Annotated in this window: 51 protein-coding genes, 1 tRNA gene and 3 rRNA genes (2 of these 55 cut by a window edge); 38 read left to right on the top strand and 17 right to left on the bottom strand. The window is 45.8% G+C overall.

The window, feature by feature from the left end; genetic code table 11:
* The 4 genes in view from OV592_RS20695 to hemC are tightly spaced (at most 60 nt apart) and all read right to left on the bottom strand, a layout consistent with a single transcriptional unit that may run on beyond the window.
* Window positions 1-148, bottom strand: partial view of a heme biosynthesis HemY N-terminal domain-containing protein gene (locus OV592_RS20695; protein ID WP_406609862.1) — the beginning only. 1,022 nt of this gene lie to the left of the window's left edge; 148 of the gene's 1,170 nt are visible here — the first part of the coding sequence; its start codon is at window positions 146-148; its stop codon lies off the left edge, out of view.
* A complete protein-coding gene (locus OV592_RS20690; protein ID WP_406609861.1) occupies window positions 148-1,323 on the bottom strand; it encodes a uroporphyrinogen-III C-methyltransferase in 1,176 nt (391 codons plus the stop codon). The genes OV592_RS20695 and OV592_RS20690 overlap by 1 nt, the downstream gene beginning before the upstream one ends.
* Window positions 1,310-2,026: a uroporphyrinogen-III synthase gene (locus OV592_RS20685; RefSeq protein WP_152785407.1), complete on the bottom strand. Its 717-nt coding sequence runs from the start codon at window positions 2,024-2,026 to the stop codon at window positions 1,310-1,312. Before OV592_RS20685 ends, OV592_RS20690 begins: the two co-directional genes overlap by 14 nt.
* A gap of 60 nt (window positions 2,027-2,086) precedes the next feature.
* Complete coding sequence (hemC, locus tag OV592_RS20680; protein WP_406609860.1) at window positions 2,087-3,013, bottom strand: hydroxymethylbilane synthase; 927 nt, start codon at window positions 3,011-3,013, stop codon at window positions 2,087-2,089.
* Window positions 3,014-3,266: 253 nt separating this feature from the next.
* On the opposite strand from hemC, the gene OV592_RS20675 reads away from it, so the two are divergent.
* The gene (locus OV592_RS20675) at window positions 3,267-5,741 is read left to right on the top strand and encodes a class I adenylate cyclase (RefSeq protein WP_152785409.1); all 2,475 of its coding nucleotides are present in this window, start codon (window positions 3,267-3,269) and stop codon (window positions 5,739-5,741) included.
* A gap of 122 nt (window positions 5,742-5,863) precedes the next feature.
* On the opposite strand, the gene cyaY is transcribed toward OV592_RS20675, so the two are convergent.
* Window positions 5,864-6,187 (bottom strand): iron donor protein CyaY, encoded by a 324-nt coding sequence (gene cyaY / locus OV592_RS20670; protein ID WP_343212557.1) that lies wholly within the window; start codon window positions 6,185-6,187, stop codon window positions 5,864-5,866.
* Between the two features lie 74 nt (window positions 6,188-6,261).
* Between cyaY and OV592_RS20665 the strand changes: the two genes are divergently transcribed.
* Genes OV592_RS20665 through uvrD form a run of 7 tightly spaced genes read left to right on the top strand, consistent with a single transcriptional unit; the run spans window position 6,262 to window position 13,036 of the window.
* Window positions 6,262-6,390 (top strand): lipoprotein, encoded by a 129-nt coding sequence (locus OV592_RS20665; protein WP_016400069.1) that lies wholly within the window; start codon window positions 6,262-6,264, stop codon window positions 6,388-6,390.
* Window positions 6,391-6,418: 28 nt separating this feature from the next.
* Window positions 6,419-7,672: a diaminopimelate decarboxylase gene (gene lysA / locus OV592_RS20660; RefSeq protein ID WP_406609859.1), complete on the top strand. Its 1,254-nt coding sequence runs from the start codon at window positions 6,419-6,421 to the stop codon at window positions 7,670-7,672.
* Between the two features lie 4 nt (window positions 7,673-7,676).
* Entirely contained in the window at window positions 7,677-8,507 is an 831-nt protein-coding gene (gene dapF / locus OV592_RS20655; RefSeq protein WP_016400067.1) for a diaminopimelate epimerase, read from the top strand.
* Window positions 8,504-9,205: a DUF484 family protein gene (locus OV592_RS20650; RefSeq protein ID WP_016400066.1), complete on the top strand. Its 702-nt coding sequence runs from the start codon at window positions 8,504-8,506 to the stop codon at window positions 9,203-9,205. Before dapF ends, OV592_RS20650 begins: the two co-directional genes overlap by 4 nt.
* Window positions 9,206-9,211: 6 nt before the next feature.
* The gene (gene xerC / locus OV592_RS20645) at window positions 9,212-10,108 is read left to right on the top strand and encodes a tyrosine recombinase XerC (protein WP_406609858.1); all 897 of its coding nucleotides are present in this window, start codon (window positions 9,212-9,214) and stop codon (window positions 10,106-10,108) included.
* Complete coding sequence (locus OV592_RS20640) at window positions 10,109-10,828, top strand: HAD-IA family hydrolase (RefSeq protein ID WP_016400064.1); 720 nt, start codon at window positions 10,109-10,111, stop codon at window positions 10,826-10,828.
* Window positions 10,829-10,861: 33 nt separating this feature from the next.
* Window positions 10,862-13,036: a DNA helicase II gene (gene uvrD, locus OV592_RS20635; protein ID WP_406609857.1), complete on the top strand. Its 2,175-nt coding sequence runs from the start codon at window positions 10,862-10,864 to the stop codon at window positions 13,034-13,036.
* A 32-nt stretch (window positions 13,037-13,068) separates the two neighbouring features.
* Here uvrD and rarD read toward each other — a convergent pair whose 3' ends face one another.
* From rarD to OV592_RS20620, 3 genes are all read right to left on the bottom strand, one after another.
* Window positions 13,069-13,968: an EamA family transporter RarD gene (rarD, locus tag OV592_RS20630; RefSeq protein WP_406609856.1), complete on the bottom strand. Its 900-nt coding sequence runs from the start codon at window positions 13,966-13,968 to the stop codon at window positions 13,069-13,071.
* A gap of 89 nt (window positions 13,969-14,057) precedes the next feature.
* Window positions 14,058-14,654: a hypothetical protein gene (locus tag OV592_RS20625; RefSeq protein WP_040306726.1), complete on the bottom strand. Its 597-nt coding sequence runs from the start codon at window positions 14,652-14,654 to the stop codon at window positions 14,058-14,060.
* 122 nt (window positions 14,655-14,776) lie between these two features.
* Complete coding sequence (locus tag OV592_RS20620; RefSeq protein ID WP_406609855.1) at window positions 14,777-15,241, bottom strand: thioesterase family protein; 465 nt, start codon at window positions 15,239-15,241, stop codon at window positions 14,777-14,779.
* Window positions 15,242-15,379: 138 nt separating this feature from the next.
* Between OV592_RS20620 and recQ the strand changes: the two genes are divergently transcribed.
* From recQ to polA, 4 genes are all read left to right on the top strand, one after another.
* Window positions 15,380-17,167 carry a DNA helicase RecQ gene (gene recQ, locus OV592_RS20615; RefSeq protein WP_406609854.1) on the top strand — a complete coding sequence of 596 codons (1,788 nt, stop codon included), beginning with the start codon at window positions 15,380-15,382 and terminating at the stop codon, window positions 17,165-17,167.
* Between the two features lie 26 nt (window positions 17,168-17,193).
* On the top strand, window positions 17,194-18,615 hold the full coding sequence (locus OV592_RS20610; protein ID WP_406609853.1) for a protein adenylyltransferase SelO: 1,422 nt from the start codon (window positions 17,194-17,196) through the stop codon (window positions 18,613-18,615).
* Window positions 18,603-18,911, top strand: coding sequence for a hypothetical protein (locus OV592_RS20605; RefSeq protein WP_406609852.1), 309 nt, complete (start codon window positions 18,603-18,605; stop codon window positions 18,909-18,911). Before OV592_RS20610 ends, OV592_RS20605 begins: the two co-directional genes overlap by 13 nt.
* A gap of 387 nt (window positions 18,912-19,298) precedes the next feature.
* Complete coding sequence (polA, locus tag OV592_RS20600) at window positions 19,299-22,058, top strand: DNA polymerase I (RefSeq protein WP_406609851.1); 2,760 nt, start codon at window positions 19,299-19,301, stop codon at window positions 22,056-22,058.
* A 728-nt stretch (window positions 22,059-22,786) separates the two neighbouring features.
* Here the strand turns inward: polA and OV592_RS20595 are convergent.
* Together OV592_RS20595 and yihA are read right to left on the bottom strand one after the other, a co-directional pair.
* A complete protein-coding gene (locus OV592_RS20595) occupies window positions 22,787-23,857 on the bottom strand; it encodes a glycoside hydrolase family 43 protein (protein ID WP_406609850.1) in 1,071 nt (356 codons plus the stop codon).
* A 262-nt stretch (window positions 23,858-24,119) separates the two neighbouring features.
* A complete protein-coding gene (gene yihA / locus OV592_RS20590; protein WP_406611449.1) occupies window positions 24,120-24,755 on the bottom strand; it encodes a ribosome biogenesis GTP-binding protein YihA/YsxC in 636 nt (211 codons plus the stop codon).
* Between the two features lie 137 nt (window positions 24,756-24,892).
* On the opposite strand from yihA, the gene OV592_RS20585 reads away from it, so the two are divergent.
* From OV592_RS20585 to hemN, 5 genes are all read left to right on the top strand, one after another.
* On the top strand, window positions 24,893-25,510 hold the full coding sequence (locus tag OV592_RS20585; protein ID WP_406609849.1) for a c-type cytochrome: 618 nt from the start codon (window positions 24,893-24,895) through the stop codon (window positions 25,508-25,510).
* Window positions 25,511-25,619: 109 nt separating this feature from the next.
* Window positions 25,620-26,255, top strand: a complete 636-nt coding sequence (locus OV592_RS20580) for a methyltransferase domain-containing protein (RefSeq protein ID WP_406609848.1) — start codon at window positions 25,620-25,622, stop codon at window positions 26,253-26,255.
* Between the two features lies 1 nt (window position 26,256).
* Window positions 26,257-26,784, top strand: coding sequence for a Der GTPase-activating protein YihI (yihI, locus tag OV592_RS20575; RefSeq protein ID WP_406609847.1), 528 nt, complete (start codon window positions 26,257-26,259; stop codon window positions 26,782-26,784).
* Window positions 26,785-26,789: 5 nt separating this feature from the next.
* Window positions 26,790-27,236 carry a DUF2489 domain-containing protein gene (locus tag OV592_RS20570; protein WP_246612011.1) on the top strand — a complete coding sequence of 149 codons (447 nt, stop codon included), beginning with the start codon at window positions 26,790-26,792 and terminating at the stop codon, window positions 27,234-27,236.
* 12 nt (window positions 27,237-27,248) lie between these two features.
* A complete protein-coding gene (gene hemN, locus OV592_RS20565) occupies window positions 27,249-28,622 on the top strand; it encodes an oxygen-independent coproporphyrinogen III oxidase (protein WP_406609846.1) in 1,374 nt (457 codons plus the stop codon).
* Between the two features lie 28 nt (window positions 28,623-28,650).
* On the opposite strand, the gene znuA is transcribed toward hemN, so the two are convergent.
* Entirely contained in the window at window positions 28,651-29,529 is an 879-nt protein-coding gene (gene znuA / locus OV592_RS20560; protein WP_051147549.1) for a zinc ABC transporter substrate-binding protein ZnuA, read from the bottom strand.
* A 118-nt stretch (window positions 29,530-29,647) separates the two neighbouring features.
* Here znuA and znuC point away from each other — a divergent pair, with 118 nt between their 5' ends.
* From znuC to aroE, 6 genes are all read left to right on the top strand, one after another.
* On the top strand, window positions 29,648-30,403 hold the full coding sequence (gene znuC / locus OV592_RS20555) for a zinc ABC transporter ATP-binding protein ZnuC (RefSeq protein ID WP_016400045.1): 756 nt from the start codon (window positions 29,648-29,650) through the stop codon (window positions 30,401-30,403).
* A gap of 3 nt (window positions 30,404-30,406) precedes the next feature.
* Window positions 30,407-31,195: a zinc ABC transporter permease subunit ZnuB gene (gene znuB, locus OV592_RS20550; protein WP_152785446.1), complete on the top strand. Its 789-nt coding sequence runs from the start codon at window positions 30,407-30,409 to the stop codon at window positions 31,193-31,195.
* Window positions 31,195-31,770: a Sua5/YciO/YrdC/YwlC family protein gene (locus OV592_RS20545; protein WP_406609845.1), complete on the top strand. Its 576-nt coding sequence runs from the start codon at window positions 31,195-31,197 to the stop codon at window positions 31,768-31,770. The genes znuB and OV592_RS20545 overlap by 1 nt, the downstream gene beginning before the upstream one ends.
* A gap of 19 nt (window positions 31,771-31,789) precedes the next feature.
* Window positions 31,790-32,728 (top strand): oxygen-dependent coproporphyrinogen oxidase, encoded by a 939-nt coding sequence (gene hemF / locus OV592_RS20540; RefSeq protein ID WP_406609844.1) that lies wholly within the window; start codon window positions 31,790-31,792, stop codon window positions 32,726-32,728.
* 118 nt (window positions 32,729-32,846) lie between these two features.
* Complete coding sequence (gene maoP / locus OV592_RS20535) at window positions 32,847-33,227, top strand: DUF413 domain-containing protein (RefSeq protein WP_406609843.1); 381 nt, start codon at window positions 32,847-32,849, stop codon at window positions 33,225-33,227.
* Window positions 33,228-33,326: 99 nt separating this feature from the next.
* Window positions 33,327-34,145, top strand: coding sequence for a shikimate dehydrogenase (gene aroE, locus OV592_RS20530; protein ID WP_406609842.1), 819 nt, complete (start codon window positions 33,327-33,329; stop codon window positions 34,143-34,145).
* Here aroE and OV592_RS20525 read toward each other — a convergent pair.
* Window positions 34,072-34,581 (bottom strand): GNAT family N-acetyltransferase, encoded by a 510-nt coding sequence (locus OV592_RS20525; protein ID WP_406609841.1) that lies wholly within the window; start codon window positions 34,579-34,581, stop codon window positions 34,072-34,074. The two genes, aroE and OV592_RS20525, sit on opposite strands and share 74 nt — an antisense overlap.
* A 93-nt stretch (window positions 34,582-34,674) precedes the next feature.
* Between OV592_RS20525 and OV592_RS20520 the strand changes: the two genes are divergently transcribed.
* Window positions 34,675-34,935 carry a DUF1488 domain-containing protein gene (locus tag OV592_RS20520; protein ID WP_016400038.1) on the top strand — a complete coding sequence of 87 codons (261 nt, stop codon included), beginning with the start codon at window positions 34,675-34,677 and terminating at the stop codon, window positions 34,933-34,935.
* Here OV592_RS20520 and OV592_RS20515 read toward each other — a convergent pair.
* Complete coding sequence (locus tag OV592_RS20515) at window positions 34,932-35,468, bottom strand: gamma carbonic anhydrase family protein (protein WP_406609840.1); 537 nt, start codon at window positions 35,466-35,468, stop codon at window positions 34,932-34,934. The genes OV592_RS20520 and OV592_RS20515 overlap by 4 nt on opposite strands.
* A gap of 631 nt (window positions 35,469-36,099) precedes the next feature.
* On the opposite strand from OV592_RS20515, the gene OV592_RS20510 reads away from it, so the two are divergent.
* From OV592_RS20510 to OV592_RS20460, 11 genes are all read left to right on the top strand, one after another.
* Window positions 36,100-37,644, top strand: a 16S ribosomal RNA gene (locus OV592_RS20510).
* A gap of 105 nt (window positions 37,645-37,749) precedes the next feature.
* Window positions 37,750-37,825, top strand: a tRNA-Glu gene (locus OV592_RS20505).
* Between the two features lie 241 nt (window positions 37,826-38,066).
* A 23S ribosomal RNA gene (locus OV592_RS20500) occupies window positions 38,067-40,954 on the top strand.
* A gap of 111 nt (window positions 40,955-41,065) precedes the next feature.
* Window positions 41,066-41,181, top strand: a 5S ribosomal RNA gene (gene rrf / locus OV592_RS20495).
* Together the 16S, 23S and 5S rRNA genes with 1 tRNA gene alongside form the textbook arrangement of a ribosomal RNA operon.
* Window positions 41,182-42,096: 915 nt before the next feature.
* Window positions 42,097-42,855 carry a flagellar basal body L-ring protein FlgH gene (locus tag OV592_RS20490; RefSeq protein ID WP_016403089.1) on the top strand — a complete coding sequence of 253 codons (759 nt, stop codon included), beginning with the start codon at window positions 42,097-42,099 and terminating at the stop codon, window positions 42,853-42,855.
* Window positions 42,856-42,865: 10 nt separating this feature from the next.
* A complete protein-coding gene (locus tag OV592_RS20485; RefSeq protein ID WP_406609839.1) occupies window positions 42,866-44,077 on the top strand; it encodes a flagellar assembly protein T N-terminal domain-containing protein in 1,212 nt (403 codons plus the stop codon).
* Window positions 44,078-44,098: 21 nt separating this feature from the next.
* Complete coding sequence (locus tag OV592_RS20480) at window positions 44,099-44,758, top strand: hypothetical protein (RefSeq protein ID WP_016403091.1); 660 nt, start codon at window positions 44,099-44,101, stop codon at window positions 44,756-44,758.
* 166 nt (window positions 44,759-44,924) lie between these two features.
* Complete coding sequence (locus tag OV592_RS20475; protein ID WP_406609838.1) at window positions 44,925-47,993, top strand: S8 family serine peptidase; 3,069 nt, start codon at window positions 44,925-44,927, stop codon at window positions 47,991-47,993.
* A gap of 338 nt (window positions 47,994-48,331) precedes the next feature.
* Window positions 48,332-50,011, top strand: a complete 1,680-nt coding sequence (locus tag OV592_RS20470) for a DUF342 domain-containing protein (protein ID WP_406609837.1) — start codon at window positions 48,332-48,334, stop codon at window positions 50,009-50,011.
* Between the two features lie 57 nt (window positions 50,012-50,068).
* Window positions 50,069-51,046, top strand: a complete 978-nt coding sequence (locus OV592_RS20465; RefSeq protein ID WP_406609836.1) for a D-cysteine desulfhydrase family protein — start codon at window positions 50,069-50,071, stop codon at window positions 51,044-51,046.
* A 37-nt stretch (window positions 51,047-51,083) separates the two neighbouring features.
* A complete protein-coding gene (locus OV592_RS20460) occupies window positions 51,084-51,314 on the top strand; it encodes a DUF2789 domain-containing protein (protein WP_016403096.1) in 231 nt (76 codons plus the stop codon).
* A 3-nt stretch (window positions 51,315-51,317) separates the two neighbouring features.
* Here the strand turns inward: OV592_RS20460 and OV592_RS20455 are convergent, their stop codons facing one another.
* From OV592_RS20455 to OV592_RS20445, 3 genes are read right to left on the bottom strand one after another with little or no spacing between them, the layout of a single operon-like run.
* Window positions 51,318-51,503 carry a hypothetical protein gene (locus tag OV592_RS20455; protein WP_406609835.1) on the bottom strand — a complete coding sequence of 62 codons (186 nt, stop codon included), beginning with the start codon at window positions 51,501-51,503 and terminating at the stop codon, window positions 51,318-51,320.
* Window positions 51,504-51,525: 22 nt separating this feature from the next.
* A complete protein-coding gene (locus OV592_RS20450) occupies window positions 51,526-52,149 on the bottom strand; it encodes a response regulator transcription factor (RefSeq protein ID WP_016403098.1) in 624 nt (207 codons plus the stop codon).
* On the bottom strand, window positions 52,146-53,579 hold the full coding sequence (locus tag OV592_RS20445; protein ID WP_406609834.1) for a cache domain-containing protein: 1,434 nt from the start codon (window positions 53,577-53,579) through the stop codon (window positions 52,146-52,148). The genes OV592_RS20450 and OV592_RS20445 overlap by 4 nt, the downstream gene beginning before the upstream one ends.
* A gap of 246 nt (window positions 53,580-53,825) precedes the next feature.
* Between OV592_RS20445 and dctP the strand changes: the two genes are divergently transcribed.
* The 3 genes from dctP to OV592_RS20430 all read left to right on the top strand — a co-directional run bounded on the left by dctP (window position 53,826) and on the right by OV592_RS20430 (window position 56,796).
* Window positions 53,826-54,899: a TRAP transporter substrate-binding protein DctP gene (gene dctP / locus OV592_RS20440; protein ID WP_016403100.1), complete on the top strand. Its 1,074-nt coding sequence runs from the start codon at window positions 53,826-53,828 to the stop codon at window positions 54,897-54,899.
* A 78-nt stretch (window positions 54,900-54,977) separates the two neighbouring features.
* Window positions 54,978-55,478 carry a TRAP transporter small permease subunit gene (locus OV592_RS20435; protein WP_016403101.1) on the top strand — a complete coding sequence of 167 codons (501 nt, stop codon included), beginning with the start codon at window positions 54,978-54,980 and terminating at the stop codon, window positions 55,476-55,478.
* Between the two features lie 25 nt (window positions 55,479-55,503).
* A complete protein-coding gene (locus OV592_RS20430; RefSeq protein ID WP_152782935.1) occupies window positions 55,504-56,796 on the top strand; it encodes a TRAP transporter large permease subunit in 1,293 nt (430 codons plus the stop codon).
* Between the two features lie 60 nt (window positions 56,797-56,856).
* Here OV592_RS20430 and OV592_RS20425 read toward each other — a convergent pair whose 3' ends face one another.
* Window positions 56,857-57,671, bottom strand: the 3' end of a protein-coding gene (locus OV592_RS20425) for a methyl-accepting chemotaxis protein (protein ID WP_406609833.1). It continues 1,099 nt past the right edge of the window; the window shows 815 of its 1,914 coding nt (coding positions 1,100-1,914); its start codon lies beyond the right edge, outside the window; the stop codon is at window positions 56,857-56,859.

Here is a 57,671-nt window from a genome sequence, read left to right as displayed (position 1 = left end):
TAAAGCTAAGGAATAATGCACTGGTGACCGACATTTCAATGGTGTAATTATCGAAGGCAATCAGCACGTAGCCCTTATTGCCCGCTAGTTGCGGGCCTAGCGCTAAACCCAGCGCGAGACAGACTAAAAGAACGATGATTTTAACCATTACTCAGCTCCTTCTAAGGAAGGCAATAAGCGTTGTTGGCGCTCTTTAATCGCTTGTTCGGCGGCGCCTAGGCTGCTTAGTTGTTCTGGCAGTTTATCGACAATTTCTAGTTGTTGTAGTTGCTTTAAGTCTTCAATCATTGCTTGGGCTTGGGAGTTTTGAATGAAAAATTCACTCACCCATTGTTCGGCGCGTTGTAATTTGGCTTTAAATAGTTCGCCTTGCGAGCGGAACAATGCCTGCTCGGCTTGTTGTAATTGAAGTTTCAGGTTTTCTTTTAAGTACCACGCGTGCTGTGGCTCAATAAGCGCCTCTACTTGGCCATCGCGGCGGCGCACAGTAATAAAGTTTTCGCTAAACTTACGCCAACTTTTGGCTAGATTGTCTTGCCAGTCGGCGCTGTCAGCACTTAGTTGATTGTCTTGAGCTGCTACAGCTTCTGGCAGTTCAATTTCCGCCAGTTGTAGGCTTTCTGCTTGCTGCAATATACCTTCTAAGCGAAATGCGATGCCTTCTTTATCTACCAACGGAATGCTTTTTAGCAATTGCACGTCGGTATTAATCGCGCGCCGCAGTGGTAACAAATGTGGGTCGTCGGCATTGTTTATGCTGTTGTCGGCCTCGGTAAGTAGGGCAATAGCAGTAACCGGATCTTGCTCTAGCCAAAGTTTATAAGCCGCTAGTTGCAACAAGTAGTTGGCTTCGTTGAGTCGCCAATGGTTAGCATCTTTAATATTCAGTAGGGCTAGTTGGCGTTCTATGGTTTTGCGGTTTTTCTCGGTGAGTTCTAGCTGAGCTTGTAAAGCGGCCATAGCTTGATTTTGCCCTGCAACACTTTGCGATAATTCACTGATTTGATTATTGCTGCTAGCTTGCGCGCTAATTAGGTTTTGTTCTTTAGCTTGCAAGGTGGTTTTTAAAAGTTGTAGCTGAGTATCTGCGTGCTCCCTAAATTGGTGTCCATGCCAATATAAACCTACAGCAATAGATAGGCTGAGAATAATGGCAATAATGGCCAATATTTTTGCTAGTTTGTCGCCTTTGGCGGGAGCTGATGGTGTGTTGCTAGGGGGAGGCGTAGCGGCAGCGCTGCTGGTTGGTTGTTCTTTAGCACTGCTAGAATCGCTAATGTCGGTAGCCTTTGTTTGACTATCTGATTGTTTATTTTTGGTCATTTTCATTCCTTGCAGATGACTGCATTCGCGCTAACGCGTCGATGCAAGCCTTATCTGATGCGCCGTCGCACAATACTGTATGCATAAAACCTAAGCTGTTTGCGTATTCAAGCAAACGTTGGCTGGGTACCAATAGTTTGGTATTTGTTAGCCACCTTAGTTGCTTAGGTTCACTCATAAGGGTAGTAAGGTGTTTCAAAATTTCACCACTTGTCGCCACAATAGTGTTGATCTGTGACCGCCATTGATCAAGTTGTTGCGTTGAATAGTGCAGCAATTGGCGTTGATAACAGGTGAGATAGTTAACTTGGATGGCTTGTTTTTGGAGCTGCTCTGCGAGCCATTCTCGGCCTTGTTGGCCACGCAGAATATGCGCTTGCTTAATACCTTGCAGTTGATTGTTAATTAGCTCCAGCATGCCTTCACTATCTTGGCGCGCAGGGACCATGGCCTTCACTCCATATTGCTGCCAACACTCGGCGGTGGCTTTGCCTACCGCTAAATATTGGCAGTTTTGTGGCCAACTAAGGGCGTGTTCTGCAAGATAAGTTTGGCAAGCTTCAACGGCATATTGGCTAACAGCAATGATTAAGTGTTGCTGGTTAACGGTTTTAACTAATGCTGGTAAATCCCCGATTTGCTCACTGGCGGTTATTTTAACCATGGGCGCAGCAATGGCTTGATAGCCATTGGCGTGTAACATGCTTACGCACCGTTGATTATGCGGCTCGGGCCGCGTTACAAGTACCTGCACCGCTACCTCTTATTGTTGTTGGTAAACTGCCTTAAGGATCGGTTCAGCCCCCGCATCTAACAGCTGTTCAGCAAGTTGCAAACCAAGCTGTTCCGCTTGCTGGCTGCTGCCAGTAATGTGTTTTTCTATCACTGTAGAGCCGTCAAGGGCACCCACTAGGCCGCGAACAAACAATTGATCATCTTTAAGCTCTGCGTAGCAGCCAATAGGTACTTGGCAGCCGCCTTCTAAACGGCGGTTCATCGCCCGTTCTGCGGTCACTCGAGCTGCTGTTGCTGAGTGATTCAAAGGGGCAAGCAATGCAAGTAAGGCTTGGTCGTCGCTACGACACTCTATGCCTACAGCGCCTTGGCCCCCTGCAGGTAAAATTTGCTCAGGTTCGATATAAGCTTTAATGCGGTCTTGCATCTCTAGGCGTAGCAAACCAGCGCTGGCTAAGATGATTGCGTCATACTCACCGGCATCTAGTTTGGCTAATCGGGTATTAACATTGCCACGTAAATCTTTGATTTGAATATCTGGACGTTGCGCTTTAAGTTGGCATTGGCGGCGTAAGCTAGACGTACCCACAACCGCACCTTTAGGTAAGTCTGCTAGGTTTTGGTAATTGTTGCTTACAAAGGCATCACGTGGATCTTCGCGCTGGCAAATGCAGTGCAAACCTAAGCCTTCAGGAAATTCCATTGGCACATCTTTCATCGAATGCACTGCAATATCGGCCAAACCTTCCAACATTGCTACTTCAAGTTCCTTAATGAATAGTCCCTTACCACCAATCTTGGCCAGAGGGGTGTCGAGTATTTTGTCGCCTTTGGTGCTCATTGGCAGAAGTTCTACTTCAATGCTTGGGTGGTGACGCTCTAACTCAGCTTTCACAAAATAGGCTTGCCACATGGCTAATGGACTTTTGCGCGTGGCAATTCTGACTTTATTCACAAACACTTACCTCTATTATTTATCCGGAGATAGTATCACCAGTTAGTTTATAGCCCAAGTAAGCATTAGTGGCTTAAAAATAGCCAAAAGTTTGTTTTAGCTTAGGTATTTGTGAGGGTAACTTGCTTAAAATATACCCACTAAAAGTGTGCGTATCTGTTTACCACTATTATACTAACTGTTAAGATGATCACACTTTAGTGATGTCTAAATTACATTAAATACAAACGCGATAAAGCTAGGTAACTTAAACTTGCGAGATACGATTGCCACTCTGTTAGAGAAGGCTAACCAAACTAATCAACACCGAAAGCAGCTAGCATTGCAAACAATGCCAGCCGCTGTACAGCAGGTATTTGAACTGCTGCCTTCGATGTTGCATTACTCGCACCCTTGTATCCCTGGTTTTATTGAAGGCGACGTGCCTAGCGGCGTATGTCAATTTGCGCCAAGTGCTCGCCATGGCATTTATTTGCAGCAGCACTTTTTATGCAGTCCCGAAGAGCCTGAGCATTGTGAGATTCTCGGTTTGTATTCTATGGGCAGTACTGCCACAGTAGGCCAAACCGAATCTAGCGATTTAGATATTTGGGTATGCCACAACACCGACCTAGCACCAGAGCGTGTGGCTCTGTTGGCAGAAAAGTGTGAGCAAATCTCTTCTTGGGCTGCCCATCAGGGCGTAGAGCTTAACTTCTTTATGGTGCAAGAGAACCAGTTTAAAACCGGTTCAATTAGCGAATTGTCTAAAGACAATTGCGGCAGTGCCCAGCACCTTCTGTTACTTGATGAGTTTTATCGCACCGCTCTACCACTAGCGGGTAAGCAGCTGGTGTGGTTTGCAGTACCCAGTGATTTAGAACAAAGCTACGACAGTTTTGTGCAGCAGCAATTTGAGCTCGGTGTATTTAATCATGAGCAATGGCTGGATTTAGGCGGCTTAGATACCATTCCTGCCGAAGAGTATTTTGGTTCAGGGTTATGGCAGCTATATAAGGGCATTGATTCGCCGTATAAAGCAGTGCTTAAAACCATGTTGATGGAAGCCTATTCCGCCGACTATCCAAAGCCTAGCCTACTAGCGGTAGAAGCTAAGCGTTTGATGCAACAGGGCAAAGAGTTTGGCTTAGAGCAAGACGCTTACTATTTAATGCTTAACAAGGTGACCCAATACCTTGAGTCCATTGAAGATTATGCCCGTCTTGATTTAGTGCGCCGTTGTTTCTACTTAAAAAACTGTGAATGTAGCCCGCTGCCGAGCGATCTGTTAGATGTTCGTTCGCTAACTTGGCAACAGCGCTTTATGGCTAAACTGGTTAAACAATGGGAATGGCCACAACAAAAAATTGAGCATTTGAATTTGCGCCGTGCTTGGAAGGTGCAAGATGTGCGGTTAGCCCACAGCGAATTGCTAGACGCGTTGATGCTCAGCTATCGTAACCTAATTCGCTTCGCTCGCCGTAACGACATTAGTGAGTCGATTAACCCGGAAGACATCGGCATTTTATCACGTAAGCTTTACGCTGCTTTTGAAAGCCTACCGGGCAAAGTTACTCTAATTAATCCGCAAATTTCTCCCGATTTATCGGAAGCTAACCTTAGCTTTATCCATGTGGGCAAAGGCCGTAGCTGCGCCGAAGGCTGGTATTTGTATAAGCAGCCGTTAACCGGCTTGGAGATTGTCGGCCAGCCTCCGTTAGAGCATGCTACCTACATTTCTAAGTTATTAGCATGGAGTTATTTTAATCAGCTTAAAACTGACCAAACTCAGCTGAGCTTGCATACTCACCCGGGCGATTTAAATTTAGATACGCTTAATCAATTTGCCGAAGATTTGCGTCGTGCCTTCCCGGTAAACGTAGATGCAGCCAGCAACTTAGCTTTAACTCGGCCTTGTGAAATTCGCCATCTTGGGGTGTTCATCAACCTTGAAAAAGACCCTACCGCCAACTGGGGCGGCAAGGTAATTGAGTTTGATGCTATTTCTACCGATGTATTTAGTTTTGGCCGAGATTCCGATTGCCTAGTGGGTTCGGTAGATTTGGTCTATCGCAATACTTGGAACGAAATTAGAACGCTGCACTTTTCGGGTGATAGTGCAGTGGTAGATGCGCTAACTACCATATTGGGCAAGATGCACCGCGACGCAAATATCCCCGAGCATATTGATGTATTTTGTTACAGCGAAAACCTGCCTGAGCAAATTGGTGCTAACTTTAAGCAACTATTGGTCGAGAGCATTAAAAGCCGTTTGCAGCCTTTGGATAAACGGATTGTTAAAACCATTGTATTGGGTAACGAAAAATACGGTTTGTTTATTGAAGACCGTGGCGTATCAGTGAAAAAGCTAGAGAATGGCGTAGAGTTTTACCGTCAGCTTTCAAACAACAAATTGCAACGTTTGCCCTTGCAGTTAAACGCTGGTAATACCAAAAAAGTGCCTAATGTTGTAGAAGCGCATGCCAGTGAAGGTTTGGTTCAGTACTTCTTTGAAAACCTTACAACTGGCTTCAATATTTACATTGTAGATGAGCACAATCGCATCGAAATGTATCAAGATTTTGAAGGCAGTAAAGAAGAGTTGGTGCAGGGCATTAACCGTTTTTACACCTCTTCTCGCGAGCAATACGGTACCCGTCATGAAGTGGTGAATTTCAATTTGCCGCAGTTTTACGACATTGTTGCTGTAGATGGTCAGTGGCAGGTTGAGTCTTACCGCAGCAGTTAAAGGTTTTACTTCCTCCCTTTTATAACAAGCTTAATACTAACCTGCCGCTATCCCTAAACATAACAATTTTGCTGTCGTCTATGGCTAGAGGCAAGTTGATTTTATTGCTGTAGCGCCTACTACTAGAAGCTCAGTTCTTCACCGCTTTGCTTGGTGATAGACTCCACCAACAGGCTCCAAAACTCGTTACCACTTCTATTACATATCCATTGCTGTTCGGCTTCATGCCACTCAAAGTGGTAACCGCCAAACTTAGTGGCTAACCAAAGCTGATGCAAAGGCTCTTGTTTGTTAATCACCATTTTACTGCGGTTTTCAAACTCGAGTGTTAGCACGCCACCATTGATGTCACACTCAATATCGAAGTCGTCACTGTCCATGGTTTGCTCGATACGTTCAAAGGCATCATCTACTAGCTGGTGATATTGGCTATCATTCATCACAATCATCCTGTCCTATTGCTTTTCTTGCTTCGAATGCGGATTATAGAGGGCATTCAAAAAAGAATCATGGCTTAATCATGAACAAACAAGCAATTGCCGTTATTTTGCTAAGCATCGGCCTAAGTGGATGTGGTCAAAAAGGACCTTTAGTCCACCCGCCAGCCGAGCCAGAGAGCGCTCCCGAGCAAGTAACGCCAAGCGAGTAAGCAACGCAACACAATTAAGGACAGATCATTGGATTTTTTTAGTTATCAAAACGAGCACTTACATGCAGAACAATGCTCGGTAGCTGATTTAGCAAGTACTTATGGTACGCCTCTATACGTATATTCTCGCGCCACTATTGAGCGTCATTGGAAGGCTTTTGATAAAGCGGCGGGCGAACGTCCACATTTGATCTGTTATGCAGTAAAAGCCAACTCTAATCTTGCAGTATTGAACATTATGGCTCGCATGGGTTCGGGCTTCGATATTGTCTCTGGCGGCGAATTAGCCCGAGTGATTGAAGCTGGTGGCGATCCTAGTAAAGTTGTGTTTTCTGGTGTGGCAAAAACCGAAGCCGAAATCGCTGATGCACTTAATCACGGCATTCACTGTTTCAACGTTGAGTCTGAACCAGAGCTAGACCGTATTAGTCGCGTGGCCCAAAGCCTTGGCAAACAAGCGCCTATTTCTTTGCGTATTAATCCAGATATCGACGCGGGTACTCACCCTTATATTTCTACTGGCCTTAAAGAAAACAAATTCGGTATTGCCATTGAGCGTGCTCTGGAAGCCTATGCTTATGCGGCCAGTTTACCGGGCTTGAAGTTAGTTGGCGTAGATTGTCATATTGGCTCTCAGCTCACTGAGATTTCTCCTTTTGTAGAAGCCATTGATAAGTTGCTTGCCCTCATCGATCAATTGGCCGAGCAAGGCATTGTGATTGAGCACCTAGACGTAGGTGGCGGCTTAGGCGTTAATTACGATGATGAAGTACCGCCAGAGCCTGCAGATTACGCCAGTGCTTTAGCTGAGCGTTTAGGCGATCGTAAGCTCAAGCTATTGTTTGAGCCTGGCCGTGCAATCATGGCCAATGCTGGCATCTTGGTCTCTAAAGTTGAGTTCTTAAAAATGTCGGAGAGTAAAAACTTCGCCATTGTTGATGCTGCAATGAATGACTTATTGCGCCCTGCCTTATACAGCGCTTGGCAGCGAATTGTCCCTGTTATTAACAAGCCGGAACTGGCTATGGTCAGCTACGATGTGGTGGGACCTGTGTGTGAGACTGGCGACTTTTTAGGTAAAGATCGCGAATTGGCCATCGAACCTAATGATCACATTGCAGTGCGCTCTGCCGGAGCCTACGGTTTCACCATGAGCTCTAATTACAACTCGCGCTGTCGCGCCGCCGAAGTAATGGTAGATGGCGACAAAGCTCACCTAGTACGCGAGCGTGAAGTTTTAGCATCACTTTGGGCCGGCGAAACGCTGCTGCCTGAAGGATAAGCCAATGCTAGTAAACTTTACTAAAATGCACGGTTTGGGAAATGACTTTGTGGTTATCGACAATGTCACTCAAAACGTGTTTTTTAACCAAGAAGTGATCAGCCGTTTGGCTGATCGCAACTTTGGTATTGGTTTCGACCAGTTTTTGGTGGTTGAGCCACCTTACGATCCAGAACTAGATTTTCACTACCGTATTTTTAACGCTGATGGCAGTGAAGTAGAGCAATGTGGCAATGGCGCACGTTGCTTTGCCCGTTTTGTGGTAAATAAAGGGCTAACCAATAAACGCAGTATTGGCGTAAGTACTAAGTCTGGCAAAATCGTTTTGCATGTTGAGAACGACGGTCAGGTGACGGTGAATATGGGTGTGCCGGAATTTGAGCCAAGCAAAATTCCGTTTAAGGCTAAAAAAGCCGAGAAAACCTATATTTTGCGTGACCAAGAACAAACAGTATTTGCCGGGGCTGTTTCAATGGGCAACCCTCACTGCGTTTTGGAAGTCGACGACATCAGCCAAGCGCCACTAGAAACCTTGGGAATGCGCTTAGAAAAGCATGAGCGCTTTCCACAAAAGGTGAATGTGGGTTTTAGCCAAATTATCGACGACAAAAATATTAAGCTGCGCGTTTTTGAACGTGGGGTTGGTGAAACCCTCGCCTGTGGCACCGGCGCGTGTGCCGCCATGGTGGTGGGGCGCCAACAAGGTAAGTTGGCAGAGACAGTAAATGTAGACTTGCCCGGTGGGCGTCTACGTATTCAATGGGCTGGAGAAGGCAAACCGGTGAAAATGACCGGACCAGCAACAATGGTTTTTGATGGCCAGGTACATATATGAGTGAGTTTGATCTATCTCAGCCCCTGCTGATTGATGAAAGTTTGGTTGTCGAGTTTCTGCTCGACAATCCCGACTTTTTTGCGCGTCATCCAAGCCTTATTAAGCAACTACGTTTGCCGCATAAAGAAAAGGGTGCGGTTTCCTTGGTTGAGCTGCAAGTTCAGCGATTGCGTGACAAGGTGCTGAGCTTAGAACAAGAAATCACCGATCTAATGAGTGTGGCCAGCCTCAATGAGCGTATTTACCATGTTTATGTAGATTTGCTGCCAGACTTAATGGCTTGTGATTCGTTTGCCGAATTACAGCATCGCTTAAGCCGAGCCTTAGTGGATGACCTTGGTGTGGAACGTGTATCACTGCGCTTAAGCCACCAGTTCAACTTAGAAGATCTTTCGCCGGAATATGGCTTAGAGAAAGAGCAGATTGAGCGCGTAAGGGTGACACGTTTAAGCCAGCAGCCACATTACTTTGGCCGTATGACAAAAGGTGAGCTGGAGTTGTTATTTGATAACACCGACGACATTGCATCGGTAGCGCTAATGCCTTTGGGCAATAATGCAGAGCTGGGCTTTTTTGTGGCCGCCAGTCGTGACGCCGACCATTATGTAGCAGGCATGGACAGTTTATTGCTTACTCAGCTTTGTCAGGTTATCAGCAGTTTGTTATTACGATTAGTTCCGCTTCAGTCAGAGCAGTAAAATCTGATGATGCAGGATGATATAGAACGCTTCCTTCACTATTTAGAAGTGGAGCGTCGTTACAGCCCTGCCACTATAAGTTCCTACCAACGAAGTTTATTACAACAGAGTAAGCTGCTAGAAAATCTAGGCTGTAGCTCATGGCCTCAGGTGACCAGTGCCAACGTGCGTAGTGTATTACTTAAGCTTAAAACCAGTGGTTTGTCGGCACGCTCCATGGCTAATAAACTGTCGGCGTTACGCAGTTTCTTTAATTATTTACTTCAACAACAAAAAGTGAGCCTTAATCCGGTCGCTGGCGTTTCTGCACCCAAACAAAACAAACCTTTACCCAAGAATCTTGATGTTGATTCACTTAACCAACTACTCTCAATGCAGGGAGATGATTTAGTCGCTAGCCGAGATTTGGCGATGATGGAATTGTTTTACGCCAGCGGTATGCGTTTAGCCGAGTTAGTAAGTCTAAACGTACAAGATATCGACTTTAAACAGCGACAGGTTATTGTTACCGGCAAAGGCAATAAACAGCGTTGGGTGCCTTTTGGCAGCAAAGCGGAGCAGGCCCTAAAACACTGGCTTAAACAACGCCGACTATTGGTGATGGATGAAGAAGAGCCGGCACTATTTGTGAGCGTAAGGCAGCAGCGTATTAGTCATCGTACCGTGCAAAAACGTTTGCAGCATTGGGCGCAACAAATGCAGCTATCTAGTACCTTACATCCACATAAATTGCGCCATTCTTTTGCAACCCATTTGTTAGAAAGCAGTGGCGATTTGCGGGTGGTTCAAGAACTATTGGGTCATGCCAACCTTGCCACCACTCAAGTGTATACCCATCTTGATTTTACCCATCTAGCCACCAGTTACGACGCCGCCCATCCTAGAGCAAAGCGTAAATCTTAAATGAGTGATAGCATGATTTTTTATCGAAGTTGGTCACCAGTACAGGCTTTGTCTTTTGATTTAGACGATACCCTTTATGACAACTGGCCTTACATTAAGCGAGCTGAGCAATGGTTGACTGACTATCTCAAAGAGCAGGTATACGCTACTGCGCATCTTACGCATAGTCAGTGGCAAGCTTACAAGCGACAGGTTATTAAGCGAGATCCGCGTTTAAAAGGGGATGTAAGTGCTTGCCGTGTTGCTTGGTTACACCTCGCTTTTACCGAACATGGCATGGCAAACAGTGACGCTAGCCAGCTCGCTCAAGAGATTTTCCAGCAGTTTTTAGCGGTGCGCAGTGATTTTGAGGTACCTGCAGAGAGTCTTGCTTTGCTGCAAGCCTTGGCGCAGCGCTATCGATTGGTGGCCATAACTAACGGCAACGTTGATATTGCTAAAATTGGCTTAGGCAGTTTGTTTGAATTAGAACTTAAAGCTGGCGGCCAATTTAGAGCTAAACCCGCAGCTGATATGTACCAGTATGCTTGTCAGCAATTACAGCTTGCACCACAACAAATTGCTCACGTTGGCGACCACTGCATTACCGATGTAGCAGGTGCTACCAAAGCAGGTTATCGTTCAATTTGGCTTAATCAAAACAGCCAACAAGCGCGAAAACTACAAGCGCTTCCCGATATTGAAATAAGCCAACTGGCACAACTGCAACACCTGTTATAATATACAGGTGTTTTTACCCCTCAAGAGAATTCCATGGATATTTCCGAGCTGTTAGACGGCCTTAATGAAAAGCAGCGTGAAGCGGTTGCTGCGGCGCCAAGCAATATGTTACTGCTGGCGGGTGCCGGTAGTGGCAAAACGCGAGTATTGGTGCACCGCATCGCGTGGTTAATGCAGGTCGAGAATGTCTCGCCGCTATCGATTTTGTCGGTAACCTTTACCAATAAAGCGGCGGCTGAAATGCGCTCACGGGTAGAGAAGTTAGTGGGAAGTCGCTTTCAAGGTATGTGGATGGGCACCTTCCACTCTTTGGCACATCGCTTATTGCGTGCGCATTATCGCGATGCCGATTTACCCGAAGATTTTCAGATTATTGATTCGGACGATCAATACCGCCTACTACGCCGTTTAATTAAAGCCATGAACTTGGATGAAAAGCAGTGGCCAGCCAAGCAAGTGCAATGGTATATCAATGCGCGCAAAGATGAGGGGCAGCGCGCCGAGCACGTTGATTACAGTAATAATCCGATTGAGCGGCAGCAACTAGAAATTTATAAAGCCTATCAGCAAGCCTGTGACCGCTCCGGTTTGGTGGATTTTGCCGAGCTATTACTACGCGCTCACGAATTGTGGTTAAAACAGCCGCATATTTTGCAGCACTACCAACAGCGTTTTCGCCATATCTTGGTAGACGAGTTTCAAGATACCAACACCATTCAATATGCCTGGTTACGGATGTTGGTTACCGAGCATAATAACATCACCATCGTGGGTGATGATGACCAGTCTATTTATGGTTGGCGTGGTGCAAAAATCGAAAATATTCAAAGTTTTGAATTAGATGTGCCAAAGGTGAATACGATTCGCCTAGAGCAAAACTATCGAAGCAGCGCCAATATTCTTAAAGCCTCTAACCAGCTAATCGAAAATAACCAAGGGCGCATGGGCAAGAGCTTGTGGACCGATGACAAAGAAGGCGAGTTAATCTCGATTTACACCGCCTTTAATGACATTGATGAAGCGCGCTTTGTGGTAGCGCGTATTCAACAGCGAGTAGAGCAACACGGCGCAAGTTTGGCAGATTGTGCCATTTTGTATCGTAATAATGCCCAGTCGCGGGTATTGGAAGAAGCCTTGATGCAAGAGCGTTTGGCCTATCGGATTTATGGGGGTTTACGCTTCTTCGAGCGCCAAGAAATTAAAGATGCACTCGCCTACCTTAGATTAATTAGTAACCCCCACGATGACGCGTCCTTTGAGCGAGTGGTAAATACCCCAACCCGTGGCATTGGCCAACGTACTATCGAGCTGCTGCGCCAAGCTGCGCGTGAGCAACAGCTTAGCTTGTGGCAGGCAGTAGACTATTGTTTGCAACACAATGCCTTATCTGGCCGAGCGGCCAATGCGGTGAAGCAATTTGTTGAGTTGCTAGGGCAATTAAAGTTACAAACTCAAGAAATGGCCTTAGGTGAGCAAACCGATTACGTGATTAAAGGCTCTGGCTTATTGGCGATGTATCAAGCCGAGAAAGGTGAAAAGGCCCAAGCTCGAGTAGAAAACTTAGACGAGCTGGTTACCGCTACTCAGCAATTTACCCAAATGGAAGAAGACCAAGATCTTTCTCCCTTGGTAGCCTTTTTATCTCACGCCGCCTTAGAAGCTGGCGACAATCAAGCAGAAGCCGATGAAGCAGCGGTGCAGCTAATGACCTTGCACAGCGCTAAAGGTTTGGAATTTCCAGTGGTGTTTTTGGTGGGTGTTGAGGAAGGTATGTTCCCAAGTCAGCAGTCGGCCGAAGAATCTGGTCGCTTGGAAGAAGAGCGCCGCCTGTGTTATGTAGGCATGACCCGCGCTATGGAAAAGCTTTACCTCTGTCATGCCGAAAGTCGCCGTTTGTGGGGCAAAGAAGTATTTCATCCACCGTCGCGTTTTTTAAGAGAGTTGCCCAGCGAATGTTTGGACGAAGTGCGCTTAAATACAGCGGTAAGCCGACCGGTTCAACAAGGGCGGTTTTCTTCGCAAGTTCAACAAGCTGCCTTTGATGATAGTGGCTTTAGCTTAGGCCAGCGTGTATCGCACCCTAAGTTTGGCGCAGGTATTGTGCTTAACTACGAAGGCTCTGGGCAACAAAGTCGTGTGCAGGTGCAGTTTGAAGAAGCTGGCGCCAAATGGCTGGTATTGGCTTACGCCAGACTAGAAGCTATTTAACTAAGCCTATAATTAATGGTGAACCAAGCAGCCTAGTTAGGCTGCTTTTTTTGTTTGCGCTTGTTACCAACAGCGTCCCAAGTAAATACCGCTAAACCCAACCAAATAAAGGCAAAGGTGAGCAATTTCATTGGCTTAAGCGGTTCACCGTAAACGCTGGTGGCCAGCATAAACATCAGTGATGGGCCAATGTATTGAAAAAAGCCAATGGTTGATAAGCGTAAGCGGGTGGCTGCGGCTGCAAAACATAACAACGGCAGAGTTGTGACAATGCCTGCGCTAAGCAGTAGCGCATTTAAACCTAAACTGTTGTTAACTAGGTGACTGGTAGAAGAATCGGCAAATATCCACAAATACGCGGCGGCCAATGGTAATAGCCATAGTGTTTCTACAAACAAACCCGGTAAAGCGCCCAAGTTAACTTTCTTGCGTAACAAGCCGTATAATCCAAAACTCACTGCTAGGCTGATTGCAATCCAAGGTAGGGAGCCATAGCTAATTACTTGAATTAATACGCCAATCAAAGCCAAACTAATGGCAAGCCATTGAGCACGACGAAAACGCTCACCCAAGAACAGCATGCCCAGTATCACGTTAAATAGTGGATTGATGTAATAGCCTAAACTGGCATCGAGCATACGATCGTTGTTCACTGCCCAAATAAAAATTAGCCAATTAATGCCAATTAGTACCGAGGTAAGTGCCAATATTGCCAATTGCTTGGGGTGCTTGATTACGGCGCTCACCGCCGACCACTGTTTGCCTACGGCTAGCATCATCGCAACAAAAACGCAGGACCATAGCACCCGATGCGCTAAAATTTCGTATGCAGGTACGGCACTTAAGCTCTTAAAATAAATAGGGGCAAAACCCCACATAATGTACGCGGCGAGAGCAAATATAACGCCGTGTTTAGTGGCTTGATTAGGCATAAACAATGAAAAAGGAAGAAAAGTCAGCGTAGTGTAGCAGGCAGGTGGTTAAGCAGCCATATATTAGCAGTCTAAGTTTTGTCAGCTAGCTAGACAGCCGAAGCGGCTTCGCAATATAGCTTGCTCCAAACTTTATGTAGTTGTGGTTCTGCTTGGCACAATGTGTCGATTTTCTGAATGATGGCTTTGCTCTGGCTATTTTGTGCTTCTAGCAACAGATGGAGCAGATGACCTAATACACCATGCACAAAACGTTCGTTTAAGGGCTCGTGATAGCTTTGCCAAGCTCGAACACAGCTATAGCCGGGAATGATGTCTTTCGCGTAGCTAGATAGAATGCGCATTGGCCAAGGGCGTTGAATCTCATCTTGAGTATTCAAACATTCTAGTAAGGGTTGTTGGATATGAAGGTAACGCAATAGGCAGCGGTCGCGCTCGTTTAGGCAATCATCATGGATTTGCTCGAAATGCTGTAAGTCTTGCTCTGGTTTCTCAAATATTCCTAGCTGCTTACATTCAACAATGCGGTAGTCGGGGAAGTGGGCAAAATCGCCATAACCTTCTAGCTCGTGTTCGAGCCATTGGTCCAAATCTTCTAGCTGTAAGTCGGCATTAATCTTTTTTACTTCTAGTAACACGCTATTTAAAGTATTGATTAACAAAGAGGAGCTGTAAGTTGTGCTCATTATTTTACTAGCCTGTGCCGCAGTCGATGTCCTAATTTAGTATAGCCCTAACTGAGTGGAAACCATCAACATTGAATTGATATTTCGACAAAAATTCCTTTTTTGATGGCAAGTTTGCTGCACTAACCCACTAAGTAAGTACCCGTGCCAAAGGCAATGTGGGTGCCTTCTTGATTGTGCAGCTCCATACGTGCAACGGTAACCTTATTGCCGGAGCGGATTATCTCGGCAGTGGCGTAAAACACTTCACCAATACCTGGACGCAGATAGTCGATGCGCAGATCAATGGTGCCGGTTTTGGATATGCGCGCAGACAGCTCTTTACTGGATAGATTTTCCAAACGTTTTACTGCCGCTGCTGCTGCGGTCATTCCCCCGGCTACATCTAGAATGGTTGCGGTGGCGCCACCATGCAAGATGCCGTGTATCGGATTGCCCACTAGTTTTGGGTCCATGGGCAGTTTTAGTTTTACTCCGGTCGCGCTGTAATCCATGAGCTCGATGCCAAGTAATTGATTAAACGGCATTTGATTGATGAAGGTGTCGGCGATGGCTTGGCGCCACTTTTGTTGTCTTGGGCTGGTCATGCTGTATCCATACAAAATTAAACGCTTGTTTAAATACTGTATAGCGAGAAAAGAATAAAGGCAAACCAAGACAAGCCGCCATAGCTTGATTACAATGTGCGACCGATTAGCCACTCTGTTTTTGGATTTCTAGCCTTAATGCAACGCGCCCAGCAAGTTTTACAAGATGTATTTGGTTTTGCCGAGTTTAGAACTGGGCAGGCTGCGGTGATCGAGCGCTTGTTAGATAACAAAGATTGCTTGGCGATTATGCCAACCGGTGGCGGAAAATCACTGTGTTACCAGATCCCAGCGTTGGTTAAGCCGGGTTTAACCGTAGTGGTGTCGCCGCTTATCTCCTTAATGAAAGACCAAGTAGATAGTCTGCAACATAATGGTGTTAGCGCCGCATATTTAAACTCAAGTTTAGAGCGTGAGCAGCAGTTTCAAATTTATCGTAGTTTGCAGCAAGGCGATTTAAAACTGTTATACATCTCTCCCGAGCGGCTGATCAATGGCGATTTAATTGAACGCTTACAAGCGATGCCTTTGGCAATGTTTGCCATCGATGAAGCGCATTGTATTTCTCAGTGGGGGCACGATTTCCGGCCAGAATATAATGCCCTTGGTTGCTTAAAACAAAATTTTCCTGAGGTGCCTTTAGTGGCCTTAACGGCTACTGCTGACGATACTACCCGCCAAGACATACTGCAGCGGCTTGGTTTGCCTGATGCCTTCACTCTAGTATCAAGTTTTGACCGACCGAATATTCGTTACACTCTACAAGAAAAGTATCGCCCCTGGCAGCAGCTTAGCGATTATGTAAAACGCCGTAAGGAAGATAGCGGCATTGTTTATTGCAGTAGCCGAAAACGGGTCGAAGAATTAGCCTTAAAACTTAGTGCAGAAGGTATTCGCTGCGCGGCTTATCATGCTGGTTTGCCTATCGAGCAGCGCCAATTAGTGCAAGAGCAATTTCAGCGTGATGAAGTAGAGGTAGTTGTGGCTACCGTTGCTTTTGGTATGGGTATCGACAAACCTAACGTGCGTTATGTTTTTCACTATGACATTCCTCGTAACATAGAAGCCTACTATCAAGAAACCGGCCGCGCGGGCCGCGATGGTACCGAAGCCGAAGCGGTGTTTTTGTACGATCCAGCCGATGCCAACTGGGTGCGGCGAATGATTGATGAAAACGAGAATGAACAACAGCGCCAAGTTGAGAGTCATAAGTTTAATGCTATTGTCGCCTTTGCCGAGGCGCAAACTTGTCGGCGTCAGGTATTGCTTAACTACTTTGGTGAATACCTCGCCAAGCCCTGCGGTAACTGTGATGTATGCTTAGATCCACCTAAGCAATATGATGGCTTACAAGATGCGCAAAAAGCCTTGTCTTGTGTCTATCGGCTTGGTCAGCGTTTTGGTATTGGTTATGTGATTGAAGTGCTGCGTGGCAGCATGGGACAGCGTATTTTAGAACAGGGCCATGATAAGCTTTCTACTCATGGTATTGGTAAAAGCGCCAGTCACGAGCATTGGATGAGTGTGCTGCGTCAGCTTATTCATTTAGGTTTGTTGCAGCAAAATATTGCGCGTAGCTCGGTACTACAATTGACCGAAGCAGCACGACCATTTTTAAAAGGTGAACAGCCCTTATCACTGGCGGTACCGCGCTTAAATACCACTAAGCAAAGTAAAAAAGCCACTAGTTACGGTGTTTACGATAAACGATTATTCGCTTTGTTACGTAATTTAAGAAAGCGTTTAGCCGACGAAGAATCGGTGCCGCCGTTTGTGGTATTTAACGACGCCACATTAATAGAAATGGCCCAGCAAGTGCCGCAAACTCAACACGAGATGTTAGCCATAAGTGGCGTTGGTTTGAAGAAGCTAGAACGCTACGGTTATCAGTTTTTAGGTTTAATCGACCAATATCAGGCCAGTTAAGACGCCGCCCTATTTAAGGATCGCAGATGGAATTTGTGAATCGTTTTTCCAATGAACTACCCGAGTTATGCCATCAGCAGCAGCCTACGCCGCTAAAAGATCCAGAGTTGGTGGCATATAGCCAGGCCGCTGCTGAGTTAATTGGCCTAGACAGTGAGTTTATGCAGGGAGAGCAGGCGCTTGGCCTAAGCGCTGGTAAGTTACTTATCGAAGGCATGCAGCCTACCTCAACGGTATACGCTGGCCATCAGTTTGGTGGATATTCTCCGCAATTAGGTGACGGTCGAGCCTTGCTACTTGGTGAAACAGTAAACGCGCAAGGTGAGTACTGGGAACTGCAACTTAAAGGCTCGGGTTTAACGCCTTTCTCTCGCCAAGGTGATGGTAAAGCAGTATTGCGTTCTAGCATACGCGAGTTTTTAGCTAGTGAAGCTATGGCCGCTTTAGGCATTGCAACAACCCGCGCATTAAGCTTAACGGTAGGTAGCGGTTTAGTGCAGCGTGAACGCTTTGAAAAAGAAGCTATGCTGCTACGTATGGCGCCTAGCCATATTCGTTTTGGTCATTTTGAATACCTGTATTACCAGCAACAAACTCAACCCTTAAAACGCTTGGTAGACTTTTGCTTAAGCCATTATTTTAGCGATTGTTTAACTGCCGAAAATCCGGTGCTAGCTATGTTAGAACAAGTAGTGGATAGCACCGCGTTGATGATTGCTAAGTGGCAGGCCGAAGGCTTTTGTCATGGCGTAATGAATACCGACAATATGTCGATATTGGGCTTAACCATCGATTATGGCCCTTATGGGTTTTTAGATGACTACAACCCTAGACACGTTTGTAACCATAGCGATCATTATGGACGCTATGCCTTTAATCAGCAGCCCGCTGTAGGTTTATGGAACTTACAACGTTTGGCACAAGCCTTGTCTGACTATGTACCCAGCGCCAAAACTGAGCCGCTTTGGATACGCTACCAGCAGAAAATCAATCAACATTACCAGCAGTTGATGCTAAATAAGTTAGGTTTAAGCCAGTGGCAAGATGACGATGAACAGCTATTAGGTTTGCTGCTTAAAGTTATCGCCGAACAAAAGGCCGATTACCACCAAAGCCTGCGTGCCTTGGCGCAGGACCAAAACCAATTAACTAAACAATTGCCTGATGCTTGGCAGGCTTGGTTGAAGTTATACCGTCAGCGCTGTCATCAAAGTGATGTTGATGAGCAACAGCGGATATCGGGCATTCAGCAGCATGTGCCTTTATACATATTGCGCAACTACTTGGCGCAGCAGGTGATAGAACAAGCGGAAGATGGCTGTTATGAGCAGTTGCGCCAGCTGCATCAGGTACTCAATACTCCGTTTACTGAGCAAGCTGATGCTCAGCATTTTGCGGCTCCACCACCCGCTTGGGGTAAGTGCTTGGAGATATCATGCAGCAGCTAGCAAATGGCGTAGAAATATTATCGGAGCATGCGGTAGCTACTATTGCTAAGCAGTTCTCCGAATCACAGTTTTTGGCTAGTGCGCAGCAGTTTGTAAAGCAGCAACAATGGCAACAAGCTTTTGTTGAACAAGGCGCCGATTGGCAAGTTTTAGGTTTTTATATTGAACAACAGTTATGGTGGTTTCGTTACGATGCACTAAGTCAGGGCGCTTGGTTTGAATGCGCCAATAGTGAGCATTTTCACACGAGCTCTGCCCCATTATTGGCTGCCTTAAATCATGCCAATTTTGACTAAACAAAATTATATTTTTAGGCTGATTAAAATGTGATCCATTACAAGGTTTCCCGCAGGCTTATCTTCTATATTAATCCACCTGCCAGCGTTGAGTTGTTTATTAATTCACCGTATGGCCGCGAAAAGCAATGTCACGGAATGATGTTTTCCACAATAAGGGAACTGTTTGCTGCTCCAATTTCTTGCCTTTCTTTATCTGTAAGTTACTGAATTAAAACTTATTTGTTGTTTTCTATTTAGCTTGTGAATTTTTCGCGAGAGAATTGCTGCTGTTTGTTAACAGAGTTATCCACAATTTGTAGCAGGCTATTACGCTTAGCTCTGGTGCATTTAGGGTGGCTGTGGCATCATCGAGCGCAATGAAAATCTGAACGATGGATCACGGTAATGGCAACCCTTCCCGACCAACCCTTAGTGCTTGTTGACGGCTCTTCTTATCTTTATCGCGCTTACTACGCTCCTCCTCATCTAACTAACTCTAAAGGTGAAGCCACCGGCGCAGTTTATGGCGTGGTTAACATGCTACGCAGTTTGCTTAAGCAATTTAAGCCAGAGCACATTGTGGTGGTGTTTGATGCCAAGGGTAAAACCTTTCGTGACGACATCTATAAAGAATACAAAGCCAATCGCCCTTCTATGCCGGATGATTTGCGTAGTCAAATAGCCCCTTTACACGCAGTAATTAAAGCGATGGGTTTGCCTCTAGTAGCCATTGAAGGTGTTGAAGCCGATGATGTTATTGGTACCTTAGCTAAGCAAGCTTCGGCCGAGAACAAAGCGGTAGTGATTAGCACTGGTGATAAAGACATGGCGCAGCTGGTGGATGAAAATATCACCTTGATTAATACCATGACCGATACAGTGATGGATCGTGCTGGCGTTATCGATAAGTTTGGCGTACCGCCGGAGCTGATTATTGATTACTTAGCGCTAATGGGCGACAAAGTAGATAACATTCCTGGCTTACCAGGGGTGGGCGAGAAAACTGCTTTGGCTATGTTGCAAGGCATTGGTGGCGTGGATGATTTATTAGCCGACCCAGACGCGGTTGCACCATTAGGTTTTCGCGGCTCTAAAACCATGCCTAAAAAGCTGCGTGAACATGCCGAAGATGCCCGTTTATCCTATTTATTAGCCACCATTAAATGTGATGTTGAAGTCGGTTTTAGCATGGATGACATGTTGCGTACCGAAGAAGACAAAGATGCGCTGATTAAATTATTCGGTGAATTGGAGTTCAAGCGCTGGCTGAGTGAAGCGCTTAGCCCATCAAATAACAGCGCCGCAGCAGAACCAAATGCTGAGGCCGAAGTGGCTGCTCCTGCTGTTGAGCTTAAAGGAGAGTACGAGACTATTCTTACTAAGCAGCAGTTTGAAGAATGGTTGGAACGCCTAAATAGCGCTGAGCTTATCGCTATTGATACCGAAACCACCTCGCTTAACTACATGCAAGCTGAGCTAGTGGGTTTGTCTTTTGCCGTTGAAGCAGGCAAAGCGGCTTACTTACCGGTAGCTCACGATTATTTAGATGCGCCTGAGCAACTAGAGCGTGATTGGGTATTAGCGCAGCTTAAACCATTATTGGAAGATCCTAATAAAGCGAAAGTTGGCCAAAACCTTAAGTACGATGCCAGTGTGCTTGCACGCTACGACATTGCGCTCAAAGGCATTAAGTACGACACCATGCTGGAGTCGTATGTGCTCAATAGCACCATTACTCGCCACGATATGGACTCGTTGTCGTTACAGTACTTGCAACACAAAACCATCAAGTTTGAAGACATCGCAGGTAAAGGCGCTAAACAACTTACCTTCAATCATATTGAACTTGAAACAGCAGCACCTTATGCAGCAGAAGATGCAGACGTTACCTTACGCTTGCACCAAACTCTGTGGGCCAAGCTAGAGAAAGAGCCAAAGTTGAAAAGCTTGTTCGAAGAAGTCGAGTTGCCTTTGGTCAGTGTATTATCGCAAACCGAGCGTCAAGGCGTGCGTATTGATAGCCAACGCTTAGCGCAGCATAGTTTGTCTTTAGGCGAGCGTATCGACGGTTTAGAGAAGCAAGCGCATGAACTAGCAGGTGAACCATTTAACTTAGGTTCTCCTAAGCAGCTGCAAACCATTTTGTTTGAAAAAATGGAATTGCCGGTGATTAAGAAAACCCCAAAAGGTGCGCCGTCTACTGCCGAGGAAGTGCTGCAAGAGCTGGCGTTAGATTACAGTTTACCAAAAGTGATTTTAGAATATCGAAGCCTGTCTAAACTAAAATCTACTTACACCGACAAATTGCCTAAAATGGTAGAGCCAAGCACTGGCAGAGTGCATACCTCTTATCATCAAGCGGTAACAGCAACGGGGCGTTTCTCATCTACCGATCCTAACTTGCAAAATATTCCTATTCGCCATGAAGAAGGACGTAAAGTTCGTCAGGCTTTTGTACCTGCCGATGGTTACAAACTGGTCGCGATAGATTATTCACAAATTGAGCTGCGTATCATGGCGCATCTTTCTCAAGATGCTGGCTTGCTAAAAGCCTTTGCTGCCGGAGAAGACATTCATAAAGCCACTGCTGCAGAAGTATTTGGTAAAGAGCTAGAAGCAGTAAGTGGCGATGAGCGCCGCAGCGCCAAAGCGATTAACTTTGGCTTAATTTACGGTATGAGTGCCTTTGGTTTAGCTAAGCAGTTAGGCATTGCTCGAGCCGATGCGCAAAACTACATGAATCGTTATTTTGAGCGCTACCCTGCGGTGTTGGACTACATGGACAGCACTCGAGATTTTTGCCAAGAACACGGATATGTAGAAACCTTGTTTGGCCGCCGCTTGTATTTGCCTGAAATTAATTCACGTAACGGCATGCGTAAAAAAGCTGCCGAGCGTGCTGCGGTAAACGCGCCAATGCAAGGAACCGCTGCCGACATTATTAAAAAGGCAATGATTGCTGTTGCTCAATGGCTAGATACTCAACCCAGTGAGCATTGTAAGATGTTAATGCAGGTTCACGATGAACTGGTATTTGAAGTATTAGAAAGCGAGTTGGATAAAGTTGTACCGAAGCTTACCGAGCTGATGGAACAGGCAGTGACACTAGATTTACCACTCGTTGCCGAATCAGGTATTGGTGAAAACTGGGATGAAGCCCACTAGTGCTACATAGTGGAAGATAGCAAAGGAGGCCATGGCCTCCTTTTTTTTGCCTCAAGGTTTTGCGAATTTTGGTAATTATGAAAACCTTTTCGCGTAATTTAAAAACCAACATATACCTCTAAAGTGAAATTTCCTTACAAAAAGTGCTTTATTTTTCATCGGTGATCCTCTAGAGTAACTCTTGTAGGGTACAGAGGTAAGATGTTCTATCTTTCAGACCTTTATTTCACGTAGTTGAAAAAGGCTATTTTGCCGCCCCGATGGGTTTCCATCGGGGCGTTTTTTTGTCTTAATGCCAGTGATTGCCTGCCTTCTCTCTCATTTTTTAAACTCATTTATGCTCCTTGTCTAAGGGGGGCTCTAAGTGTTGTTTCTTATTTTCTAATATTTGGTTGCTAAATTACGATATTTGGGAATTTTGTATTCAAAATACCACTGCTTGATGATGTTCGATTGCTGTTGGCTTAAGGACTGGGTGAATAACAAAAGCTTCTATGAAAGAAAATTGCACATTTTTAGAAAATTTTGTGAACTAATCGATTTTCAGAGAGTCATAATTAGTGCAATTGGAATAGTGCTTTCAGTTTTTAAGAATTTCTTTTCTTACATGCCTCATCGGACGATGGGGCTTTTTTTTGCCTGCTGTTTAATGCTGAGAGGTGTTGGTTTAGGCTCTGGATAGAAAAACGCCACTGTAAAGTGGCGTTTGGGTTTAGCTAATACCTTGCTTACTCGTAGTAAGGCTTAATCACTTCAATCTTGCCGTTATCGTCAATGTTCAGCTCAGCCATCTTAATGCTGCGTAAGTGGGTTTGACCAGCCGATAAAGTGCTATCGTGGTAGAACAAGAACCACTTGTCTTGGTACTTCACAATCGAGTGATGAGTTGTCCAGCCTAGCACTGGCTCTAAAATAACGCCTTCATAGCGGAACGGCCCATAAGGTGACTCACTGCTCGCGTAAGCAATTTTGTGGGTATCGCCTGTAGAGTAAGAGAAGTAGTAACGGCCGTTGTGCTTGTGCATCCATGGGCCTTCAAAATAGCGGCGTTCGTTGTCGCCTGCTAACAGCACATCGCCATTCTCATCGACAATTTCGATTTCCTGCGGCGTTTCAGCAAACTCCAGCATATCGTCGGTCATTTTAGCCACTAAGGGTTTTAGCGCTGGTTGGTCGTCGGCAGGGAACTGCTCTTCACCAAACTCGCCGTTGCGCCAGTTTTGTAATTGGCCACCCCATAAACCGCCAAAATACATGTAGTGACTACCGTCTTCGTCTTTGAATACCGCAGGGTCGATGCTAAAGCTGCCTTTAATTGCTTCTGCTTGTGGGGTGAAAGGTCCTTCCGGCTGATCGCCAACTGCTACACCAATTTGGAAAATGCCATCGTAGTTGCGCGCAGGGAAGTATAAGTAGTACTTGCCATCTTTTTCTGCAGCGTCTGGCGCCCACATTTGTTTCTCTGCCCAAGGCACGTCTTTTACGTCTAGCGCGTTACCATGGTCGGTGACTACGCCAAAAGGACGGTCTAATGAGAAAACATGGTAATCACGCATGTCAAAGTGATCGCCGTTGTCATTTAGTGGCTGACCGTTATCTACATCGTGAGAGGGATATACGTAAAGCTTGCCGTTAAATACATGGGCTGAAGGATCGGCGGTATACATATGCGTCACTAAGGCGCCACTAATCGGCTTTAGCTGGTCGGCACGTGCTTTATCTGCTGCGGTTACCGCTTCCGCATCACTGATCTCGCTAGGTTCTTCTACCCTAGTCTTCGTTGCGTCATTCACGCTCATGGTATTTCCTCATTAAGTTTTTGCGTCAGTATAACGATCTCAAACTTGATAAGTTTTACGTTCTTCGGTAGCCCAATTGTAAAATTTGTCCCGCAAGCACAATTTGTCATTAAACTATGATCAAGTGCACAAGCAGTGGGATATTTCATGAAACCTCATGAAATAAATGACGCTCGCTATGATGCGCTGGTTTGCTTTAAAAAGGAGTAAAGGTTGGAAGGTGATAAGGAGCTCGCCGAAGCAGCGAGCATAGTCCGTCAGTTTATTCAGCGTCGCTTGGGGAATTTTCTAGGTGTTGATCAAACCATCCCACTAGGGTGTTTTGGAGCACGTCTAAACCTTGTTTTTTCAAAGAAGAAAAAGCTTCTACTCGAACATTGCCACCAAATGCTTTGGCTGTCTCGCGGCCCTTCAAAATTGCTGTTTTACGCGCGCCTTGTTTTAACTTGTCTGATTTAGTTAAAAGCGCGAGCACTGGCAATTCACAATCTACAGCCCATTGGATTAGACCAGCATCGGTATCTTTGAATGGATGGCGAATATCCATTAATACCACAATGCCTTTTAAGCTTTGGCGATCTTGTAAGTATTCAGACAGTGACTTTTGCCACTGTTTTTTAACTTCTTCTGGTACTTGAGCAAAACCGTAGCCAGGTAAGTCAATTAGGCGAAAACCTTCGGATATTTCAAAAACGTTAATTAACTGAGTTCGACCTGGTGTTTTACTGGTTCGTGCTAAGCTTTTTTGACGAGTAAGGGTATTTAAAGCACTAGACTTACCCGCGTTTGAGCGTCCGGCAAAGGCGATTTCAATTCCACTATCTTCAGGCATAGCCTGAATATTAGGCGCGCTAGTTATGAAGTGGGTGTTTTGAAAATGATATTGCGCCATGGTTATGTTGAGCTCCACAAGGAAATTAGGGTAATACATTACGTTTTTGGCAAAATTGTGTAAAATAATGCCGTTACTGGACTCGCTAAGTGTATCACGGGCACCAGTGTGTGGTTTGGAATAATACTAATAAATGGAATGTCATGAAAAAACTTACCTTAGTTTTAATGTTAATGGCGGGTGTTGCCAGTCCGGTTTGGGCAAAGGGAGATGCTGCTGCTGGAGAGCAAAAAGCAGTGACTTGTAAAGCTTGTCACAATGACCAAGGTGAAGCTGCTGGTTATCCTAAATTAGAAGGCCAACACGCAGGCTACTTGGTTAAACAGTTAAAAGAATTTAAAGCCGGCGCTGCTAGCGGCGGTAAAGAAGGGCGCAACAACGCCGTAATGGGTGGTATGGCTTTGCCATTGTCTGAGCAAGACATGGAAGACTTAGCAGCTTATTACTCTGGCCAAGCGATGAGCCCAAATACCACTGCCCCAGAATATGTTGAAGCAGGTCAGCAACTTTATATGGGTGGTGATTTAGAGCGTGGCATTGCTGCTTGTACTGCTTGTCATGGCCCACGAGGTGTTGGCCAAAGCTTAGCTGGCTTCCCACGAATTTCGTCGCAATATGCTGGTTACATTAAATCGCAATTGGAAATGTTCCGCAGTGGTGAACGTGACAACGACTTAAACGGTATGATGCGTGATGTTGCCGCTAAACTAAGTGATAAAGATATCGAAATATTGTCGCAATACTTAGGTGGCTTACACTAAGGTTTATCTGGGCAGCGCCCGCTGCCCAGCTGTTTTTGATTTATTATTCGCCATCTTCGTTCTAAGTGTTACACTTGCGCCCCTAAAAAATACGGCAAGGTGTTGATTGGTGAAATGCCCACTCTGTAGTGCCACATCATCCAAGGATTTTTATCGCAATAAACGTTGCCAATACTGGCATTGTTCTGAATGTGATTTGATCTTTGTAGACCCTGACGATGTACTCAGTACTGAAGCTGAAAAAGCCCAATATGACTTGCACAATAATGACCCGCAAGACCAAGGCTATTTAAACTTTTTACGGCGTTTAAGTGAGCCAGTGTTAAGCAAACTCACAGAGCCCGTTGTTGGCTTAGATTTTGGCTGTGGCCCAGGGCCGGCACTGTGTGAATTGTTGGCGCAAGCAGGGCACCAGTTACTGAACTATGATCCAATATATTACCCTGATGAGCAGCGCCTAACCGAGACTTATCGCTTGGTCACTAGCAGCGAAGTGGTGGAGCATTTTAACCACCCAGCTCAGTCTTGGAAGCTGTTAACAGGCCTAGTGGCTGAAACTGGGTTATTGGCCGTAATGACTAAACGCCATTGGGGAACGGAAGTGTTTCCACAGTGGCATTATAAAAATGATCCTACCCATGTAGCGTTTTACAGTGATAAAACCTTTACTTGGTTAGCTAATCATTATCAGATGAGATTGGAGATAGTTGGCCCCGACGTGGCGCTATTTCACAGAGGTAAATAAAATGTCTAGAAAAAAGAATCGTAAAGGCGGCTTAATTGGGGTGCGTAAAGACCCTGACTTTAAAGCTAAACGTGTTACTGCGCCGGACCGTAAAAAAATTGGTAAGGGAAAAGCCTCTGGCAGTCGTCAGCAAGAAGCAGAGTTAGTGCAGCAGCAAGCCGCTAATGCCCAGAAAAAAGACCCGCGCCACGGCAGTAAAGAGCCAGTAGTACTCGGTGTTGCCAAGCCTGCAGATAAACCTGTAGCTAAGCCCGCTAAAGCAAAAGCTAAAGTTGAACTCACACCTGAGAAAGAACTGGCGATGTTAGAAGCCGATACTCGCCTCGAAAGTCTTATCGATGTGTTAGATGAAGGCGGTGAAATTAGCAAACAAGAGCAGCAGTGGGTGGATAAACAATTAGCACGTCACGCTGAATTGCTAGCCGAACTAGGTTTGTCGGAAGAAGCCGAAGAAGCGGAAGCTTTAGATGATGATGAGCAATTATGGCGTTCATTAAATAGTTCTTCCTTGGATCAATATAAGGATTAGTCTTGATGGTTTGGTTAGCTGTAGCCGCAGTTATTATTGTTTCAGCCTTAGCCATTTATGCCGCCTTATTAGTAGGGCGCTTAATGGGGCAACAAAAAGTGATTAAAAACGCGGTTGCTAAGCGTAATCAAAACTTGGTAACCGATATTCGCTACATCGCAAAAGCCATGCAGGAAGACCGTTGTGGTTTGTCTGAGGGTGTGATCCGCATCAGCAATCTGTTGATTGCTTTGCAAACTCCGCAGCTAATTGATTGGGCGCAGCGCTACCCTGCTGTTTTTCAGTTATATAATGCGGTAAAAGAGTTACCCACTCATGAGGCGCGCAACAAACTGCCTTTGCAGCAGCGTATGCGCCAAGATCTGCAGCGTGAAGCAGAAGAAAAAGCCTTAGAGAAACAAATATTACAAGAAGCCGAAGCACTGGAACAACTCAGTGCCAACGCACTCTAGGAGAGCACGTAAATGTCATTAGCAATGGTGGATTGGGATCAGCAACTGATTGAGAAGTATAACTACTCGGGCCCGCGTTACACCTCTTACCCCACTGCCCTTGAGTTTAATGAAGACTTTGGTGAGCAAGAGTTTGGCCTTGCTTGTGATAAGTTTCCTGAACGCGATTTATCGCTGTATGTGCACATCCCGTTTTGTCATAAGTTGTGTTACTACTGCGGTTGTAACAAGGTGATTACCCGTCATCAGCATAAGGCAGACATTTACTTAGACTACCTAGAACAAGAAATTCAGCTGCAAGCGCCACGTTTTAAGCAACGTAAAGTAAGTCAAATGCATTGGGGCGGCGGTACGCCAACTTATCTAGAGCCAGAGCAGCTTAAGCGCCTAACTACTCAGCTATTTAGCCAGTTTGAATTTGCCGATAATGCCGAAGTTAGCATTGAGGTTGACCCACGCGAAATAGAACTTTCTACGATTAACCTGCTGGCCGAGCTGGGCTTCAATCGCTTGAGCTTAGGTGTGCAAGATTTTAATAAGCAAGTGCAACAGGCGGTTAATCGCGAACAAGACGAAGCGTTTATTTTTGCCTTGGTAGAACGCGCTAAGCAAGTTGGTTTTAACTCGGTAAATATTGACCTTATTTATGGTCTTCCGCATCAAACACGTGCGAGTTTCCAACAAACCTTAAGTCGCGTGCTGGAATTAGACCCAGACCGTTTATCGGTATTTAATTATGCCCACCTGCCCAGTCGCTTTGCAGCGCAGCGTAAAATAGATGAAAGCGCCATGCCAAGCAGCGACGAGCGCTTAGGTATTTTGCGCGACAGCATCGAGTTTTTAACTACTCACGGTTATCAGTTTATTGGTATGGATCATTTCGCTAAACCTGATGATGAGTTGGCCATCGCTCAAAGCAAGGGTGAGTTACACCGTAATTTTCAGGGCTACACCACCCAAGGTGAGGCCGATTTACTGGGCTTAGGGGTGTCTTCTATTTCGATGTTGGGTGACGCTTACAGCCAAAACCAGAAAGATCTTAAAACCTACTACGCGCAAATCGACCAACAAGGGCATGCACAGTGGAAGGGAATTGCACTAAACCAAGATGATTTGATTCGCCGCGAATTGATTAAGACCTTGATCTGCAATTTTCAATTGAGCTTTAAAGATATAGAGCAGCAGTTTGATTTAGATTTTCAGCAATACTTTGCTGAAGATATGCAGCTGCTAAAACCTTTTGTTGAAGATGGTCTAGTTAGTTTAAGTGCCGACGCCTTGCAGGTGACCAACAAAGGGCGCTTGTTGATTCGTAATATTTGCATGTGCTTTGATGTGTACTTTAGAAGCCAAGCGCGGCGCCAGCAATTCTCAAGAGTGATATAACATTGCGGAGCTTAGGCTCCGCTTTTTGTTAGTGGCTTAAACACTCGTGGTAAGAGTCGGCCAGTTGTTGCAGCAATTCAAAGTAGCCGTTTTTGTCATTGCTTACGCTAATCCCTAGAGGGTCGAGCAAGCTAATTTGCGCACCGCTATGTTGGCTAATGCTTTCTAACAATGCACCATCAAATTGTGGTTCCGCAAAGATACATTTGGCTTTGCCTTGCTCTAACTGCTGGCGAATATTCAGCAAGCTTTTAGCGCCAGGACGACGCTGCGGGTTAATGGTAAATTCACCTAAACGATTTAAGCCAAACTCGCGTTCAAAATAACTATAACCATCGTGAAAAACAAAATAGCCTTGCTGTTTAACCGCTTGGAGTTGCAGATTAATGCTACTCACTACCTTTGCTAGCTCTTGATTAAAGCGTTCAAGCTGCTGCTCTAATTTGGCCTTATCTTCGGGCATCTTAGCAATTAACTGCTCGGTAATTGCAGCGGCAATAAGCTTAGCTTCATTGGGGCCTAACCAAATGTGTGGGTCTACTTCATGATGGTGGTCACCATGGTGGTGTTCGTGGCCTTCATCGCCATCAATTAGTTCTAGCTGGGGTATGTCTAGCAGTGTTAGCTGGCTGGCACTGGTTTGGCTAAGCGGTTTACTTAAGAATGGCTCTAGCTCATCACCTACCCAAATAACTAAATCGGCCTGACGCAGCGCACGCACATCCGATGGACGCAGCGCATAATCGTGCGGCGATACATTGGGGCTTACTAGGTAATCAACATTGAGTTCACCTTCACTTAAGCTACTAACAATGAGTTGCAAAGGTTTAATACTAACTAAGATGTTTGGGCTTGTGGCCCAGCTTGGTATAGCGAAGAACATCAGAACAAAAAGCAGGTTACGCATACAAGATTTTGAGAGTGATTTGGTAAAATAATACGATAGTGTAACATCTAGTGTAGAATAGCGCGCCCTAGTAAACGCCACTGGGGCTTATTCAGCTAGTTATCTATAGGATGCAGGATTGACCACTTTACTTTCGCTTAACAATATTTGCGTTAGCTTTGACCAACGCATGGTCCTCGACCATGTTTCGTTGGAGCTGAACCGTGGTCAAATCACCACATTAATTGGCCCTAACGGTGCCGGTAAAAGCACCTTGATTAAGGTTATTTTGGGCCTTATTTCTGCAGACTCCGGTGATATTACTCGTGCTTCAAAATTACGTATTGGTTACGTACCGCAAAAAATCAGTTTAGATGAATCGTTCCCACTCACGGTGGAGCGCTTTCTTAAGCTAGCTAGGCATTCTTCTAAGCCAGGTTTAACTAAGGTTATTCGCCAGCTTAGTATTGATAGCTTGCTAAAGCGGCAAATGGTGCGTTTGTCTGGCGGCGAAATGCAGCGAGTATTGTTGGCGCGGGCCTTGTTGGGTGAGCCGCAACTGCTGGTATTAGACGAACCCGTGCAGGGAGTCGACATATCTGGCCAGATAGAGCTTTATCAATTGATTGCTGATATCGCCCAGCAAATGGGGTGCGGGGTGCTGTTGGTCTCTCACGATTTGCATTTGGTAATGGCGGGCACCGATCATGTAATTTGTTTAAATCACCATGTTTGCTGTCATGGGGAGCCCGAGAGCGTGGCTCAACATCCAGAATTCGCACGGCTTTTTGCGCAAAACGAACGCCAACAGCTTGCGGTTTATACCCATCACCATGTTTGTGACGATCACGACCATAACCACAATCATCAGCCAAGCACTGAAGAGAACAACTAGCACATGGACGATTTTTTAGTAAATGCTTTATTGGCAGGCTTAGGTATTGCGGTATTAGCGGGGCCGCTGGGCTCATTTATGGTGTGGCGCCGTTTAGCTTATTTTGGCGATACCTTGGCGCATGCCTCGCTATTAGGGGTAGCGCTAGGTTTATGGTTGCAAATTAACCCGGTGATAGCGGTGGTCTTTAGCGGAGTCATGCTGGCTATAATTTTGTTATCACTGCAACGCTACAAGCAGCTAGCTAGCGATACTTTACTGGGGATTATGGCGCATTCGGCTTTGTCTTTAGGTTTAGTCGTGGTTGCTTTAATGGACAATGTACGCATTGACCTAATGGCCTATTTGTTTGGTGATTTGCTAGCGGTAACTCAACAAGATTTATTGTGGATTTGGGGCGGCGGTGCCTTAGTGCTTGGCTTATTGCTGAGCCAGTGGAACAAGCTATTGTCGGCCACGGTGAATGAGCAAATCGCCGAGGTGGAAGGCGTAAACGTGGGCATGATGCGTGCGCTGCTGTTGCTATTATTGGCGGTGGTTATTGCAATAGCTATGAAAATAGTTGGCGCATTAATTATTAGTTCGCTGTTGTTAATTCCTGCTGCAACGGCGCGTCGTTTAAGCCGCTCTCCCGAGCAAATGGCATTGTTTGCCATCGCCTTTGGCGCTATCTCAGTAGTGCTTGGTTTGTGTTTGTCTTGGTATCAAGATACCCCAGCGGGGCCATCGGTAGTGGTATGTGCCGCGCTGCAGTTTTTATTAGTTCATAGTTTAGTTAAAGTGCAAAAATAATGACCGACTCTTTAGTTACTCCAGTAAGTGATTCAATTGAGCAAGCCGTTGCCACACTTAAGCAAGGCTTGGTATTAGCCTATCCAACAGAAGCGGTTTACGGCCTTGGCTGTGACCCCGATAAGCAAGCGGCAGTAGAACAAATATTGGCAATAAAACGCCGACCTGTTGAAAAGGGGCTTATATTGCTCGCCTCCGAGTTAGAGCACTTATTGCCTTATATCGACTATGCTGCGTTATCTGCCGAACAGCAGCAGCTGTTAGTGAGTGTTCAAGCGCGGCCAACTACTTGGTTAGTGCCAGTATCTACCAAAACACCAAAGTGGATTAGTGGGCAGTTTAGCTCCGTGGCGGTGCGGTTAACTCAGCATCCTGTTGTTGCAAAACTATGTGCTGGTTTAGGCAAGCCAATTGTGTCTACTTCGGCCAATTACAGTGGCGAATCCCCGGCCGAAACTGCGCAGCAAGCAGCTAAGTTGCAGGGCTTGGGTTTAGCATTAGACGGGGCGTTGGGCGCCGCTAAACAAACTAGCCAAATAAAAGACATTTTTACTGGGCAAGTGATCCGCGCCTAGATTGAATACAGGAAGCCTTATGCAAGACGTTGATATCGAAGCCGTTCGCCAATTCTTTCTCACGCTACAACAATCCATCTGTCAGCAACTGGAATTACAAGATGGCGCAGCAACATTTTTGCATGATGATTGGCAGCGTGACCCAGCCGAGCATAAAGGCTTAACTGGCGAGGGCCGTACTCGGGTGCTTACTAATGGTAAGGTATTTGAGCAAGCGGGAGTCAACTTCTCTCACGTTTGTGGCAAAGAAATGCCAGCTTCCGCTACCGCGCAGCGCCCAGAGTTGGCTGGCCGTCACTTTGAAGCGATGGGCGTCTCGTTGGTGATTCACCCAAACAATCCAATGGTACCTACTTCACATGCTAACGTGCGCTTCTTTGTGGCAGAAAAAGAAGGTGAAGAACCAATTTGGTGGTTTGGTGGTGGTTTCGATTTAACCCCGTATTACGGCTTTGACGAAGACTGTATCTCGTGGCATCAAACCGCAGCTGATTTATGCCAACCTTTTGGTGAAGATATTTATCCTAAATATAAAGCTTGGTGTGACAGTTATTTCTTCCTAAAACATCGTAACGAAACGCGGGGCGTAGGAGGCTTATTTTTTGATGATCTCAATGAAGCTGGTTTTGCTCAGAGCTTTGCCTTTACTCAAGCCGTTGGCGAGGGCTTCTTAAATGCCTATTTGCCGATTGTAGAGCGACGTAAAGACAGCCCGTTTAGCGAGCAACAACGAGATTTTCAATTGTATCGTCGTGGCCGCTATGTTGAGTTTAATTTGGTTTACGATCGCGGAACCTTGTTTGGCCTGCAATCGGGTGGTCGCACCGAATCCATCTTAATGTCCTTGCCGCCCTTGGTTAAGTGGCGTTATAACTGGCAGCCAGAATCAGGTAGCCCAGAAGAGCGTTTATATCAACGTTATTTGGTTCCGCAAAACTGGTTAGAGATGGCGAGCTAAACATTGTAAAAAAACCGACTTATTTTCTTGCAAGAATGTCGACTATGGATTAATTATTTTAACTGTTGGGTTTTAAGTCCCCCACTTTTGATGATTTTTTTTTAGTTGAGTCTGAGCTATGAATGGATCGTTTTCGGCAAAACGCCGATTTGCAGATGATAAAAACTTTCGCCGCGGCTTTTCTCGCAGCGGCGCATTCACCATTAAGGAAGCCGAGTTACTTGAGCGCTGCGGTAGCGCGTTTAAAGAGCTTGATGAATCTATCCGCGAGCCCGTGGATGATATTGAATCTCACTTTGTATCGGTATGCCGTGGCGATGCCGAGCCCGAAACCGCTGAGCAGAAGGTCTGGCTTAAATATAAAAAGCTTACTGGCCGCAAAGCATTTCATGGTTTAGTGAGTAATCCGCCTAAAGCCAGTGCGAGCGAAACAGCCGCTAACAGCGATGATGACGATGTAGAAGAGGTAGATGGTCCCGAGATTGACGACGAAGATTAATTATTGCGTCGTTACTGGGTTAATTTTTCAACTTTGTACTTTGGCTTTTTCTTAAAGCCTTGTTAAGGTGCGTTATTATTTGTTTTAGTAGCGCACCTAATGGATTTATACGCAGTATTTGGCAACCCAATTAGCCAGTCGAAGTCTCCTTTCATTCATACTTTGTTTGCTCGCCAAACCCAGCAGCAGTTAAGTTATACCGCCATTGAACCAGCAGAAGACGGCTTTGCAGACGCTCTTGCTAAATTTTGGCAAGAAGGCGGGAAGGGCTGCAATGTTACTGCGCCATTTAAAGAGCAAGCTTTCCAAGCTGCACAGCAACATACCGAGCGGGCTTTATTAGCTGGAGCGGTGAACACGCTAAAGTTAACCGATGACGGTATTATTCTTGGCGATAATACCGACGGCGCTGGGTTAGTTGCAGATTTAATTGCCAACTTCGGCGAACTAAAAGATTTGCGTGTATTGTTGTTAGGCGCGGGTGGTGCTGCGCGTGGGGTAATCCGTCCTTTATTAGATGAGCAAATTAGCGAGCTGGTAATTGTTAACCGCACGGTGGCTAAAGCCGAAGCGCTTGCCGAGCGCTTTAGTGAGTTTGGTAAGGTCTCTAGTAGTTCTTTCGAAGACTTGTCAGGTCAGTTTGATATCATCATTAACTCTACTTCGGCAGGCCTTAAGGGGCAGCTTCCGCCATTAAAGGCAGAGTTAATTCAAGCAACCACTCGATGTTATGATATGACCTACTCAGCCGATGTTACCGCCTTTAATGCTTGGGCTGCAGAGCAAGGAGCAGCAAAAGTGGTTGATGGTTTAGGCATGCTGGTGGGCCAAGCCGCCGAAAGCTTCACTGTTTGGCGAGGGATTCGTCCTGGTTTTCGTCAGGTGTTACGCGAATTACGCCGCAACCTAAGTCGTTAGCCCTTATCTCCATTCCTATGTGTGGAATGTTGTCTTCAAGGTAGGGCTCGCTGCAGATAACAAAACCAAGGCCTTGATAGAAATCTTCCAGATAGCGTTGTGCAGAAATGTGAATGGTGGCGTTGGGCCAGTGTTGTTGGCATTGGCTTATAGCTTGTTGCATAAGTTGTTGCCCTAGCCCTGTACCTCTTGCGCTGGCTTTGGTGACAACTCTGCCGATATGAGCACTTAATGACTCACTGGTATAGATACGTGCATAAGCTACTAGTTCGCCATCTCGATAGGCCATTACATGCTTCGCCTGCAAGTCTTTTCCATCGGCGTCTTGATAGGGGCAGTTTTGTTCAACAACAAACACTTCTTCGCGCAGCATCATCATTTGATAAAGCTGTAGGGTATTAAGTTGATTAAAGGCCAAGCATTGCCAAGTTATCATCTAATTTTCACTTGCAGTTTGTCGGTTCAATGGCAACACTTTAAGAACAGCGCGCAGAAAATACAACTAGTCCGTTGCCGGAGTAAATAAACTATGAATCAAGCCATTATAATAAGTGACGATCAACGTTGGCAGGCTGTTAATCAGTGTGTTGAATTTAGCGCTCAGGTAATGGGCGCGCGAGTGCAATGTGCTGTTCGTAAATCTACCCTCGAGCATTTGGTGGGACTACCGCTAACTAACGACGATAAAATGCTCGAGGCTTATCATAGTGTTCAATTTGATATCGAAGAACTGCTAGAGCAAAAGCTACAGCAGGAAGACTTCGAGCCTAATGGCGAAATTATTGTTTAAGCCTGTTCTTCTAGGTACTTTTGTTTCAGGCGCACGTAGTTGTCTGCCGATTCGCTTAAAAAGGCTTTCTCTTTCTCATTCAAAGGACGGGCTTGTTTAGCCGGACTGCCCATATACAAGTAACCAGACTCTAAACGTTTATGAGGCGGCACCAAGCTACCTGCTCCGATCATTACATCATCTTCAACCACCACACCGTCTAATACTATTGCGCCCATGCCTACCAATACACGGTTGCCAATGGTGCAACCATGTAGCATTGCTTTGTGACCTATGGTGACATCTTCACCAATAATCAAAGGGTAGCCATAAGGTGGGTTTTCTGTTTTACGGGTTACGTGCAAAACGCTGCCGTCTTGAACGTTAGAGCGTGCCCCAATTTGAATATGATTCACGTCACCACGTGCCGCCACCATAGGCCAGATACTTACGTCATCGCCAAGTTTTATCTCACCGTACAATACAGCACTGGGGTCTACCCATACTTCTTTACCTAAAATAGGGCTAAATCCAGAAAATGACTTCACACTCATTGCTTACTCCGCTGTCGGTCCTTATATATAAAACCCAGCTTACGACATCCCTTCCTCAATACAAATAGTGAGATAGACTTAAATACCAGCAACAAGACTAATTAGCTAAGCCATGACTATCTAAAGCATTAGATAGAAAATAGCGTATTGGTGAAAACGAAAGGTTTGTTTTGGGCGCTTATCTGCCTCTATAGGGACTAAATATGTCGATTAAAGTGTAATTAATAAGCGTTTGGAGCGAATATTGTTCATAAAGGCAGTTATTTTAATTTTTCTGTAATAAATACTTGCGCTATAAAATCTGATCCCTATAATGCACCTCCACTGACACGGCACGCAGCGCGCTAAAGCGAAGCAAGGCTACGTCAGGGTTAGCAAGGCCTAGGGCTGAGTTAGCAGGTTGAAAAACTTCTTCTTAATTAATATTAAAAAGCGGTTGACAGCCATAGAGGAAAGCGTAGAATGCGCACCTCGCTTCGATTGAGAAGCAACGCTCTTTAACAATTTATCAAGCAATCTGTGTGAGCACTCACAGGACCTTAAGCGAAAAAATTAAGCTTAAGTGAACTGGAGTCTTGCACTGTAAAACACAGTAATAATTTCAGTTTTTAACTTTGAGCGAAAAAACTTTTGATTGAAGAGTTTGATCATGGCTCAGATTGAACGCTGGCGGCAGGCTTAACACATGCAAGTCGAGCGGTAACAGAGAGTAGCTTGCTACTTTGCTGACGAGCGGCGGACGGGTGAGTAATGCTTGGGAATATGCCTTTACGTGGGGGACAACAGTTGGAAACGACTGCTAATACCGCATAATGTCTTCGGACCAAAGGAGGGGACTCTTCGGAGCCTTTCGCGTAAAGATTAGCCCAAGTGGGATTAGCTAGTTGGTAAGGTAATGGCTTACCAAGGCGACGATCCCTAGCTGGTTTGAGAGGATGATCAGCCACACTGGGACTGAGACACGGCCCAGACTCCTACGGGAGGCAGCAGTGGGGAATATTGCACAATGGGCGAAAGCCTGATGCAGCCATGCCGCGTGTGTGAAGAAGGCCTTCGGGTTGTAAAGCACTTTCAGTCGTGAGGAAGGGGTAGTAATTAATACTTGCTATCTTTGACGTTAGCGACAGAAGAAGGACCGGCTAACTCCGTGCCAGCAGCCGCGGTAATACGGAGGGTCCGAGCGTTAATCGGAATTACTGGGCGTAAAGCGTACGCAGGCGGCTTGTTAAGCCAGATGTGAAATCCCCGGGCTCAACCTGGGAATGGCATTTGGAACTGGCAAGCTAGAGTTTTGTAGAGGGTGGTAGAATTTCAGGTGTAGCGGTGAAATGCGTAGAGATCTGAAGGAATACCAGTGGCGAAGGCGGCCACCTGGACAAAAACTGACGCTCATGTACGAAAGCGTGGGGAGCAAACAGGATTAGATACCCTGGTAGTCCACGCCGTAAACGATGTCTACTAGTTGTCTGTGAGTTTAACTCGTGGGTAACGCAGCTAACGCATTAAGTAGACCGCCTGGGGAGTACGGCCGCAAGGTTAAAACTCAAATGAATTGACGGGGGCCCGCACAAGCGGTGGAGCATGTGGTTTAATTCGATGCAACGCGAAGAACCTTACCTGCCCTTGACATACTGAGAACTTACCAGAGATGGTTTGGTGCCTTCGGGAACTCAGATACAGGTGCTGCATGGCTGTCGTCAGCTCGTGTCGTGAGATGTTGGGTTAAGTCCCGCAACGAGCGCAACCCCTATCCTTATTTGCCAGCACGTAATGGTGGGAACTCTAGGGAGACTGCCGGTGATAAACCGGAGGAAGGTGGGGACGACGTCAAGTCATCATGGCCCTTACGGGCAGGGCTACACACGTGCTACAATGGCATGTACAGAGGGATGCGAACTCGCGAGAGCAAGCGGACCCCAAAAAGCATGTCGTAGTCCGGATCGGAGTCTGCAACTCGACTCCGTGAAGTCGGAATCGCTAGTAATCGTAGATCAGAATGCTACGGTGAATACGTTCCCGGGCCTTGTACACACCGCCCGTCACACCATGGGAGTGGGCTGCAAAAGAAGTGGGTAGTTTAACCTTCGGGAGGACGCTCACCACTTTGTGGTTCATGACTGGGGTGAAGTCGTAACAAGGTAGCCCTAGGGGAACCTGGGGCTGGATCACCTCCTTATTATGATGCTTAGGTTTTGTGACGTGTTCACACAGATTGCTTGATGAAAAAGAAAAGAGAGAAGTTCTAGTGTGGTGTAGAACCAACGAGAACAGCTACTGCAGTGTCCCGTTCGTCTAGAGGCCTAGGACACCGCCCTTTCACGGCGGTAACAGGGGTTCAAATCCCCTACGGGATACCATTTTCTCTCACTGGTTTGAGAATACAAAGCTAAGCATTTGTTTATATAGTGCTTAGCTTTGGTTTCTAAGGAACCAATTGCTCTTTAACAATTTGGAAAAGCTGATAAAAAATATCTCAAGAATATGAGTTTAATAACAAGTGTTCTTGGTATTCAAAAATAAGGTGATCGTACTCGAATGGCAGGATTTATACAGCCTGACCATTCAAGTGATTTAAGCGACAACATTTAGGTGTTGTATGGTTAAGTGACTAAGCGTATACGGTGGATGCCTTGGCAGTCAGAGGCGATGAAGGACGTGTTAATCTGCGATAAGCCATGTTAAGTCGATAAAAGACGTTATAGACATGGATTTCCGAATGGGGAAACCCACTGCATTTTATGCAGTATCGTAACGTGAATACATAGCGTTGCGAGGCGAACCCGGGGAACTGAAACATCTAAGTACCCGGAGGAAAAGAAATCAACCGAGATTCTGGTAGTAGCGGCGAGCGAACCCGGATTAGCCCTTAAGCTTTTAGGTGATTAGTGGAACATTCTGGAAAGGATGGCGATACAGGGTGATAGCCCCGTACATGAAAATCTACTTTAAGTGAAATCGAGTAGGACGGCACACGTGATATGTTGTCTGAATATGGGGGGACCATCCTCCAAGGCTAAATACTCCTGACTGACCGATAGTGAACCAGTACCGTGAGGGAAAGGCGAAAAGAACCCCTGTGAGGGGAGTGAAATAGAACCTGAAACCGTATACGTACAAGCAGTGGGAGCCCCTTCGTGGGGTGACTGCGTACCTTTTGTATAATGGGTCAACGACTTAATTTCAGTAGCAAGGTTAAGCGAATAGCGGAGCCGTAGGGAAACCGAGTGTTAACTGCGCGCATAGTTGCTGGGATTAGACCCGAAACCCGGTGATCTAGCCATGGGCAGGTTGAAGATTGGGTAACACCAATTGGAGGACCGAACCGACTAATGTTGAAAAATTAGCGGATGACTTGTGGCTGGGGGTGAAAGGCCAATCAAACCGGGAGATAGCTGGTTCTCCTCGAAAGCTATTTAGGTAGCGCCTCGAGCGAATACTGATGGGGGTAGAGCACTGTTAAGGCTAGGGGGTCATCCCGACTTACCAACCCTTTGCAAACTCCGAATACCATCAAGTACTACTCGGGAGACACACGGCGGGTGCTAACGTCCGTCGTGGAAAGGGAAACAACCCAGACCGTCAGCTAAGGTCCCAAAGTGTATGTTAAGTGGGAAACGATGTGGGAAGGCTTAGACAGCCAGGATGTTGGCTTAGAAGCAGCCATCATTTAAAGAAAGCGTAATAGCTCACTGGTCGAGTCGGCCTGCGCGGAAGATGTAACGGGGCTAAACATACCACCGAAGCTACGGGAGCATGCTTGCATGCTCGGTAGAGGAGCGTTCTGTAAGCCGTTGAAGGTGATTCGTAAGGATTGCTGGAGGTATCAGAAGTGCGAATGTTGACATGAGTAACGATAAAGGGGGTGAAAAGCCCCCTCGCCGAAAGACCAAGGTTTCCTGTCCAATGTTAATCAGGGCAGGGTGAGTCGGCCCCTAAGGCGAGACTGAAAAGTGTAGTCGATGGGAAACAGGTTAATATTCCTGTACTTCGTATAATTGCGATGGGAGGACGGAGAAGGCTAGGCCAGCGTGGCGATGGTTGTCCACGTGAAAGGCAGTAGGCGGTAAACTTAGGCAAATCCGGGTTTACATTACGCTGAGAGTTGATGACGAGTGTCTACGGACACGAAGTGGTTGATGCCCTGCTTCCAGGAAAAGTCTCTAAGCTTCAGATTATACGAAACCGTACCCCAAACCGACACAGGTGGTTGGGTAGAGAATACCAAGGCGCTTGAGAGAACTCGGGTGAAGGAACTAGGCAAAATGGTACCGTAACTTCGGGAGAAGGTACGCTCTTGATGGTGATGGGACTTGCTCCCTAAGCTGCTGAGAGTCGCAGATACCAGTTGGCTGCAACTGTTTATTAAAAACACAGCACTGTGCTAAATCGAAAGATGACGTATACGGTGTGACGCCTGCCCGGTGCCGGAAGGTTAATTGATGTGGTTAGCGCAAGCGAAGCTATTGATCGAAGCCCCGGTAAACGGCGGCCGTAACTATAACGGTCCTAAGGTAGCGAAATTCCTTGTCGGGTAAGTTCCGACCTGCACGAATGGCGTAATGATGGCCAAGCTGTCTCCACCCGAGACTCAGTGAAATTGAAATTGCCGTGAAGATGCGGTGTACCCGCGGCTAGACGGAAAGACCCCGTGAACCTTTACTACAGCTTGACACTGAACATTGACCCTACATGTGTAGGATAGGTGGGAGGCTTTGAAGCGTTGTCGCCAGATGACGTGGAGCCGACCTTGAAATACCACCCTTGTAGTGTTGATGTTCTAACGTTGGTCCCTTATCGGGATTGCGGACAGTGTCTGGTGGGTAGTTTGACTGGGGCGGTCTCCTCCCAAAGAGTAACGGAGGAGCACGAAGGTTGGCTAAGTATGGTCGGACATCATACGGTTAGTGCAATGGCATAAGCCAGCTTAACTGCGAGACAGACACGTCGAGCAGGTACGAAAGTAGGTCATAGTGATCCGGTGGTTCTGTATGGAAGGGCCATCGCTCAACGGATAAAAGGTACTCCGGGGATAACAGGCTGATACCGCCCAAGAGTTCATATCGACGGCGGTGTTTGGCACCTCGATGTCGGCTCATCACATCCTGGGGCTGAAGTCGGTCCCAAGGGTATGGCTGTTCGCCATTTAAAGTGGTACGCGAGCTGGGTTTAGAACGTCGTGAGACAGTTCGGTCCCTATCTGCCGTGGGCGTTTGAGAATTGAGGGGAGCTGCTCCTAGTACGAGAGGACCGGAGTGGACGAACCGCTGGTGTTTGGGTTGTTATGCCAATAGCATTGCCCAGTAGCTACGTTCGGAACTGATAACCGCTGAAAGCATCTAAGCGGGAAGCAGGCCTCGAGATTAATTCTCACTAGGACTTTAAGTCCTCTGAAGGGCCGTTGGAGACTACAACGTTGATAGGCAAGGTGTGTAAGTGCTGTGAGGCATTGAGCTAACTTGTACTAATTACCCGTGAGGCTTAACCATACAACACCTAAAGGGTGTTGCTTATAGATACTTTATTTTAGAAACCATGAATACTTGTTAGTGCTCATGAGATGTTTCAGCTTTTTCGAATGTTAAAGACAACAGTTTTTGCCTGGTGGCAATAGCGTTGTGGACCCACCTGACTCCATGCCGAACTCAGAAGTGAAACGCAACTGCGCCGATGATAGTGTGGGGCTTCCCCATGTGAAAGTAGGTCACCGCCAGGCTCTCATTATCGAAAAGGGCTTCCCGATTGGGAAGCCCTTTTTGTTTGTGTTTAGCGTGGCCTGCTTTCAAAAGTAGGGCGGAGGTCGCTCGGAAAGGGCGAAGCGCCTTCAGGCCGAAGCACAAGCAGCTATGCTGCGCAGCTGACCACCGCCAGGCTCTTATACTAAGCCCTCGTCTGACGACGAGGGCTTTTTTATTGCCTGCGATTTAGTCGCCCAGGCATATCATCCCCTTCCCTATCTCTCATTTTTATTAAAGAGCCCTTTCATCATTGGCCGTGCTTAATGGTTGCTGTTCCAAAGGCTTATGAACGTGAAGTTGGTAAGTTGTTGGAAGGCCATCTCCTAGCTAAGTGATCCAGCTTGATTGAGATACAAAAGTTGAGTTCGTTGAAGCCGTATTTAACCAATTGTTTTGAGTGCTTTTTACTTTAAGGCTGGTTGGTTTCTAGAATTTCGGTAAGAGTTGCTAGGCAATCTTTGCCTAGATCGAAAATCAAAAAGGCAGCTTTTATCCGGTTTTAGGTAATTTTTGCCGATTATTTGACTAAAACTGAGTTTTTCTTCTCAACCTAGGTTGTATCGGCTGCAGTGAATTAAAATTTATATCAATTTATATAAACGTTATAAAACACTGAGTTTTATGAACTTAGTGGCATTTAATTTGCATTTTGTGTCGTGCCTAGCTAAAAGCGGCAAAAACGACGGAATGTTGTCGGTTAGGTAAAGATTTTGTCAGCTAGATTATCGTAAGGATATGTTTCTACTGACGTTAGTGGCATTTGCTTTGCTATTTGTGGCCTAAGGCTTTCTTAGGTAACTAATTACAATAAACGAGATAAAAAGCTCGGGCCTAGGTTAAAGCAAGTGGAAAGAGAACGGTAAACGGAAACTAACGTAAGTAGGAATAGACCAATGATTACCAGAGTAGTGATGTTGTGCAATGTATTGTTGCTGTCAGCATGTTCGTCAATTGTAGATGGTGTAGAAGAAGTTGCGGAGAACGTTCAAGAGCGAGAAGACCGCAATCAACGCCAAGTCACAGTAAGCACCGATAGCCGTTCTCCGATCCCCGATGATCCTTTTTATGCACCTATTGAACCTAGCCCAGCTGCGGATCAAGTGATTATTACCGGCTCGATGTTTAACAGCAATACTTCACGCAGCTTATATAGTTATACCCCACCTTTTGCACTAGGCGACACCATTACAGTGCTTTTGGAAGAGGAAGCCACCGCGACTAAATCGGCCAGTTCAAACCTTGGTAAAGAGAACAGCTATAAGCTTGATCCGGTTACTGTGCCGGGCGGGAATCTAACGATTAACGGACGTGTGGTCGAGCTAGAAATGAAGCAAAAACAAGATTTTGACGGATCTTCAGATGCTGATCAGCGACATCGTTTGTCAGGCAGAATTACTGTTTCGGTGGTCGACATCTTGAACAACGGCAATTTGGTTGTACGCGGTGAAAAGTGGCTAGTAATCAACAATGGTAAAGAGTACATGCGCTTTACCGGTATTGTGCGTCCGTTAGACGTTGGAGAAGACAACTCGATTGGCTCCTACCAGGTGGCCGATGCGCGTATAGAGTTTAGTGGCACTGGTGATCACGCCGACGTACAAACTCAAGGCTGGTTATCTTCATTCCTAGGCGGAAGTATGTGGCCACTGTAGGGCGTTAATTATGTCTAAATTTTTACGAGTTTGCGTGTGTCTGCTGACGTTAATGGGCATCACTTTGCCCAGTTACGCTATTTGGTTAGAAGGTGAAGGCCAAGCTAAGATCGTTGACGGCCAAGTAGATAAAGCTCGTCAGCAGGCTATCCAAGACGCTTTGTTAACCCTAATGTATCGCGGTGGTGCCAGTGTTAAGTCACTGCAAGTGGTGAAGTCTGGCGTGTTGGAAACCGATGAACTAACGGTGCGTACTAATGGCGAAGTGTATGACATGAAGCTATTGGTTGAGACCATCATTGATGACCAAATGACGGTTAAAGTGGCCGCTGACATATTTCCTTTAAATACCTGTGAGAAAGATAGCTACGCTAAAACCTTGTTTGTTGGGCCTTTTCAATTGCAGAAGCGCGAACATGCACAGCTTGGCGGGGTTTATAGAACACCTGAAGAAGTCTCGCAGCGGCTATTTCACCGATTTAAATCAAAGAGTAAAAGGGTTGATGCCCGGCATTTAATGACTCGTCAAATAGCGTTTGATGGTCGCTATGCCAATGACATAGAACCGCAAATGCTAAAAGTAGCACGCAGCTTATCTCAACAGTACGACGTGCAATATATTTTGTTTGGCAAGATCAATGACATGTCGAGCTACAACGAAACCACTACTAACCTACTCGGCATGAAAAACACCGTTAAACTGCGCAACTTTCAAATAAAACTTTACGTGATTGACGGTATCAATGGAGAAACGGTACTCCGTAAAAATTACGGGTCTAATCGAGAATGGCCGTTTGACGTGACGATGAAGTTGGACGTTACGGGTGAAACCTTTTGGTCCTCAGAGTACGGCAAGTTGATTGACTCCTACATCGATCAATCGGTTAGTGACGTTGAGGATGCACTCTATTGCCGGCAAAGTTTGGCAACGGTTGTTGGGCTGTATAACGGGCAAGTGGTAATCAACATTGGACAAACGAATGGTGTACGTAAAGGTGACAAGTTTGAGCTGGTTAGGCAGCAATACTTAATGCATTTAGATGGTGGGTTGCGTGGCCCGATATTTAACGCAGACCAAACTCAACTAACGGTAGTGTCGGTGCAATCTGACCGCGCGGTATTAGCGACTGAGCGCTACTCAGACATGGCCAACATACAGATTCGTGACGTATTGGTGGCGGTTACAGATGATCCGTTCGCCCTTACTGAAAGCACGCAATAATCAATATTGAAGGAGAAGAATATGACAACTTCTTATAGCAACACCCCGCTCGCAACCAATAGCTTAGATTATAAGCCGAAGTTGATTGAGGTGAACAATCAGCAAGCCAGTGAAGTAAAATCAGACACTAGTTTTACTCAAAAGCTACAAGATGCTTTAAGCCCCAAAAGCGATACTCAGCAAAACACTGAAGCGCTGGCTACGGCTACGAACACAGGCGACAAAGCCGAGGGTACGGTGGATGTTGGCATTATGGACGTGGCTCCTGCCGCTATGAACATAGGCATGGGGCTAGCCTCTGGTAATCCCGTGGCGGCAGGCTTAGCGGGCACTGATTTATTACAAAGCGTATTGCGTGCCGATATTGAAAAGCAATTTACGGAGTTAGGCCAAGGTATTGCTGCTGCTCTTGTTGCTGGTATGTCGGGTGATCCAAGTGCTACTCAAGTATTACCTACTGCCGAGGAGCTGGCCGAGCAAGCGGCTTTAGCAAGTGCTGATATTGTTGCCGAAGGTAGCCAGCAAATAGCTGCGGCAAGCCAAACTGGTAGCGCTGCAACTGGCGTTAGCCAAGAGGGCAAAAGTGTGCCTACTAAAGGGTCTATTCCAAAGGCTATGTTGCAGGGTGACAGCGCGGTTCAAAATGATGAGCTACTAAAGCGAGATAAGGCAAATACCTAAGTTTGCCAGGTAACTTTAGCATTGTGCGCTGTTACTGGTTGGCTCATCACAACAATGTCGCATAGGTTTGGCAAAATTTTCACTTTCTTTACATAAGCCTAATATAATTGTGACTATATAGTGCGTAGTATATATACAGCGCTAAATAGTAGATGTAAGGGATTATATGAAAGCAATAGTAGCGGTATTACTTAGCATAGCTTTGTTTGCTTGTGGTGGAGGTGGTGGTGACTCAGGCTCGTCTGCCGGTTCACCGAGTTCGACCATTAGTGTAAGTCGCAGTGAAGCTGTTATTGGGCAGCTTATTCAGTTTGACGGCAGTGGCTCGAGTGATGACGGTACTATTGTTGATTATACTTGGGACTTTGGTGACGGTAGCGGCGCAAACGGAATCAATGTTTCTAAAAGCTATGCCAGCGAAGGCAACTATACGGTCCGTTTAACAGTTTTAGATAATGATAATTTAAGCTCGACCTCTAGCACTGTAATTCAGGTTACTAATGACGCTGCTTCCGCCTTAACTATTTTAAGCTCAGAAAGTGCCGGCATCCCTCCCTTAGATGTTAATTTTCAAGCAATCTCTACTGCAAGTGACTTAACTAACGTGCAAGTTACTTGGGATTTTGGTGACGGCAATTCAAGCACTTCACTTGGCAGCGAGGCTGTGTCGCATATCTATAACGAGGAAGGCGTATTTATGGTGCGCGCTTCACGTGATTTTGAAGGCCAAGAGCAGGTAGCTGAAACTCGCGTTTTAGTGCTAGATGGAAAAACCTATCCCGTGAGCGGCACGGTAACCACCGCCGTCAATACAGTGGTAGATAGTGATGTTAATGATATTGGTAATGAGTATTTTACGAACAATAGTTATGCCGACGCTCAACCACTTCCACCTATTGCCACGGTAAGTGGCTACTTAGCTAGCCATGCTACTGGTGAAGCTAAAGATCGCTTTGTAAATGAACCCGATGAACGTGATGTTTATCGGGTCGATTTACAAGCTAATCAACGTTTGTTTTTAGAAATTGCCGATTGGGAAACTAGCGGTAACGATTTTGATTTACGTCTGATAAATGCAGACACCATGTTTGAAGTTAGCTCTTCTTTAGGCATTAACAAAACCGAGTTGTTAAGTGTTGATCAAACTGGCAGTTATTATGTTGTTGTGGAAGCTTACACCGCCTTTAATTCGGGTCCATATCGAGGTAACTACACCTTACGCCTGATCGGTCAAAGCTCTGCTGTTTTGCCAGAGAGCAAGCATTTCAGCACCCAGCAAGACTTTGTTACCAAGCAAATGGTGGTTATGCATCAGACTGGGCGGGCAGCTTCGCTTAGCACTCAAGATCTAGGCCTGACTCAAACGCAATCGTCAGCAAACATGAGCCTTTACCAAAGCAATGACCAACAAGCAGTGGCCTTAAATAGTAGCGCTGGAGATGGCTTAGGTGCTCAGTTTAGTGATGAATATGCCGCCAAACGCAGTACTTTGCTGGAGATTAAGCGCCTTCATTACCAATTAGGCGGGGTGGAACAATCAGTTTCACCTAACTATTTGTACCAACCTTTTGCCTTGTCTAACGACCCTTTGGTTTCTCGCCAGTGGCACTACGAACAAATCAATTTAGATAATGCTTGGCAGCTCATGCAAAACAGCACATTAAATGATGTGGTGGTAGCGGTTATTGATACCGGCATTTTTCAGAATCATCCCGATTTAAGGAATCAGTTAACTAGTGACGGTTACGACTTTATTTCCGATGCGTCTAATGCCTTAGATGGCGATGGTATTGATGCTAATCCCGAAGATCCTGGAGACTTGACTAGCCCGGGTGGCGGCTCTTCTTGGCACGGTACACATGTGGCGGGTACGGTGGCGGCACAAACCGATAATAGCCTCGGCGTCGCGGGCGTAGCGCCCAATACTAAAATTATGAATCTGCGTACGCTTGGCCGCTATGGCGGTAGTACTTGGGATATCTCACAAGCTATTTTATATGCGGCTGGCTTAAGCAATGCCTCAAATCGTGTGCCTAGCCAAACCGCAGATGTAATCAATATGAGCTTAGGTGGAAGTGGTTACGACAGCGCCTTTGATTCGGTAACCCAGCAAGCAATAGCCAGCGGTGTGATTGTGGTTGCTGCTGCCGGTAACGAGAGTACCTCGCAGTTTAGTTACCCAGCGGCATTTGCCAATGTTATTGGTGTTAGTGCGGTAGACGCCGCAAAAGACCTCACTTCATATTCTAATTATGGCTCATATATTGATGTTGCTGCACCGGGTGGTGATGGCAGTGCCGATTTAAATGGTGATGGCTACGGAGATGGCGTTTATAGCACTTACGTGGCAGAAAATGGTAGCAGTAACTCTGCCAGCTACCAGTACTTAAACGGCACCAGTATGGCCGCGCCACATGTGGCAGGTGTTATCGGCTTGATGCGTCAACTTAATTCAGAGCTTACCACTGATGATGTGCTGAATTTGCTTGCTCAGGGTGAAATTACCGATGACATTGGAAGTGATGGCTTCGATCAGCTTTACGGTTATGGCTTAATTAATGCCGAAAAAGCAGTACGTTCGCAATTAGATACTGACCAGCCCGATAGAAGCGCCTTAAGTTTGAGCACTAATCAAGTGAGTCTTAGCTTTATCGAAGATAGTGCTGAAGTAAGTGTGGAGCTTATTGGCAGTGTGAGTTTGTCGGTGAACAGTGTCCAAAGCAATGCCAGTTGGTTAACGGTAAGCCCACAAAATGTAGATGCAAACGGCGTTGGAGATTACTTACTTAGTGTAAACCGTAACGGTTTAAGCGACGGCAATTATGGCGCCAGTGTGGTGTTTAGCGTATCCAATGGTAGTGAGCTGAATCTAGGTGTTTCAATGAATGTGAGCAACGTTCAGGCCGGCGACAGCGGTTTAGTGTATGTACTGTTGTCTGATCCAGAAACAGGCTCTACCTACTATGAGCAATCGGTAAACATGAATAATGGTGAGTTTAGCTTTAGCTTCGCCGAGGTACTTTCTGGTGAATATGAGTTAACAGTGGGCAGTGATCATGACAATGACTACCGTATTTGTGACGAAGGTGAGTTATGTGGGGCTTACCCAGTTCGTAACGACGTCACGCCAATTCTGGTTACTGAAGAAACCTCTGGTTTAAGTTTAAGTGTTGAGCCTATCACCACCGAAGACCTCACAAACCAGGTTTTAAACTATAAGCTGCTCAAGCAATAGTCTTTCCATATAAGGCCTTGCGCTCTAGTGCGCAAGGCTGCTGTTTCTCGTTTTGCCAACTAGCCGGTGCTTGTTTGTGTAATGCTGCATGGTGTTATAAACAAGCGTGCTCATTCATTATCATATTTGACATACAAATTACTGAATTTGTTTGTGCTTGAGCATTTTTGCGGTAGTGTGATAATTCGAATTAGTAAATTCAGATCTAGTTCAATTAGTTGAAAACTAAAGCTTAGGCTAGTATTGGTTAACAACCTGCTGCAAGGCATAATGAGGTTGAAAGCGCTGTCTTAAGTAATCAATTATTTGGCAGCTAAGGATTAAGTTAAGGGGATTGAATGCTGGAGTTAAGCTGTTTACGTTTATCCCAAGATAAATTAGCGGCACTAATTGAGATAACACCTCAAGAATCACACGTAAGTGTTAGCGACGTGAAAGCTTTAATTCTTCGCTCTAATTTTGGTGATTACTTAGTTGATGAAGAGGCGATAGATGACGCCGTCGCTAAGTTTGCTGAATTACGTGAATCTCCAGACCTAATTGAGCAATGGGGACAGACTTTTGTTAAGTTAGCCAACATTCGCAATGCCGAAGTTACTATCGATGTTTCTGAAGATAAAATGGTAGCGCGAGCCACCATTACTGCTGCTTATGGTGGTAATCCTATTTCTCAGGGTGATTTAGTTAGCGCCATGCAAGAAGCTGGCGTGGTGTTTGGTTTACAAAAAAAACGAGCCTTGGCCTTGTTAGCTGCGGCCAAACAAGCTGATCCCGGGGTTAAAATTAAGAAAGTGGTTGCCCTTGGCCGCCAATCTGTAGATGGCGAAGACAGCCGCTTTGAACGATTTGTTGCTACTCCTAAAGAACGTTTATTAAAACCTAAAGAAACCGAAGATGGTCGAGTAGACATGCGCGATTTAGGTAATTTGGAAACGGTAGAGCCTGATGTAGAGCTAATGCGTCGACATCCTCATACTCATGGTCAGGCGGGCAAAAATGTTTGTGGTGAAGAACTTCCCTTTAAGCAAGGGCATGAAGTGCCCTTCACTGTAGGCGAAGGCACCAAAATTGCCGTAAATGACGCGAATTTATTGCTGGCCGATAGAACCGGCTTACCGCTTGAGATAGAAAATGGCATGAAAGTCGACGATGTATTGTCGATTAAGAGTGTCGATGTAAGTTACGGACACGTTGATTTTGCCGGGAGCGTGCTAATTACCGGTAATGTTGGTGACGGCATGAAAGTAAAAGCTTCAGGCGACGTGCACATTAATGGCTTTGTTGAGTCTGCTAGTATTACCGCCGGTGGCGATGTGGTAGTTGGCAAAGGAGTGATTGGTCATCGTTTGATGGAAGGCGATGAAAATTATTCTTGCACCATTAATGCTAAGGGCGAGCTACACGCTACCTTTGTTCAATATTCACATATTGATGCAGGTAAAGATGTCACCATTACCAGCCAGCTTCTGCATAGTAAAATAGAAACCGATGGCAAAGTCACCGTGAGTGACGCCAGTGGCCTACGTGGCACTTTGGTTGGTGGCTCAATTGACGCCGGTGGAGAGATTAGCGCGGTGGTATTAGGCGCCACAGCGGGTACTGCCACACAACTTACTATCTCTGGTGATTTTGATGATATTCAAGAAGAGCGACGTAGCCTAAACAATATCAAACACACCTTGCATGAGAAGCTGAGCAAGGTACTTGATGCTCAAATGAAGTTGGGCTCTACTAAGCAAGAAGATCGCGAAGAGGGCATGGCCGACAAGCTCTCGGCTACTTTGCATCATACTCGTCAAGAGTTAGTGCAAATAGACTTTGCCCTCGATTACAACCAGCAGATGGAAGATCAATTCTTCTCTAATGCGAGGCTTACGGTTAAAAAAGAGCTTCACCCTAATGTACGCTTAGATATCGTTGGCCACAAGCTGTTTACTAACCGTGAATATGGGCCAACCGAAACTAAATACGAAGACGGGAAGATCACTTTCGCGCCTTTAACCCCCGGAAAAAAATAGTTGCTCTTTTCCCTTTTAACGGCTTAAGTAAGGTTAATCTAACAAAAGGGAAATAGCATGAATTGGCAACATCAGCCCAGACAATCTTTAGGCTTCTTTCCCACACCTGTTCATCGATTAAGCAACCTCTCTGCGCACCTTGCTGGTCCGCAAATTTATATAAAACGTGATGACTTAAGCGGCCTAGCCTTGGGTGGCAACAAGGTGCGTAAGCTGGAGTTTTTGTTAGGCGATGCCATGCAGCAGAAGGCCGATTGCATCATTACTGCAGGTGCAGCTCAATCCAATCATTGTCGTCAAACGGCTGCTGCTGCGGCTAAGCTTAATTTACCCTGTTATTTGTTGCTAGGTGGTAGTGCACCCGCCCTCGCTCAAGGTAATGTGTTGTTAGACAAGCTTTTCGGAGCAACCATTATTTGGGCTGGCCAACAGCGTAAAGGCGAGGGCATTGAAGAACTAGCACAGCAACTTATGCAAAAAGGTATGAAGCCTTATGTTGTTCCTTACGGTGGCTCTGATGCCATAGGCTGCTTGGGGTTTACTGCCGCGTTGCATGAACTGCAACAGCAAATTGATGAGCTGAATGAAATAGTATTTGCTTCTAGCTCTGGTGCAACCCACGCAGGTTTAATGTTGGCTAAGGCTGAATTAGGTTTAAATGTAAATTTGCGTGGCGTGAATATCGACAAGCTAAATCATGGGCAGCAAAGCTTTAATCAAACTATTGCCGATTTAGCCAATAGTGCGGCTAAGCAATTTGCCTTGGATAAGAATTTTACCGCTAATGAGGTTTGTTTAGATGACAGCTACCTCGGTGAAGGCTACGGCATCATTGGCGATGCAGAACGCGAAGCGATTATGCTACTGGCTGAAACCGAAGGCATTTTATTAGACCCAGTTTATACCGCTAAAGCGATGGCGGGTTTAATTGCTAGAGTGCGCCAAGGGGCTTATAGTTCTGATCAAAACGTATTGTTTTGGCACACTGGTGGAACTCCCGCATTGTTCGCTTATGCTGACGACTTGTTATCTTAATGCCAACTAAATTCAATAAGAGAAAGGAGAGTAAGTGATGGAATCTGCTATTCACACCTTAAGTGATTTGTTCGCCCAGCTTGGTTTAGATCCTTCAATTAATGCCATCGCTGAGTTTGTGGCAGAACATGCTCCAATACCGAGTGAAGTGCCATTGCATCAAGCGGCTTTTTGGACACCCACTCAGGCTGCATTTTTATTAGAAGCAGTGCAGCAAGATGCTGACTGGGCAGAACTTGTAGACCAACTGGATGTAATGCTGCGCTAGTTGCTAGTTTTGCTCTTTGTGTTTTTCTAAACAACGTAAAGCCAGCTCTAGGGTGGTGCTAAAGTCACAAGCGAGAGTATTGCTGGCGCTTGCTTTACAAGACCCACTCACGAAGTGAACTTGCTGCTTTGGCTGCTGGGTAACTGGTGGCTCTTCAAACTGTGGCCTAATTTTTACGGATTGATTCAAGCTTGCCCCTTTAAGTGCTTAATTAACTCTCGCTACCATAGTGCTCTATAGCGTATTTAATCATGGCTGCACTGCTATCTAATTCCAGCTTTCTACGAATTTTTAAAGTATGGGTTTCTACGGTTCGAATGCTTATCGACAGGCTATCAGCGATTTTCTTATTGCCACAACCGGTGGCTAGTAAGCGTAATACCTGCTGCTCGCGCTTGGTTAAACTCGCTTTGCTAGCACTAGGCTCGTTATCAAATAACAGCTTCGACACACCAGCACTAATGTAGCGTCCACCATTGGCAATTGCTTCCAAAGCGCTAATCAGTTCACTAGAAGCAATATCTTTGAGCAAGTAACCCTTAGCGCCATTACGCATGGCGTTTTGCACATATTCTTTATTGTCGTGCATGCTTAGCATCACCACTTTACTGTTAGGACTTTGCTCTGAAAGAGCCTCTAACAGCTGAATGCCATTTAATTTGGGCATATTAATGTCGGTTAATACTATGTCAGGGTTCAGTTGTTGCGCCATGGTAAGTGCTTGCTCGCCGTCAGCCGCTGTACCTACAACGGAAAAGCCGGGGTTAGCCTCTAGTCGCATCTTGAGGCCGTCTTGTACCAAGGGGTGATCGTCCACCAATAGAATTGAGGTCATACCGTTTGCTCTTGAATTGTGGTGGGTATGGTTTTCTCTACTTCATATAGCGGTACTTTTATGGTGATCAGTGTCCCTTCTCCTAATTTGCTATCTACATCTACTTGACCATCGATGTGGGCAATCCGTTCAAAAATATTGCGTAAACCCAAACCGCTACTGGCCAGTTCTGGGCGACGGGTAAGCTCTTTTATCGAATGGCGTCGTACCTTTTTGCCCATTACAAAACCAGTGCCATTGTCCCTAATTTTCATCACCAACAATTTGGCTTGCTGGCTTAGCACTATGTCTACTGTATCTGCTTGCGCATGTTTTTCGACATTTTGTAAGGCTTCTTGGGTAATCCGATAGAAGGTTGTCTCCACTGTAGATGGAAGGTTTAGATTATCAATGTCGCACTCTAAAAACACATCTATTCCTGTACGGTGTTCAAATTCCTGGCAAAAACCTCCCAATGCGGCGGCTAAACCTAAGTCATCTAGTACGCTGGGGCGGAGGTCTTTTGAAATACGACGTATCTCACCAATCGCTTCATTAATGGTATGTAACCCTTGGTTGAGGCTGTCACTGACCGAGCTAGGGGTGCTGTTACATTCTGTGGCGCTTTCTAAGCGATACTTAATGGAAACCAATAATTGGTTAATACCATCATGCAGTTCGCGAGATACTCGTTGGCGTTCTTGCTCTTGTGAATCAATAATTCGTTGGGTGAGTTCTTTGAGCTTTTTGTCGGCGAGCTTGTGTTCTGAAATATTCAAAGATGCCCCCAAAAAGGCGATTAAAATCCCCGAAATAGTGGTGATTATGAATAACCAAATAAAAGTGCGATTAATGTTGTTTTGGGTTTGCGCTTCAAGCTTTGCCAGCTCCACATCTACATCGTCTAAGTACACGCCGGTGCCAAACATCCATTGCCATTTATCTAGCATCACAACGTAACCCAGTTTCTTAGTTCGCTTTCCGGTGCTGGGTTTTTCCCACAAATAGTTACTAAAACCGCCGCCTGCTTTGGCTTGTGCAATTAAGTCTTGAATGAGGTAGGTGCCCTCAGAATCCTTAAAGTCCCACAAATTTTGCCCCACTAATTCCGGCTGAATTGGGTGAACCAAGTTGACGCCTTTAAGGGTGTAAGCAAAGAAGTAACCGTCTTCGGCAAAGCGTAAACGGTTGAGCAATTCTCTTACCTGTTGTTTGGCTCTCTCATCGTCGGCTGCTGCAGGTTCGTATATGTCACGAATGCTGGCAAAAGCTTGGTCTATGTGGTTTTGCAGCTCTAGGGTTTTGCTGCGCATGATGTTTTCTTTAATTAGCGCTAATTGTTGCTCAGTTAGGATGGAAGATTGCTTAAAAACCAAGGTGGCAATTAGTGCGGTAACACAAAGCAAAGGAACAATAGATAACAGGATAATTTTAAATTTGAGGGACCACATCTCGTGACGGCCTAACTAAGAGAATGTTAACTATATGTTAATCTATGCGATTTTTCAAAAATAGTGATCTAGCTCTCGCTTCTACCAAAGTCTAGCCTGTACGTGATCTTACGTAGAAAAAAACCGTGTATTGCCGGATAGGTTTTATTGTAACAACTCGCTAACATTAAAGGTGACCATTAAGCAGTTGGTTTACATTTAAAACATCTAACCAACAATGGAAAAAACAACGAAAGGGAGAACAACATGCTTAAGTCCCTCTGCAGTAAAACCCTGCTGGCTTCTGCGATTATTGCGTTTAGTTCGGCTGCCGTAGCTGCCGACAAAGTATACAAACTAAAATTGGCTGAAACCTGGGGCCCTAACTTCCCAGTTTTTGGTGATGCAGTAAAAAACATGGTGAAAATGGCCGATGAGATGTCTAACGGCCGCTTAAAGATCCGCGTTGACTCTTCAAACAAACACAAAGCACCTTTTGGGGTATTTGATTTAGTTAAAAGTGGCCAGTACGACTTAGGCCACACCGCGTCTTATTACTATAAAGGTAAGGTGCCAAACACCCTTTACTTCACTACCATGCCATTTGGTATGAATGCACCAGAGCAACACGCGTGGCTGCAGTATGGTGGCGGACAAGACTTGATGAATCAAGTATACGCTGAGCATAACCTGGTACCTTTCCCTGGCGGTAACACTGGGGTGCAAATGGGCGGTTGGTTCCGTAAAGAGATTAACTCAGTTGAAGACCTACAAAACCTAAAAATGCGTATTCCAGGTTTTGCCGGCGAAGTATTAGCTAAGCTTGGCGCAACGCCAGTAAACATTCCGCCAGGTGAGTTATATACCGCACTTGAGCGTAATACTATCGACGCTCTTGAGTGGGTGGGTCCTTCTCTAGATTTACGCATGGGCTTTCACAAAATAGCCCCTTACTACTACATGGGGTGGCACGAGCCAGCTACCGAGTTGATGTTTATTGCTAACAAGAAAAAACTCGAAAAAATGCCAGAAGATTTACAGGCAATTCTAGCGGTTGCGATGCGTAAAGCAGCTTACGATATGTTTATTCATTCGTATGCTGAAAGCGCCAAAAACTGGCAAACCATGTTGCAAGAATACCCGAATATTCAGGTTAAAACTTTCCCTGCAGAAGTTATCAAAGCACTTAAAAACGCTAACGATGACTTGCTAAAAGAGAAAGCTGCTGCAGACCCAATGGCCGCTAAGATCATTGAGTCACAACAGCAATACATGAAACAAGTTCGTGCCTACACAGCAATTTCAGAACAAGGTTACTTAAACAGTACTGAAGGTTTGTAGTAGAGAATGGGGCTGCAGCGTGGCTGTAGTCCCATCAGCTAAACCAAAAAAGCAATTACTTTGCTTGGGAGGCTAGGGATGTTGCGTTTGCAACGAGCGGTAGATGGATTTTCCAAGGGTATAGCAGGCCTCACCGCGGTATTAATGCTGCTAATGTTAGTAAACATTTTTTATGACGTAGTCATGCGTTACTTTTTTCGCTCCAGTTCTATTGGTATGCAAGAGTTAGAATGGCACTTGTTTGCTGCCATGTTTTTATTAGGAATTGCCTCTACGCTGCAGGCCGAAGGCCATGTGCGGGTAGATATTATCTACGACAAGTTAGCGGCGCGTAAACGCGCTTGGATTGACAGCCTAGGCGTCGTATTTTTCTTGTTCCCTTTTTGTGGCTTGATTGCTTGGTACGGTTACGACTTTGCATTAGAAGCTTACAACTTAGGAGAAACCAGCGGCGATCCGGGTGGCTTACCCTACCGCTGGATAATTAAATCAATGATTCCAATTTCGGCTATATGCCTCGCCATAAGTGGCTTTGGAATGTTACTCAAAAACCTCATTCAGCTGCGAAATAACGCCTAGCTCATAACAAGAAAAGGAAGTTGTCATGATTGGGATTGTCATGTTTTTCGTGGCCTTGCTAATGCTGCTCACTGGTTTTCCAGTCGCCTTTGTATTTGGTGGTGTTGCACTAGTATTTGGTATCTTTGCCGAAGGTATCGATCTATTTGCTTTTATGCCTTATCGCATAATGAGCATCATGCAAAACTCGGTATTAATGGCCGTACCACTGTTCATTTTCATGGGCATTGTATTGCAGAAAACCCGCCTTGCTGAACAGCTGCTTGAAGCCATGGGCCAATTGTTTGGCCGGGTGCGAGGTGGTTTGGCGGTATCGACTATTTTGGTGGGAGCGTTACTTGCTGCGTCTACTGGTGTGGTTGGTGCCTCTGTAGTGGCAATGGGGGTTATCTCCTTGCCAGTAATGCTTAAATATAAATACGATAAGCGCTTAGCCACTGGGGTTATTTGTGCCTCAGGTACGCTTGGACAAATTATTCCTCCCTCTATCATCTTGATCATTCTTGGTGATGTAATGGGCGTGCCAGTAGGTGATTTATTTAAAGCTGCACTACTGCCTGGAGCAGTGTTGGTAGGCGCCTTCATCATCTATGTTCTAGGGGTATCGTTTATTCGCCCAGAAGCCGCTCCAGCTTTACCTAAAGATGAAGCTGCAGGTCATGGCGTGCAACCTTGTTGGAATGCCTTTAAAGCCATTGCTCCACCTTTAGCATTAATGATTGCAGTACTTGGCTCGATTTTTTACGGTATTGCTACGCCAACCGAGTCTTCTGCTATTGGCGGCATTGGTGCAATTCTTTTATCGATTATTTATCGCCAGTTTTCTTGGAAGATTATCTACGAAGCGGCTATTGAAACGGTAAAAGTTACTTCGATGGTATTTGCTATCTTCATTGGTGCAACGGCCTTCTCTATGGTGTTCTCTTACACTGGTGGTGAAGAAGTCATTGAAGAAGTGATGACTAGCTTACCGGGTGAGAAATGGGGCTTCTTAATCTTAACCATGATTGTGATTTTGATTTTGGGCTTCTTTATCGACTTTGTTGAAATCTCATTTATTGTTGTGCCTATGTTGTACCCAGTAGCCGAGATTTTGGGCATCGATTTAACCTGGTTTGCGATTTTAATTGCGATGAACTTGCAGACTTCGTTCCTCACACCGCCCTTTGGGTTTAGTCTGTTCTATCTCAAAGGTGTTGCCCCGCCCGAGGTGCAAACTACCGATATCTACAAAGGCGTGATGCCATTTATTATTTTGCAGATATTGGTATTAGCCTCGATATTGGTGTTCCCAGACTTCTACGGCTTTGGCATGTAGTGCATAGTGAGTTAACAAAAAGAGGCCTAAGGGCCTCTTTTTATTTGCGTAGAGTTTAGTTTAAAGCTTAAACGTACCCACTAAATCTGCCAGCTTATCGGCGAGCTGTTTTAAGGACTCGCTAGCTTGAGAAAGCTCTGATGCAGTATCGGTAGCCTGCTGAGTACTCAAGTTAATCTCTTCAACGTTGCCGTTTAGCTCACTAACGACTGAAGACTGCTCTTCGGTAGCCGTTGCCACTTGAATGTTCATGTCAGAAATCAAGGTTACTCGTTTAGAGATCTCTTGCAGTGCAGAGTAAGCATGCCCGGCTTCTTCAGCGCCTTGGCTGCTCATGCCACTGCTTTGTTCAATGGCACTAACTGCTTGGCTGGCTTGTTCCTGCAAGTTGTTAATCATTTGCTGGATCTCATCGGTGGACTCGGCAGTTCTACCCGCTAAGTTACGCACTTCGTCTGCTACCACCGCGAAGCCGCGCCCTTGCTCACCAGCTCGTGCTGCTTCAATGGCTGCGTTAAGTGCAAGCAAGTTGGTTTGCTCTGAGATGCCTCTAATAACGTCTAGAATGCCACCAATTGATTGACTACTTTCGGCTAATGAAGAGACCACAGTAGCTACTTGTTGCATTTCTTCAGCTAAGCGCATGATGTTGTCGCGTGCTCGCAGCACCACTTGTTGGCCTTTATTAGACTCTTGCTCGGCATCTTGTGCGGCATCTGCAGCTTGAGACGCGTTACTGGCAATTTCGTTAACGGTGGAGCCCATTTGGTTAATTGCAGTGGCTACTTGAGTTACCCTATCTTGTTGATGCTGGGTATTTTCTAGGGTGCGTTGTGACTGATTGGCGACCGAGCGTGAGGCATCACCAAGGTTTT

Source organism: Agarivorans sp. JK6, from assembly GCF_045277145.1.
Taxonomy (GTDB): domain Bacteria; phylum Pseudomonadota; class Gammaproteobacteria; order Enterobacterales; family Celerinatantimonadaceae; genus Agarivorans; species Agarivorans albus.
Note: the sequence above shows the minus strand (reverse complement) of the source record. Positions and strands in the feature narration are given on the sequence as shown.

Excerpts from the sequence above, each read along its gene's own strand:
- OV592_RS20690 (WP_406609861.1), bottom strand. The coding sequence starts at position 1,323 with ATGACCAAAAATAAACAATCAGATAGTCAAACAAAGGCTACCGACATT.
- OV592_RS20685 (WP_152785407.1), bottom strand. The coding sequence starts at position 2,026 with ATGTTACACGCCAATGGCTATCAAGCCATTGCTGCGCCCATGGTTAAA.
- OV592_RS20665 (WP_016400069.1), top strand. The coding sequence starts at position 6,262 with ATGAACAAACAAGCAATTGCCGTTATTTTGCTAAGCATCGGCCTAAGT.
- dapF (WP_016400067.1), top strand. The coding sequence starts at position 7,677 with ATGCTAGTAAACTTTACTAAAATGCACGGTTTGGGAAATGACTTTGTG.
- OV592_RS20650 (WP_016400066.1), top strand. The coding sequence starts at position 8,504 with ATGAGTGAGTTTGATCTATCTCAGCCCCTGCTGATTGATGAAAGTTTG.
- xerC (WP_406609858.1), top strand. The coding sequence starts at position 9,212 with ATGATGCAGGATGATATAGAACGCTTCCTTCACTATTTAGAAGTGGAG.
- OV592_RS20640 (WP_016400064.1), top strand. The coding sequence starts at position 10,109 with ATGAGTGATAGCATGATTTTTTATCGAAGTTGGTCACCAGTACAGGCT.
- uvrD (WP_406609857.1), top strand. The coding sequence starts at position 10,862 with ATGGATATTTCCGAGCTGTTAGACGGCCTTAATGAAAAGCAGCGTGAA.
- rarD (WP_406609856.1), bottom strand. The coding sequence starts at position 13,968 with ATGCCTAATCAAGCCACTAAACACGGCGTTATATTTGCTCTCGCCGCG.
- OV592_RS20625 (WP_040306726.1), bottom strand. The coding sequence starts at position 14,654 with ATGAGCACAACTTACAGCTCCTCTTTGTTAATCAATACTTTAAATAGC.
- OV592_RS20620 (WP_406609855.1), bottom strand. The coding sequence starts at position 15,241 with ATGACCAGCCCAAGACAACAAAAGTGGCGCCAAGCCATCGCCGACACC.
- recQ (WP_406609854.1), top strand. The coding sequence starts at position 15,380 with ATGCAACGCGCCCAGCAAGTTTTACAAGATGTATTTGGTTTTGCCGAG.
- OV592_RS20610 (WP_406609853.1), top strand. The coding sequence starts at position 17,194 with ATGGAATTTGTGAATCGTTTTTCCAATGAACTACCCGAGTTATGCCAT.
- OV592_RS20605 (WP_406609852.1), top strand. The coding sequence starts at position 18,603 with ATGCAGCAGCTAGCAAATGGCGTAGAAATATTATCGGAGCATGCGGTA.
- polA (WP_406609851.1), top strand. The coding sequence starts at position 19,299 with ATGGCAACCCTTCCCGACCAACCCTTAGTGCTTGTTGACGGCTCTTCT.
- OV592_RS20595 (WP_406609850.1), bottom strand. The coding sequence starts at position 23,857 with ATGAGCGTGAATGACGCAACGAAGACTAGGGTAGAAGAACCTAGCGAG.
- OV592_RS20585 (WP_406609849.1), top strand. The coding sequence starts at position 24,893 with ATGAAAAAACTTACCTTAGTTTTAATGTTAATGGCGGGTGTTGCCAGT.
- yihI (WP_406609847.1), top strand. The coding sequence starts at position 26,257 with ATGTCTAGAAAAAAGAATCGTAAAGGCGGCTTAATTGGGGTGCGTAAA.
- OV592_RS20570 (WP_246612011.1), top strand. The coding sequence starts at position 26,790 with ATGGTTTGGTTAGCTGTAGCCGCAGTTATTATTGTTTCAGCCTTAGCC.
- hemN (WP_406609846.1), top strand. The coding sequence starts at position 27,249 with ATGTCATTAGCAATGGTGGATTGGGATCAGCAACTGATTGAGAAGTAT.
- znuA (WP_051147549.1), bottom strand. The coding sequence starts at position 29,529 with ATGCGTAACCTGCTTTTTGTTCTGATGTTCTTCGCTATACCAAGCTGG.
- znuB (WP_152785446.1), top strand. The coding sequence starts at position 30,407 with ATGGACGATTTTTTAGTAAATGCTTTATTGGCAGGCTTAGGTATTGCG.
- OV592_RS20545 (WP_406609845.1), top strand. The coding sequence starts at position 31,195 with ATGACCGACTCTTTAGTTACTCCAGTAAGTGATTCAATTGAGCAAGCC.
- hemF (WP_406609844.1), top strand. The coding sequence starts at position 31,790 with ATGCAAGACGTTGATATCGAAGCCGTTCGCCAATTCTTTCTCACGCTA.
- maoP (WP_406609843.1), top strand. The coding sequence starts at position 32,847 with ATGAATGGATCGTTTTCGGCAAAACGCCGATTTGCAGATGATAAAAAC.
- aroE (WP_406609842.1), top strand. The coding sequence starts at position 33,327 with ATGGATTTATACGCAGTATTTGGCAACCCAATTAGCCAGTCGAAGTCT.
- OV592_RS20525 (WP_406609841.1), bottom strand. The coding sequence starts at position 34,581 with ATGATAACTTGGCAATGCTTGGCCTTTAATCAACTTAATACCCTACAG.
- OV592_RS20520 (WP_016400038.1), top strand. The coding sequence starts at position 34,675 with ATGAATCAAGCCATTATAATAAGTGACGATCAACGTTGGCAGGCTGTT.
- OV592_RS20515 (WP_406609840.1), bottom strand. The coding sequence starts at position 35,468 with ATGAGTGTGAAGTCATTTTCTGGATTTAGCCCTATTTTAGGTAAAGAA.
- OV592_RS20490 (WP_016403089.1), top strand. The coding sequence starts at position 42,097 with ATGATTACCAGAGTAGTGATGTTGTGCAATGTATTGTTGCTGTCAGCA.
- OV592_RS20485 (WP_406609839.1), top strand. The coding sequence starts at position 42,866 with ATGTCTAAATTTTTACGAGTTTGCGTGTGTCTGCTGACGTTAATGGGC.
- OV592_RS20480 (WP_016403091.1), top strand. The coding sequence starts at position 44,099 with ATGACAACTTCTTATAGCAACACCCCGCTCGCAACCAATAGCTTAGAT.
- OV592_RS20475 (WP_406609838.1), top strand. The coding sequence starts at position 44,925 with ATGAAAGCAATAGTAGCGGTATTACTTAGCATAGCTTTGTTTGCTTGT.
- OV592_RS20470 (WP_406609837.1), top strand. The coding sequence starts at position 48,332 with ATGCTGGAGTTAAGCTGTTTACGTTTATCCCAAGATAAATTAGCGGCA.
- OV592_RS20465 (WP_406609836.1), top strand. The coding sequence starts at position 50,069 with ATGAATTGGCAACATCAGCCCAGACAATCTTTAGGCTTCTTTCCCACA.
- OV592_RS20460 (WP_016403096.1), top strand. The coding sequence starts at position 51,084 with ATGGAATCTGCTATTCACACCTTAAGTGATTTGTTCGCCCAGCTTGGT.
- OV592_RS20450 (WP_016403098.1), bottom strand. The coding sequence starts at position 52,149 with ATGACCTCAATTCTATTGGTGGACGATCACCCCTTGGTACAAGACGGC.
- OV592_RS20445 (WP_406609834.1), bottom strand. The coding sequence starts at position 53,579 with ATGTGGTCCCTCAAATTTAAAATTATCCTGTTATCTATTGTTCCTTTG.
- dctP (WP_016403100.1), top strand. The coding sequence starts at position 53,826 with ATGCTTAAGTCCCTCTGCAGTAAAACCCTGCTGGCTTCTGCGATTATT.
- OV592_RS20435 (WP_016403101.1), top strand. The coding sequence starts at position 54,978 with ATGTTGCGTTTGCAACGAGCGGTAGATGGATTTTCCAAGGGTATAGCA.
- OV592_RS20430 (WP_152782935.1), top strand. The coding sequence starts at position 55,504 with ATGATTGGGATTGTCATGTTTTTCGTGGCCTTGCTAATGCTGCTCACT.